The 57,286-nt window shown below is 66.6% G+C and carries 53 protein-coding genes and 2 tRNA genes (1 of these 55 only partly in view); 35 read left to right on the top strand and 20 right to left on the bottom strand.

Annotation, left to right across the window (positions count from 1 at the left end):
- Nucleotides 1-31 precede the first annotated feature (31 nt).
- The 3 genes from AC3ZJJ_RS15915 to AC3ZJJ_RS15905 all read right to left on the bottom strand — a co-directional run bounded on the left by AC3ZJJ_RS15915 (nt 32) and on the right by AC3ZJJ_RS15905 (nt 3,470).
- Nucleotides 32-898 (bottom strand): ABC transporter permease, encoded by an 867-nt coding sequence (locus AC3ZJJ_RS15915; protein ID WP_489892789.1) that lies wholly within the window; start codon nt 896-898, stop codon nt 32-34.
- The gene (locus AC3ZJJ_RS15910) at nt 895-1,857 is read right to left on the bottom strand and encodes an ABC transporter ATP-binding protein (protein ID WP_489892788.1); all 963 of its coding nucleotides are present in this window, start codon (nt 1,855-1,857) and stop codon (nt 895-897) included. The genes AC3ZJJ_RS15915 and AC3ZJJ_RS15910 overlap by 4 nt, the downstream gene beginning before the upstream one ends.
- Before the next feature lie 80 nt (nt 1,858-1,937).
- Nucleotides 1,938-3,470: a glycosyltransferase family 87 protein gene (locus tag AC3ZJJ_RS15905; protein WP_489892787.1), complete on the bottom strand. Its 1,533-nt coding sequence runs from the start codon at nt 3,468-3,470 to the stop codon at nt 1,938-1,940.
- A 110-nt stretch (nt 3,471-3,580) separates the two neighbouring features.
- Between AC3ZJJ_RS15905 and AC3ZJJ_RS15900 the strand changes: the two genes are divergently transcribed.
- From AC3ZJJ_RS15900 to AC3ZJJ_RS15860, 9 genes are all read left to right on the top strand, one after another.
- Nucleotides 3,581-4,840 carry a cytidylyltransferase domain-containing protein gene (locus AC3ZJJ_RS15900; protein WP_489895871.1) on the top strand — a complete coding sequence of 420 codons (1,260 nt, stop codon included), beginning with the start codon at nt 3,581-3,583 and terminating at the stop codon, nt 4,838-4,840.
- Nucleotides 4,837-5,733 (top strand): N-acetylneuraminate synthase family protein, encoded by an 897-nt coding sequence (locus AC3ZJJ_RS15895; protein ID WP_489892786.1) that lies wholly within the window; start codon nt 4,837-4,839, stop codon nt 5,731-5,733. The genes AC3ZJJ_RS15900 and AC3ZJJ_RS15895 overlap by 4 nt, the downstream gene beginning before the upstream one ends.
- Nucleotides 5,734-5,744: 11 nt before the next feature.
- Complete coding sequence (locus tag AC3ZJJ_RS15890; protein ID WP_489892785.1) at nt 5,745-6,740, top strand: glycosyltransferase family 2 protein; 996 nt, start codon at nt 5,745-5,747, stop codon at nt 6,738-6,740.
- Entirely contained in the window at nt 6,737-8,101 is a 1,365-nt protein-coding gene (locus tag AC3ZJJ_RS15885; RefSeq protein WP_489892784.1) for a polysialyltransferase family glycosyltransferase, read from the top strand. The genes AC3ZJJ_RS15890 and AC3ZJJ_RS15885 overlap by 4 nt, the downstream gene beginning before the upstream one ends.
- Nucleotides 8,094-9,062 carry a glycosyltransferase family 2 protein gene (locus AC3ZJJ_RS15880; RefSeq protein ID WP_489892783.1) on the top strand — a complete coding sequence of 323 codons (969 nt, stop codon included), beginning with the start codon at nt 8,094-8,096 and terminating at the stop codon, nt 9,060-9,062. The genes AC3ZJJ_RS15885 and AC3ZJJ_RS15880 overlap by 8 nt, the downstream gene beginning before the upstream one ends.
- Nucleotides 9,059-9,526 carry a hypothetical protein gene (locus AC3ZJJ_RS15875; protein WP_489892782.1) on the top strand — a complete coding sequence of 156 codons (468 nt, stop codon included), beginning with the start codon at nt 9,059-9,061 and terminating at the stop codon, nt 9,524-9,526. The genes AC3ZJJ_RS15880 and AC3ZJJ_RS15875 overlap by 4 nt, the downstream gene beginning before the upstream one ends.
- The gene (locus AC3ZJJ_RS15870) at nt 9,513-10,580 is read left to right on the top strand and encodes a hypothetical protein (RefSeq protein WP_489892781.1); all 1,068 of its coding nucleotides are present in this window, start codon (nt 9,513-9,515) and stop codon (nt 10,578-10,580) included. Before AC3ZJJ_RS15875 ends, AC3ZJJ_RS15870 begins: the two co-directional genes overlap by 14 nt.
- On the top strand, nt 10,577-11,803 hold the full coding sequence (locus AC3ZJJ_RS15865) for a DUF6716 putative glycosyltransferase (RefSeq protein WP_489892780.1): 1,227 nt from the start codon (nt 10,577-10,579) through the stop codon (nt 11,801-11,803). Before AC3ZJJ_RS15870 ends, AC3ZJJ_RS15865 begins: the two co-directional genes overlap by 4 nt.
- Nucleotides 11,804-11,918: 115 nt before the next feature.
- Nucleotides 11,919-13,004: an inositol-3-phosphate synthase gene (locus AC3ZJJ_RS15860; protein ID WP_489892779.1), complete on the top strand. Its 1,086-nt coding sequence runs from the start codon at nt 11,919-11,921 to the stop codon at nt 13,002-13,004.
- A 7-nt stretch (nt 13,005-13,011) separates the two neighbouring features.
- Here the strand turns inward: AC3ZJJ_RS15860 and AC3ZJJ_RS15855 are convergent, their stop codons facing one another.
- From AC3ZJJ_RS15855 to AC3ZJJ_RS15845, 3 genes are all read right to left on the bottom strand, one after another.
- A complete protein-coding gene (locus AC3ZJJ_RS15855; RefSeq protein WP_489892777.1) occupies nt 13,012-13,755 on the bottom strand; it encodes a DUF427 domain-containing protein in 744 nt (247 codons plus the stop codon).
- A gap of 51 nt (nt 13,756-13,806) precedes the next feature.
- Complete coding sequence (locus AC3ZJJ_RS15850) at nt 13,807-15,492, bottom strand: formate--tetrahydrofolate ligase (protein WP_489892776.1); 1,686 nt, start codon at nt 15,490-15,492, stop codon at nt 13,807-13,809.
- Nucleotides 15,493-15,806: 314 nt separating this feature from the next.
- Nucleotides 15,807-15,953: a hypothetical protein gene (locus AC3ZJJ_RS15845; RefSeq protein ID WP_489892775.1), complete on the bottom strand. Its 147-nt coding sequence runs from the start codon at nt 15,951-15,953 to the stop codon at nt 15,807-15,809.
- A gap of 447 nt (nt 15,954-16,400) precedes the next feature.
- On the opposite strand from AC3ZJJ_RS15845, the gene AC3ZJJ_RS15840 reads away from it, so the two are divergent.
- Complete coding sequence (locus AC3ZJJ_RS15840; RefSeq protein WP_489892774.1) at nt 16,401-17,615, top strand: DUF418 domain-containing protein; 1,215 nt, start codon at nt 16,401-16,403, stop codon at nt 17,613-17,615.
- A 36-nt stretch (nt 17,616-17,651) separates the two neighbouring features.
- Here AC3ZJJ_RS15840 and AC3ZJJ_RS15835 read toward each other — a convergent pair whose 3' ends face one another.
- Nucleotides 17,652-18,242, bottom strand: a complete 591-nt coding sequence (locus AC3ZJJ_RS15835) for a histidine phosphatase family protein (RefSeq protein WP_489892773.1) — start codon at nt 18,240-18,242, stop codon at nt 17,652-17,654.
- Complete coding sequence (locus AC3ZJJ_RS15830; RefSeq protein ID WP_489892772.1) at nt 18,239-19,690, bottom strand: CCA tRNA nucleotidyltransferase; 1,452 nt, start codon at nt 19,688-19,690, stop codon at nt 18,239-18,241. The genes AC3ZJJ_RS15835 and AC3ZJJ_RS15830 overlap by 4 nt, the downstream gene beginning before the upstream one ends.
- Before the next feature lie 111 nt (nt 19,691-19,801).
- On the opposite strand from AC3ZJJ_RS15830, the gene AC3ZJJ_RS15825 reads away from it, so the two are divergent.
- The 5 genes from AC3ZJJ_RS15825 to trxA all read left to right on the top strand — a co-directional run bounded on the left by AC3ZJJ_RS15825 (nt 19,802) and on the right by trxA (nt 25,315).
- The gene (locus AC3ZJJ_RS15825) at nt 19,802-20,335 is read left to right on the top strand and encodes an NUDIX domain-containing protein (protein ID WP_489892771.1); all 534 of its coding nucleotides are present in this window, start codon (nt 19,802-19,804) and stop codon (nt 20,333-20,335) included.
- Entirely contained in the window at nt 20,325-22,028 is a 1,704-nt protein-coding gene (gene murJ / locus AC3ZJJ_RS15820; RefSeq protein WP_489892770.1) for a murein biosynthesis integral membrane protein MurJ, read from the top strand. Before AC3ZJJ_RS15825 ends, murJ begins: the two co-directional genes overlap by 11 nt.
- Before the next feature lie 100 nt (nt 22,029-22,128).
- On the top strand, nt 22,129-23,877 hold the full coding sequence (locus AC3ZJJ_RS15815) for an ABC transporter substrate-binding protein (protein WP_489892769.1): 1,749 nt from the start codon (nt 22,129-22,131) through the stop codon (nt 23,875-23,877).
- 109 nt (nt 23,878-23,986) lie between these two features.
- Nucleotides 23,987-24,967: a thioredoxin-disulfide reductase gene (gene trxB, locus AC3ZJJ_RS15810; protein ID WP_489892768.1), complete on the top strand. Its 981-nt coding sequence runs from the start codon at nt 23,987-23,989 to the stop codon at nt 24,965-24,967.
- Nucleotides 24,968-24,991: 24 nt separating this feature from the next.
- On the top strand, nt 24,992-25,315 hold the full coding sequence (gene trxA, locus AC3ZJJ_RS15805) for a thioredoxin (RefSeq protein ID WP_489892767.1): 324 nt from the start codon (nt 24,992-24,994) through the stop codon (nt 25,313-25,315).
- 2,651 nt (nt 25,316-27,966) lie between these two features.
- On the opposite strand, the gene AC3ZJJ_RS15800 is transcribed toward trxA, so the two are convergent.
- From AC3ZJJ_RS15800 to rpmH, 8 genes are all read right to left on the bottom strand, one after another.
- Nucleotides 27,967-29,085: a ParB/RepB/Spo0J family partition protein gene (locus AC3ZJJ_RS15800; RefSeq protein ID WP_489895869.1), complete on the bottom strand. Its 1,119-nt coding sequence runs from the start codon at nt 29,083-29,085 to the stop codon at nt 27,967-27,969.
- A gap of 494 nt (nt 29,086-29,579) precedes the next feature.
- On the bottom strand, nt 29,580-30,704 hold the full coding sequence (locus AC3ZJJ_RS15795; RefSeq protein ID WP_489892766.1) for a ParA family protein: 1,125 nt from the start codon (nt 30,702-30,704) through the stop codon (nt 29,580-29,582).
- Between the two features lie 63 nt (nt 30,705-30,767).
- Nucleotides 30,768-31,409, bottom strand: a complete 642-nt coding sequence (rsmG, locus tag AC3ZJJ_RS15790; protein ID WP_489892765.1) for a 16S rRNA (guanine(527)-N(7))-methyltransferase RsmG — start codon at nt 31,407-31,409, stop codon at nt 30,768-30,770.
- A 25-nt stretch (nt 31,410-31,434) separates the two neighbouring features.
- Nucleotides 31,435-31,980, bottom strand: coding sequence for a Jag family protein (locus AC3ZJJ_RS15785; RefSeq protein ID WP_489892764.1), 546 nt, complete (start codon nt 31,978-31,980; stop codon nt 31,435-31,437).
- Nucleotides 31,981-31,983: 3 nt separating this feature from the next.
- A complete protein-coding gene (gene yidC, locus AC3ZJJ_RS15780; protein WP_489892763.1) occupies nt 31,984-32,940 on the bottom strand; it encodes a membrane protein insertase YidC in 957 nt (318 codons plus the stop codon).
- 6 nt (nt 32,941-32,946) lie between these two features.
- The gene (gene yidD, locus AC3ZJJ_RS15775; RefSeq protein WP_489892762.1) at nt 32,947-33,318 is read right to left on the bottom strand and encodes a membrane protein insertion efficiency factor YidD; all 372 of its coding nucleotides are present in this window, start codon (nt 33,316-33,318) and stop codon (nt 32,947-32,949) included.
- Nucleotides 33,305-33,685, bottom strand: a complete 381-nt coding sequence (gene rnpA, locus AC3ZJJ_RS15770) for a ribonuclease P protein component (protein ID WP_489892761.1) — start codon at nt 33,683-33,685, stop codon at nt 33,305-33,307. The genes yidD and rnpA overlap by 14 nt, the downstream gene beginning before the upstream one ends.
- 95 nt (nt 33,686-33,780) lie before the next feature.
- Nucleotides 33,781-33,918, bottom strand: coding sequence for a 50S ribosomal protein L34 (gene rpmH, locus AC3ZJJ_RS15765; RefSeq protein WP_003800212.1), 138 nt, complete (start codon nt 33,916-33,918; stop codon nt 33,781-33,783).
- 548 nt (nt 33,919-34,466) lie between these two features.
- On the opposite strand from rpmH, the gene dnaA reads away from it, so the two are divergent.
- From dnaA to AC3ZJJ_RS15705, 12 genes are all read left to right on the top strand, one after another.
- Nucleotides 34,467-35,882, top strand: a complete 1,416-nt coding sequence (gene dnaA / locus AC3ZJJ_RS15760) for a chromosomal replication initiator protein DnaA (RefSeq protein ID WP_489892760.1) — start codon at nt 34,467-34,469, stop codon at nt 35,880-35,882.
- 419 nt (nt 35,883-36,301) lie between these two features.
- Nucleotides 36,302-37,423 carry a DNA polymerase III subunit beta gene (gene dnaN / locus AC3ZJJ_RS15755; RefSeq protein ID WP_489892759.1) on the top strand — a complete coding sequence of 374 codons (1,122 nt, stop codon included), beginning with the start codon at nt 36,302-36,304 and terminating at the stop codon, nt 37,421-37,423.
- Nucleotides 37,424-37,467: 44 nt separating this feature from the next.
- Nucleotides 37,468-38,355 carry a phosphogluconate dehydrogenase (NAD(+)-dependent, decarboxylating) gene (gene gnd, locus AC3ZJJ_RS15750; protein WP_489892758.1) on the top strand — a complete coding sequence of 296 codons (888 nt, stop codon included), beginning with the start codon at nt 37,468-37,470 and terminating at the stop codon, nt 38,353-38,355.
- A gap of 15 nt (nt 38,356-38,370) precedes the next feature.
- Nucleotides 38,371-39,552, top strand: a complete 1,182-nt coding sequence (gene recF, locus AC3ZJJ_RS15745) for a DNA replication/repair protein RecF (protein WP_489892757.1) — start codon at nt 38,371-38,373, stop codon at nt 39,550-39,552.
- The gene (locus AC3ZJJ_RS15740) at nt 39,549-40,112 is read left to right on the top strand and encodes a DciA family protein (RefSeq protein ID WP_489892756.1); all 564 of its coding nucleotides are present in this window, start codon (nt 39,549-39,551) and stop codon (nt 40,110-40,112) included. Before recF ends, AC3ZJJ_RS15740 begins: the two co-directional genes overlap by 4 nt.
- 383 nt (nt 40,113-40,495) lie before the next feature.
- Complete coding sequence (gyrB, locus tag AC3ZJJ_RS15735) at nt 40,496-42,541, top strand: DNA topoisomerase (ATP-hydrolyzing) subunit B (RefSeq protein WP_489895867.1); 2,046 nt, start codon at nt 40,496-40,498, stop codon at nt 42,539-42,541.
- A 51-nt stretch (nt 42,542-42,592) separates the two neighbouring features.
- Nucleotides 42,593-45,262 (top strand): DNA gyrase subunit A, encoded by a 2,670-nt coding sequence (gene gyrA / locus AC3ZJJ_RS15730; protein ID WP_489892755.1) that lies wholly within the window; start codon nt 42,593-42,595, stop codon nt 45,260-45,262.
- The gene (locus AC3ZJJ_RS15725) at nt 45,259-45,840 is read left to right on the top strand and encodes a DUF3566 domain-containing protein (protein WP_489892754.1); all 582 of its coding nucleotides are present in this window, start codon (nt 45,259-45,261) and stop codon (nt 45,838-45,840) included. Before gyrA ends, AC3ZJJ_RS15725 begins: the two co-directional genes overlap by 4 nt.
- A gap of 122 nt (nt 45,841-45,962) precedes the next feature.
- Nucleotides 45,963-46,036: transfer RNA gene (locus AC3ZJJ_RS15720), tRNA-Ile, on the top strand.
- A 39-nt stretch (nt 46,037-46,075) separates the two neighbouring features.
- Nucleotides 46,076-46,192, top strand: coding sequence for a DLW-39 family protein (locus AC3ZJJ_RS15715; protein ID WP_489892753.1), 117 nt, complete (start codon nt 46,076-46,078; stop codon nt 46,190-46,192).
- A gap of 12 nt (nt 46,193-46,204) precedes the next feature.
- Nucleotides 46,205-46,277, top strand: a tRNA-Ala gene (locus AC3ZJJ_RS15710).
- Nucleotides 46,278-46,381: 104 nt separating this feature from the next.
- The gene (locus AC3ZJJ_RS15705) at nt 46,382-47,275 is read left to right on the top strand and encodes a DMT family transporter (protein ID WP_489892752.1); all 894 of its coding nucleotides are present in this window, start codon (nt 46,382-46,384) and stop codon (nt 47,273-47,275) included.
- Nucleotides 47,276-47,281: 6 nt separating this feature from the next.
- Here the strand turns inward: AC3ZJJ_RS15705 and AC3ZJJ_RS15700 are convergent, their stop codons facing one another.
- Together AC3ZJJ_RS15700 and AC3ZJJ_RS15695 are read right to left on the bottom strand one after the other, a co-directional pair.
- Nucleotides 47,282-48,121 carry a glycosyltransferase family 2 protein gene (locus tag AC3ZJJ_RS15700; protein ID WP_489892751.1) on the bottom strand — a complete coding sequence of 280 codons (840 nt, stop codon included), beginning with the start codon at nt 48,119-48,121 and terminating at the stop codon, nt 47,282-47,284.
- Nucleotides 48,122-48,204: 83 nt separating this feature from the next.
- Nucleotides 48,205-49,164 (bottom strand): hypothetical protein, encoded by a 960-nt coding sequence (locus AC3ZJJ_RS15695; protein ID WP_489892750.1) that lies wholly within the window; start codon nt 49,162-49,164, stop codon nt 48,205-48,207.
- A 159-nt stretch (nt 49,165-49,323) separates the two neighbouring features.
- Here AC3ZJJ_RS15695 and AC3ZJJ_RS15690 point away from each other — a divergent pair, with 159 nt between their 5' ends.
- The 7 genes from AC3ZJJ_RS15690 (at nt 49,324) to AC3ZJJ_RS15660 (ending at nt 55,810) form a co-directional block, all read left to right on the top strand.
- Nucleotides 49,324-49,869 (top strand): peptidylprolyl isomerase, encoded by a 546-nt coding sequence (locus AC3ZJJ_RS15690; RefSeq protein WP_489892749.1) that lies wholly within the window; start codon nt 49,324-49,326, stop codon nt 49,867-49,869.
- A gap of 393 nt (nt 49,870-50,262) precedes the next feature.
- On the top strand, nt 50,263-50,898 hold the full coding sequence (locus tag AC3ZJJ_RS15685) for a rhomboid family intramembrane serine protease (RefSeq protein ID WP_489892748.1): 636 nt from the start codon (nt 50,263-50,265) through the stop codon (nt 50,896-50,898).
- Between the two features lie 640 nt (nt 50,899-51,538).
- Nucleotides 51,539-52,498, top strand: coding sequence for a GNAT family N-acetyltransferase (locus AC3ZJJ_RS15680; protein ID WP_489892747.1), 960 nt, complete (start codon nt 51,539-51,541; stop codon nt 52,496-52,498).
- A gap of 45 nt (nt 52,499-52,543) precedes the next feature.
- Nucleotides 52,544-53,725 carry a PQQ-dependent sugar dehydrogenase gene (locus AC3ZJJ_RS15675; RefSeq protein WP_489892746.1) on the top strand — a complete coding sequence of 394 codons (1,182 nt, stop codon included), beginning with the start codon at nt 52,544-52,546 and terminating at the stop codon, nt 53,723-53,725.
- A gap of 72 nt (nt 53,726-53,797) precedes the next feature.
- Complete coding sequence (locus tag AC3ZJJ_RS15670; RefSeq protein ID WP_489892745.1) at nt 53,798-54,310, top strand: SRPBCC family protein; 513 nt, start codon at nt 53,798-53,800, stop codon at nt 54,308-54,310.
- A 53-nt stretch (nt 54,311-54,363) separates the two neighbouring features.
- The gene (locus AC3ZJJ_RS15665; protein WP_489892744.1) at nt 54,364-55,164 is read left to right on the top strand and encodes an SDR family oxidoreductase; all 801 of its coding nucleotides are present in this window, start codon (nt 54,364-54,366) and stop codon (nt 55,162-55,164) included.
- A 61-nt stretch (nt 55,165-55,225) separates the two neighbouring features.
- A complete protein-coding gene (locus tag AC3ZJJ_RS15660; RefSeq protein WP_489892743.1) occupies nt 55,226-55,810 on the top strand; it encodes a DinB family protein in 585 nt (194 codons plus the stop codon).
- Between the two features lie 9 nt (nt 55,811-55,819).
- Here the strand turns inward: AC3ZJJ_RS15660 and AC3ZJJ_RS15655 are convergent, their stop codons facing one another.
- Entirely contained in the window at nt 55,820-56,323 is a 504-nt protein-coding gene (locus tag AC3ZJJ_RS15655; protein ID WP_489892742.1) for a DUF3817 domain-containing protein, read from the bottom strand.
- 53 nt (nt 56,324-56,376) lie between these two features.
- On the opposite strand from AC3ZJJ_RS15655, the gene AC3ZJJ_RS15650 reads away from it, so the two are divergent.
- A complete protein-coding gene (locus AC3ZJJ_RS15650) occupies nt 56,377-57,180 on the top strand; it encodes an SDR family oxidoreductase (protein WP_489892741.1) in 804 nt (267 codons plus the stop codon).
- A 15-nt stretch (nt 57,181-57,195) separates the two neighbouring features.
- On the opposite strand, the gene AC3ZJJ_RS15645 is transcribed toward AC3ZJJ_RS15650, so the two are convergent.
- Nucleotides 57,196-57,286, bottom strand: partial view of a VOC family protein gene (locus AC3ZJJ_RS15645; RefSeq protein WP_489892740.1) — the final stretch only. The gene runs 287 nt beyond the window's last position; the window shows 91 of its 378 coding nt (coding positions 288-378); its start codon lies beyond the right edge, outside the window; it ends in the stop codon at nt 57,196-57,198.

Below are 57,286 nucleotides of genomic sequence, written 5' to 3'. Positions count from 1 at the left end.
GCGCGGTGGGGCACCGTGCCGGGAAGGCCGGTCAGATGTCCCGGCGCTGCGCGACGATGCCGGCCACGGTCAACGGCACCAGGACCCAGGCGCCGAGCACAAGCGCCGACTGCCACTTTTCCAGAGCGTCGGGTGCCGTCTGCGCCGCCAGCAGGTTGCTGTACGCGGCGTCCGGGATGAACCGGATGGCCTTCGCCCAGAACTCGCCAGGCAGCAGGCTGAAGGCGATCGGGAGCACAAACGTCAGGCCGGCCAGCGTCACGATGCCGCCCGCGGAGTTGCGCAGCAGGGAACCGAGGGAAAAGCCGATCAGGCCGATGGCCGCAACGTAGACCGCCGAGAGCCACAGGCTCCGCTGGAAGCCCTCGGACGCGAAGTCCAGGGGGATCCCATAGTTCGTGGTGATGGGCTTGATGACCACGAACGCGATCAGGATGGACACCGCGGCCACGAGGAAGGCGACGAATGCGACGAGCAGTGCCTTGGCCAGGAACACGGGGTGCCGCTTGGGCACGGCCGCATAGGTGGCCCGCGCCATGCCGGTGGCATACTCCGAACTCATCACCAGGACCGCAAGGGATCCCACGATCAGTTGGGCGAAGATCACTCCGCCGGCCGCGACGCTGTCCGCGGCACCCTCAACCTCGCCCGCGGCGGAACCCATCTCCGGGTTGTTTGCCGCGGCCTCGAAAAAGGTGCCGATCGCCCACGCGTTGAGTGCGGCGAAGCCAACCATCACGAGCACGGTGCACAGGACCAGTACCAACGTGGACGGCACGGAAGAGAACTTGATGAACTCGGACCGCAGGACGCGTCCAAAGTTGGTGTTTCCGCCGTGGTGGGCCGTGTCCCGGACGAGGTCCCCGCGGGTGGTGGATTCCAGTGTTGCCATGGTCATGCCTGCTTTCCTGCGGAGAATCCGTCTTCGGTGGCGGCGGGGGCCGCCGGCCCCTGGGTGCCGGAGTGGTACTCGACGTCGTTCTTGGTCAGTTCCATGTAGGCCTCCTCGAGCGACGCCTGGAGCGGGGTGAGCTCGTGGACCACCACCCGGTGCTCCAGCGCCCGCCGCGCGATGTCCCGAGCCGGCGCGCCGGAGACCTCGAGGGTTTCGCCGTCCACGACGGTGACCTGGACGTGCGGGGCGGTCAGCGCGCGGACCAGTTCGTCCGGCTGGTCCGTCTTGACCCGGGTGCGGGTCAGGTTGCGGCCGCTGAGGATTTCGGCGATCGGGGCGTCGGCGATCAGGCGCCCCCGACCGATCACGATGAGGTGGTCCGCCGTGACCGCCATTTCGCTCATCAGGTGCGAGGACAGGAACACGGTGCGACCCTCGGCGGCCAGCCCGCGGGCGAGGTTGCGGACCCACAGCACACCCTCCGGGTCCAGCCCGTTGACCGGTTCGTCGAGTATCAGGGTCTGCGGATCGCCCAGCAGTGCCGCGGCAATGCCGAGCCGCTGGCCCATGCCGAGCGAGAAGCCGCCCACGCGCTTGCGGGCCACGGACTGCAGTCCGGTGAGTTCGATAACCTCGTCGACGCGACGGTTGGGGATGCCGTGGGTTGCGGCGAGCGAACGCAGGTGGTTACGGGCGCTGCGGGACTTGTGGACCGCCTTCGCCTCAAGGAGCGCGCCGACTTCGCGCAACGGCGCCGGATGCTCGGAGAACCGCTTGCCGTTCACCGTCACGGACCCCGCCGTGGGGCGGTCCAGCCCCATGACCATGCGCATGGTGGTGGACTTGCCGGCGCCGTTGGGCCCGAGGAAGCCGGTGACGCGGCCGGGCTGCACGTTGAAGCTGATGCCGTCGACGGCATGCTTAGAGCCGAAGGACTTGGCGAGAGAGGTTGCCTGGATCATGTCTCAAGGCTACGGACGGCTCCGCCCGCCGTCGCCGCCCCAATGGATGATCTTTGGGTGGCGCCAGTCCCCCTTCAGGACTAGGGGTTGTCCCGGAGCCGACCCCGGAGGCGCAGACCTCGCCCGGCGCGCTTGAGGAACTCCGCGTCGGGCAGACCGGCGAAGGGGCCGGCCTGCGGATCGTCCTGTCCGACGCGGCGGACGGGGTCGTACTCGGGATGCAGCATGCTGTGCGCCACGCGGTACATGATGTATGCCGTGGCGAGCATGTGCGCCGCCACGGCGTACACGTAGAAGGCCTCGGGGAAGGTGTTTTGAGGCTGGATGTCCGCCGTGGAGGCGTACAGGTACATCCAGATGGCCCAGAAGTGGAGCGCCTCCACCAGTTGCCACACGAGGAAGTCGCGCCAGCGCGGCCAAGCGAGGGCCGCCAGCGGGATGAGCCAGACAACGAACTGCGGCGAGTACACCTTGTTGAACAGGACGAACGCCGCGACGGTCAGGAACAGCAGCTGTGCCATCCGTGGGCGGCGTGGAGCGGCCAGTCCCAGCACGGCGATGCCGGCGCAACTGGCGGCGAAGAGCCAGAACCCCGCCGCGTTGATGGCTTCCGCTCCCAAGAGCGGCGCTCCCGGCAGAACCGCGGCCGCGACGTTCCACGCGTGCCAGAGGGAGGAGAGCCCGGCCTCCCGTTCCCGCGTGAACTGCAGGAAGTAGAGCCAGGACTCGAAGTTGGTCAGCATAAAGGGGAGGTTGACGGCCAGCCAAGACGCCGCGGCTCCGCCGAGCGTCGCCAGCAGCGGCTTGGCCCGCCCGGTGCGCAGGGCCAGCACAAGGACGGCCCCCAGGAAGAGGACCGGGTACAACTTCATCGACGCCCCCAATCCCACAAGCACACCGGCGAGGAACGGTTCGTTCCGGGCGAAGGCGAGGAGTGCCAGCGCAAGCAGTGCCACCGCCCACATGTCCCAGTTGATGGTCGAGGCGAGGATGATTCCCGGCGCCAGCGCCACCATTGCCGCGTCCCACGGCCTCCTCCCGGCGCTGCGTGCCGTGGCCAGGACCGTGACCAGCCACAGCAGGGAGACAAAGAAGACGTTGAGGTCGAAGAACGCCAGGGACCTGTCGTAGTCGCCGGGCACGACCATCAGCGCCGTAAGGCTGGCCACGACGGACATCAGGACCGGGTATTCGAACTGGGATCCCGCCGCGAAGGGGGCGAAGGCGTTCTCGGCGAAGCCGCGGGCGTGGAACAGTGCCGGCCAGTCCGAGTAGCACGCCCAGATGTACGAATTGGATCCGCCCCAACCGAGGGTTCGGCACATGTTCTTCGCCAGGACGGCCACGACGGCGGCGACCACCGTCAGCAACACCAAGACCCGTTCAACCGTCCAGAATCCCGGGGACTGCCGTCCGGGATCCGCGTGGCGTCCCAGCGGCCCGCCGACAACCTCCACCAACCGGCGCAGCACCGGATCGTTGCGGGTGGGCACCGTGATGCGCAGCGGACCCAGCGACGCTCTGGGCGCGGGCTCCCGGGGCGTGCCGGCCCCTTCCGGGGGGCGCGCGCCGTGCCGCTTCGCCGGGGTGCCACGGGTGGTTGGGTGCGCCATGTGTTTCAGCCTACTGGCCACCGCCGTTCGCGATGGTTCGCTGATCATCACCGGCAGTTCACCTGGATGACGGTGGCGATTAACACTGCCTCCCTAGCGTCCAATAGGTGATGCAAAACGAACCCGCCCGGGTGCTTGTTGTGATCCCCGCACGCGGCGGATCCAAGGGCATCCCACTGAAGAACCTCAAGCCGGTGGCCGGCCGATCCCTGGTTGCCAGGGCCGTTGAGGCCGCGCTGCGCGCCCCGTCGGTGACCGACGTCGTCGTGAGCACCGACCACGCGGACATCGCCGTCGAGGCCCGGCGCCACGGCGCCCGGGTGGTTCAGCGGCCACCCCATCTTTCCGGAGACGAGGCGTCGAGCGAATCCGCGGTGTTGCACGCCATGGACGCCGCGCCGCAGGAACCCGACGTCGTTGTGCTGCTGCAGTGCACCTCGCCGTTCATCGATCCCGCGGATCTCGACGAGGCCGTCGTGGCCGTCCTTGCGGGCGGAGCCGACGTCTGCTTCAGCGTCGCCGAGAACCACAACTTCCTGTGGACGCGCGGCGCCGACGGCCGGGTCCACGCCGTGGGACACAGCGCCGACCACCGCCCGCGCCGGCAGGACAGGGAACCGCAGTACAGGGAGACCGGCGCCTTCTACGCAATGCGGGCGGAAGGGTTCCGCGCCGGAGGCCACCGCTTCTTCGGCCGGATCGACCTGCACGTTGTCCCGGCCGACCATGCAACGGAGATCGATTCGCTCGACGACCTCGAACTCGTCGTCGCGTTGGCCTCGCGCGGCGCGGCCAACGGTGCCGCGGACGGGGCCGAGTTCGCCGAGGGTGCCTTCGAGGATCACGAACTCATCGACGTGGACGCCCTTGTCACCGACTTCGACGGTGTGCACACGGACGACCACGCGCTGGTGGCGCAGGACGGCACGGAATACGTGAGCGTCAGCCGCGGGGACGGAATGGGCGTGGCCCGGCTTCGCCGGACCGGCATACGCCAACTCATCCTGTCCACGGAGAAGAACCCCGTGGTCGGGGCGCGCGGCACAAAACTCGGCGTCGAGGTCATGCAGGGCGTGGACGACAAGGCCTCGCGACTGGCGTCCTGGATGCAAACCCACGGGCTGGACCCCAGGCGGGTCGCCTACGTCGGAAACGACGTCAACGATTTGGGCGCCATGGCGGCCGTCGGATGGCCCATCGCGGTCGCCGACGCCCGTCCGGAGGCGCGCAGGGCAGCACGGATTGTGCTGGCGAACAGGGGCGGCCACGGCGCCGTCCGCGAGGTGTGCGAACGCATCCTCGCAGCACAACCAGAGCCGATCGCCATCCCGGCCTCGGCGGAAGCACAACGAAAGGGGCGGTCCGCATGACCACCGAATCCATCACCCGCACGTCGCCTGTCCAGATCGGCGACGTCAAGGTCGGTCCCGGAGAGTCCGTCTACGTCATCGGCGAGATCGGCATCAACCACAACGGCGACATCGACGTCGCGAAGCAGCTCATCGACGTTTCCGTCGCCGCCGGCGCCAACGCCGTCAAGTTCCAGAAGCGCACGCCCGAGATCTCCACGCCCAAGGACATGCGCGACAAGATCCGCTCCACCCCGTGGGGCGACATGACCTACCTGGACTACCGCTACCGCGTCGAGTTCGACGCCGACCAGTACCGGGAGATCCTCTCCTACGCGAAGGACCGTGGACTGCACGCGTTCGCCTCGCCGTGGGACGTCCCCTCGGTCGAGTTCATGGAGCAGCAGGGCGCGGTGACCCACAAGGTCGCCTCGGCCTCCGTCACGGATCTGGAACTGCTCAAGGCCCTCCGCGAGACCGGCAAGCCGATCATCCTCTCCACCGGCATGTCCACGATCGAGCAGATCGACACGGCCGTCGAGACCCTCGGCACCAGCAACCTCGTCATCATGCACGCCACCTCCACCTACCCGCTTCCCGCGGAGGAGGCCAACCTGCGCATGATCAACACGCTGCGGGAGCGCTACCAGGTGCCGGTCGGCTACTCGGGCCACGAGCGCGGACTGCAAATCTCCCTCGCCGCCGTGGCGCTCGGCGCCGTGACGGTGGAGCGCCACATCACCCTGGACCGCACCATGTGGGGCTCGGACCAGGCCTCGTCGCTGGAGCCCAAGGGCTTCGAGTCCCTGGTGCGTGACATCCGCATCCTCGAGGAAGCCATGGGCGACGGCGTCAAGCGCGTCTTCCCGGGCGAGCTGGCACCGCTCTCCCGCCTCCGCCGCGTCGACGCGTAGGTTAGGGAAACATGGACCACCAGCCCCGCGTCAGCGTGATCGTTCCGGCGAAGGACCAGGCGCCCTACATTTCGGACGCACTGGCCTCCCTGACCCGGCAATTCAACGATCCCGCCGACCTCGAGGTGCTGGTGGTCGACGACGGGTCCACCGATGGCACCGGGGAGCTGGCCGCGCGCTTCGCGGACCGGCTCCCCGGCCTCAGGATCCTCCGGAACGACGTCCCCGTGGGCCTAGCCACGGCCAGAAACCAAGGCCTTGACCAGGCGAGGGGCGGCGTGCTCGCCTACCTGGACGGCGACGACTGGCTCGCCCCCGGACACCTGGCCCACTGCGCGGACGAACTGCACCGGCTCGACGTCGAGTTCGTCCGGGTGGACCACATCCGCGCGACCGGCGGAAGCCGCGCGCTCCACCGCGCGCCCCAGGCCCGCCGCGCCGTGCCGCTGGATCCCCGGGAATCGATCCTTCCGGACACGGAGTCCAGCATGGTGGACTACCCCTACGCGTGGGCCGGCGTGTTCCACCGCTCACTCGCCGACAGGGGTCTTCTGCGCTTCCCCGACGGCCTCTTTACGGCCGAGGACCGCCCGTGGATCTGGCGCCTGCACCTGCAAAGCCGCGCCTACGCCGTCGTCAACTCACCGGGAATCCTCTATCGGCGAGGCGTCAGCAGCTCGCTGACCCAGATCTACGACCGGCGCCAGCTGGACTTCGTGCCGGCCTTCCGGCAGTCGTTCGACCTCGTGGCGGCTGATTCGGAAGCAGGGCGCTTCTGGCCCAAGGCCGCCCGCCAGTTCCTGGCCGTCGCCGCCCACCACCTGTCCCGCCGGGCAAACATGGACGCGGTCGTCCGCCGCGAGTTGGACGACGCCATTCGCTCTTGCCTGCAGGACATGCCCGACGATGTCCGCTCCGAAGGCTTCCGCCGGCTGGACCGGCGGCGCAAGCGCCTGCTCCGACCGTTGCTGCCCGCCGGCCAAAGACTCCGAGGGGTCCTCGCATGATTCACCTGCTCACCGCGTCCACGCTGTACCAGGTCGCGTCCCTGGCCGCGATGGTCGACGCCGGAACACTGCGCACGGACGGCGGAGAGCGCATCCTGGTGCTGGCGAACGGCTCGCAGCAGCCGGAGCTCACCGCGCGCATCCAAGACTCCGCCGGATTCGAGCGGCTGGCCCGGCGGTTCGACCGGGTGGTGGATCTGGCGGAGCTGTTGTGGCCGCGCCGTCCCCAGCAGTTCAGTCCGCGCAACGAGGAGCTCTACCTCTGGGAACGGCTCCTAAGGTCTCACTGGGGTCTGGGAACGGAGCCGGTGGCGCTGGTCGTGGACACGATCCAGGTCAACCCGGCCATCGCCCTGAGCCGAATCTTCCACGACGCGCCCCTGACGGTGCACTCCGACGGCCTGATGGCCTACGGGCCCACGCGCAACCGCGTGCCCACGCCGTTGCGCCAGCGCCTGGACGCGGTCGCGTACTTCGACATCGTTCCCGGCCTCCGGCCCGTGCTCCTGAACGAGGTCGGCCCGGAGCTCGTTCCCGCCCCACGGCAGGCACTGGCCGACGTCTTCCGCGAACTCGCCGCCGCCGCCGTCCCGAGCGAAGACCTCGCGGCGGCCCAAGCGTCCGGAAGGCCGTGCGCGCTCGTGTTGGGCCAGTACCTGGCCGATCTCCGTGTCCTCGCGGAGGACGAGGAGGTGGAGCTGCACCGCGGGATGCTGGCCGCCGCCAGGGAACGCGGAGCCGAGCTGGTGTTGTTCAAGCCCCACCCCAGCGCGAGCAACGGATCCACCAACGCCCTCTTCGGGGTGGCGGCCGGCCTCGGCATCGAGTTGACCGTAGTGCGAGACAACGTTTCCGCGGAGACCGTTGCCCTGTGGGTCGAGCCGCTCGTCGTCGTCAGTTGCTTCTCCACCGCCCTGGTGACACTCAAGTACCTGTTCGGGACGGATTGCGTCGCGGTGGGAACCGAGTTGCTCCTGGAGCGGCTCCAGCCATACCAGAACAGCAACCGGATACCCGTCACGCTCATCGATGCCCTGCTGGTCCGGGGCATGCCCGCGCCGTCCGAGGCCGGACCGCGGGCGGACCGCCTGCAGGACCTCGTGGACTCGGTGGCCTACTGCATGCAGTCCGGCCGACTGCCGGACCTGAGGTCCACGGCCGAGTCCTTCCTTCAGGACCACGGAGACCGGTTCCCGCGCTATTTCAAGCGCCGACGCCTGACGGCCCTCGGACTGCCGGGCCAGGCGACCGCCGCCTCTTGGCGGCGACAGGCGGGACGCGTCCGCCGACGCGCGCGGCGTGTGCTCGGTGGGCGACTCGATCCGCTGCGACGCGCCTGGAAGGCGCGGACGCGTGGGTAGCGTTCCGCTCAGCGTCATCGTCCCCACGCGGGACCAGGCATCCTTCATCGACGACGCCTTGACCAGCCTCTCCCGCCAATTTGCCGATCCCTCCGCCGTTGAGGTCCTCGTGGTCGACGACGGCTCGATCGACGGCTCCGGCGACGTGGCGGCCTCCTTTGCGGATCGCCTCCCCTTGCTCCGCGTCCTGCGCAACGACGCCCCGAGCGGCGTCGCCTCCGCACGCAACAAGGGACTCGAAGTGTCCAACGGGCGCCTCGTCGCCTTCCTGGATCCGGACGACTGGCTCGCGCCCGGACACCTGGACCGACTGGTTCGGGAAATCGACGGGCTCGACGTCGACTTTGTGCGCACCGACCACGTCCGCCACACCTCCGGGGTGCGAAGCATCCATCGTGCGCCCCAGCGCCTCCGGGGCGTCGCCCTGAATCCCAGGGCCGACGTCGGGCCCTATAACGTGTCCACCATGGTCGACTACTGCTTCCCGCCGTTCGGCATATACGACGGCAGGCTGCGCGACAGGGGCCTGCTGCATTTTCCGGCGGGCCGGCACACAGCCGAGGACCGCCCCTGGATCTGGGGACTGCACCTCAAGGCCGCCTCCTATGCGGTCAGCCGACACCTCGGCGCGTTCTACAGGCGGGGGAACGTCGCCTCCATGACCCAGGTCCTCGACCGCAGGCAACTGGACTTTCTTCCATGCTTCGACGACGTTTTCCGTCTCGTGGCCGCCGACCCGGAACGGGACCGCTTTTGGCCCAAGGCCGCCCGCCAGTTCCTGGCCATCGCCTGCCACCAGATCGGGCGCTCCGGCGGCATGGGCGAGGACTACCGCCACGAACTGCACGCCGGCATCGGGCGTGTGACTTCCACGCTGCCCAGGGAAGTGCGCCGCCAGGCCATCGATCGGCTCGACGCCGAACGCCGCGGTATGCTCGCCACAACAGGGGTGACCGCGTGATCGACCTCTTCCTCGTATCCAGCATCGACGAATGCCGCCGCGCCGCCGCCGCGGTCGCTGCCCCCCACCGCCCGGGCCCGGCCGCCGGCGCGGGGTCCGTCCTGTTGGTTCACGATCCCGCACTGATTCCCGAGGTCGAAGCGCCCCTCACAGAGGACAAGGACTTTGGCGAGTTCGCCGCGCGGTTCGATCGGACCATCGATCTGAGCCAACTGGTCTGGCCGCTCCTGCCGGGGCAGTTCTCTCCCCGCGACTCCGAACTCCACATCTGGGAGCGTGTCCTGCGCAGCCACTGGGACCTGGGCGACGCCGCGCTGCGGCTGCGCCTGCCGACCGTCGACTCCGGTCCGGCCGACGCCCTGCGCAGGATCTTTCCCGATGCCGCAATCTGCCGCGTGCCCCCCGCCCCCGACGCGCGCGCCGGCACCGGGCCTGAACGGGACCACGGCCATGCCGGGGGCTGACGTTGTGGTCCAGCGCCTCCACCACCGCCAGAACCGGCGTCTCAGGCTGGTGCCCGAGGTGGCCCGGCCACGGTTCGGCCGCGCGGAGGTGTGGGTGGAGTCGCCCCTTCAACTGCTCAGCGCCATCGAGGCGCACGGCGCGGGCCTTTTGGGGACGTCGACGCTGATTCGGCCCCGGGGTGGAGCCGCGGGCATGGACACCACGGTTCAGGCACTGATGGCCAACGCACCGGAGGGGGTCGAATTCGCCGCCGCCGGGCTGGAAGTGCCGTCCGTCCGCACCAAGGGCATCGACCGGTGGGTTACCGGGGACGCCTACTCCGGGCGCATCCAACGTGCGCTGCTTGCGCCCTCCGCGGCCGGCGAGGTGGTGATACTCGACGACGGGCTGGCGACCGTGAACCTGCTGGCCACCCTCACCCGGGACCGGCCGACGCCACTGGTGCGCGCGCGCTCCACGCCCCGCGCCACACGCAGCATGCTCGGACTGGCCGCCTGGTACCGCCTGCGCCTCCTGGCGCGCCAAGGCAAGCTGATGGTCATCACGGCCCTGCCGATGCCGCTCGACGTCGACCGAAGGTTCCGCAGGCTCGGCGGCAACCTGGAGCACCATCACTTCGAGTGGTTGGGAGCCCAGCCGGTCCCAGAGACGTTCGACGAACCGACCATCGTGGTGGGGTCGGCCATGGCGGCCGACGGCCTGATCCACGAGGGGCCCTACACGACGTGGTTGGAGTCCCTGACCGAGGACGGGCCCCTGAGTTACTTCCCGCATCGCCGGGAGCACCCCGATTTCCTCGCCCGGCTCGGGGAGCACCCGCTGGTCAGGATTCGCCCGAACACCGTACCCGTGGAGATGCGGCTGCGCGGTCTGCGCTCCGGTCAAACCGTGCGGGCGCTTCCCTCCACGGTCCTGCCGTCTCTGAGGTTGCTCTTGTCCGGCAACGGGGTGGCCATCCGGGGACACGCCGTTCCCGAGGACTGGTGGACCGACGCCGCCAACCCCGCCTTGCGGGCGCACCTCAGCAGTTCCCTGGAAGGATCCTCGACATGACCCAGCGCCGCCTGCGCATCACCGCAGTGGCCGACAGCGACTCGTACCTGAAGCTGGCCTGCGCCCAACTGGACCGGTTGGGTCCCGAGTGGGAGCGCCGCGTGGTCCTGGTCCGCTCCCCACTGCTGCCCACCGCGCTGCAGTTGCGCTCGGCGGTGTCGGGCACGTTTATGGAGGGCCGCACCCCCGCGATCCTGCAAACCCACCGCCTGGCGGCGGAACTGCGTGAAACGGACGTGGTCTTCGCCGCGGCCACGGGCCCCGTTGCGCAAGAGGTCTTCTACCGCATGTCGCGCGCCCGTGGACCGCGGGCCGGGCGGGGGGCCACCCGGCCGGCCCTGGTGTCCGCGCTGCCCGGGGTCGCGTATCCCGCCACCGAGAAGGCCCTCCGGTACCGGGCCTTGGGCGACGCGTTTATCACCCACAGCCACGCCGAGTCCCGGGCTTTCTCGGAGTTGGCCGAGTCCCTGGACACCGACACACGGATCCTGCTGGGCCGGCTCCCCTTTCTGGGTTCGCCGGCCCGCCCGACCTCCGTCACGGTCCCCATCCGGCGGGTGGTCTTCGCCGCCCAGGCGAAGATGCCCTTCGAACGCGCCGAGCGGGAGCGGGTGCTGCTCAGCCTGGCCGATACGGCCCTCGGCCACCCCGGGCTCGACGTCGTGGTCAAGCTCCGCGCCTACGCCGGCGAGCCGCAGACCCACCTCGAGCGCCACCCCTACGATTCCCTCTGGCGCGACCTCGTGGACTCGGGACGCGTCACCGACGGGTCGGTTCGGTTCGCGGCCGGCCCGATGTCCACCGTGCTGGAGCCCGGCACCGCCCTGGCGACCGTTTCGTCGACGGCAGTCATCGAGGCGCTCGACCGCGGGCTTCCCGCCGTCGTGTTGGGCGACTTCGGCGTCAGCGAGCGCCTGCTGAACCAGGTCTTCGCCGGCAGCGGGCTCCTGGGCACGCTTGACGACGTGGCCGCGCTGGACTTCCGCCAGCCGCACCGGGAGTGGCTCCGGGACAACTACTTCCACACCGAACACGTCGGTCTGGGAGACCTGCTGGCGCAACTGGCCGAACGCTCGCGCGCGGGAAAGCTAACCGTTGACGCGTCGGCCCTCACCTGGGCCCGGCGCCGCGCCGCGCGCTCGCGTGTCCGGACCGCCCTGCCGCGCCCGCTATTGGATCTGCTGCGCGGAATCAGGCATCGGGCGGCCGCTTCCGCCACCTAGGCCGTTCGGCTCCGGATCGCCCCAGGAATAAATTTCACGGCCGCTTCACTTAGACTCGTTAAGGCTTTATCGCGGCCGCGTGCCGTTTTTCATGAATTTCTGCTGAGGAGTCACATTGTCGGGAAACCCTATCCGGGTCGCAATTATTGGTGTGGGCAACTGCGCCACGTCGCTTGTCCAGGGCGTCGAGTACTACAGGGACGCCGACCCGGATGCCACCATTCCCGGCCTGATGCACGTGCAGTTCGGCAAGTACCACGTCAACGACGTCCAGTTCGTCGCCGCGTTCGACGTCGACGCCAAGAAGGTCGGCCTCGATCTCTCCGAGGCCATCCTGGCCAGCGAAAACAACACGATCAAGATCGCCGACGTCGCCCCGACCGGCGTGACGGTGCAGCGTGGCCACACCCTCGACGGCCTCGGGAAGTACTACCGCGAAACCATCGTCGAGTCTGACGCCGACCCCGTCGACATTGTCGCGGCACTCAAGGAAACCAAGGCCGACGTCCTGGTCTGCTACCTCCCGGTCGGCTCCGACAAGGCCGCGAAATTCTACGCGCAGTGCGCCATCGACGCCGGCGTAGGCTTCGTCAACGCGTTGCCCGTGTTCATCGCCGGCACCAAGGAGTGGGCGGACAAGTTCACCGCGGCGGGCGTCCCGATCGTCGGGGACGACATCAAGTCCCAGATCGGAGCCACCATCACGCACCGCGTGATGGCGAAGCTGTTCGAGGACCGCGGCGTCACGCTGGACCGCACGTACCAGCTCAACGTCGGCGGAAACATGGACTTTAAGAACATGCTCGAGCGCGACCGCCTCGAGTCGAAGAAGATCTCCAAGACTCAGGCCGTCACCTCCAACGTCGAGGCGACGATGCACGCCGACGACGTGCACATCGGCCCGTCGGACTACGTCGCGTGGTTGGACGACCGCAAGTGGGCGTTCGTGCGCCTCGAGGGCCGCAACTTCGGCGACGCCCCGGTGTCGCTGGAGTACAAGCTGGAGGTCTGGGATTCCCCCAACTCCGCCGGCGTGATCATCGACGCCGTCCGCGCCGCGAAGATCGCCCTGGACCGGGGTATCGGCGGGCCCATCCTGTCCGCGTCCTCGTACTTCATGAAGTCGCCGCCGGAGCAGTACAACGACGACATCGCGAAGGAAAAGGTCGAGGCTTTCATCCGCGGAGACATCGAGCGCTAACCCGGGCTCAGGAGAACGGGCTCTCCGGCCGCTCCAGGGCGGTGCCGTCCACCACGAGGTCGACCTTCTCGTTGTAGAAGCAGATCAGCCCCCTGATCCGCGGGTTCTCCGTGATCGTCTCGGGGTAGCTCCACGCGGCGTCGCGCATGAGCCGCCCTCCCGCCTCCACCGAGAAGTACCGGGCCGTGCCCTTGTACGGGCAGGAGCTCACGGTGTCGCTCGGCCGCAACAGGGACGTGCCCACGTCGGCGAAGGGCAGGTAGTACCTGACGGGCAGCCCCGTCTCGAACAGGAGTAGCGGCCGGATGCTGTTGGCCACCTCCTCGCCGTGGACGAGTACCCGCACGTTACGCGAGCTGTGCAGCGTGTCCACTCGCTTGTGGGGGTCGCGCGCGTGGACGTACACCTGTTCGTCCTCCTCGAACCACGCGAGCTGCCTCCAGGAGAAGGTCACGTGCCCCGCGAGTCCGCCCAGGGCCCCGGTGGGTTCCGGATGTGTCCACGCGGCGCGCTGCTCCCCGCGGGCGCCGACCCTGACGTCCCACCGGGTCCGCCCGTCGGCGCCGTGTTCCTCGTTGGCCAGGGCTCCTGGCCGGACGTCCTCCAGCGGCAGGTAGTAGGTGGGGAGTGCGCCCGGGCCGTAGGCAACAAGCAGCTTTGCACGCGTGCTGTCGGCCACTAAGGAACCACCCAGGCGCACCCTGATCCGCCGTTCCGTTGGTTCGAGGAAGGGCCGGGAGGGAAATTCCATGGTGCAGTGTACGTCGCCGCCGCGGCCGGCGGACAGGGATGCCGGCCCGGCCTAGAAGAGGCCCACGGCCCGGCCCTCGTCGTCCACGTCCATCCGCATGGCAGCCGGGACCTTCGGGAGTCCCGGCATGGTCATCACCTGCCCCGTCAGCGCCACGATGAACCCGGCCCCGGTCCTGGGAATCAGGTCTCGGACGTGCATGGTGAATCCCGTCGGCGCCCCCAGCAATGCGGCGTTGTCGGAGAACGAATATTGCGTTTTCGCCATGCACACGGGCAGCCCGTCCCAGCCGTTGTCCCTGATTTCGTCTAGACGCCGGCGGGCCTGCGCGGAAAACTCGACCACGGAGCCTCCGTAGATTTCCCGCACGATCCGGGTGATCTTGTCCTCGACGCCAAGTTCCAGCGGATACAGGTGGTGGAAGTCCGTGGGTTCCCCGATCGCCCTGAGCACCTTCTCGGCAAGTTCCGATCCCCCCGCACCGCCGGACGCCCAGACGTCCGCCACGGCGGCCTCCACATCCTGTCCGGCACACCACTGCAGGACAACGGCGAGCTCCTCCTCGGTGTCCGTGTGGAAGCGGTTGATGGCGACGATTGGCGCGATCCCGAACTTGCGGATGTTTCCCACATGCCGCTGCAGGTTCGACAGGCCGGCCCGCACGGACTCGGGGTCCGCCTCGGCGAGCATGTCCCGCGGGACGCCGCCGTGCATCTTCAGCGCCCGGATGGTGGCCACGAGTACGACGGCGGACGGCTGGCACCCGGCGTAGCGCGCCTTGATGTCCATGAACTTCTCCGCTCCGAGGTCCGCTCCGAATCCGGCTTCGGTCACCACGATGTCGGCCAGCTGTCGCGCAGTGTTCGTGGCGATCGCGGAGTTGCATCCGTGGGCGATGTTGGCGAACGGGCCTCCGTGGACCAGCGCCGGCGTCCCGGCGATGGTCTGCACCAGATTGGGCTTGATGGCGTCCTTGAGGAGCATGGCCATCGCGCCCTGGGCGCCCAGGTCGGCGACCGTGATGGGCCGCCTGTCGTAGCCGTAGCCGATGGTCATGCGCGCCAATCTGGCCTTCAAATCGGGTAGGTCAGCTGCCAAACAGAAGACGGCCATGACCTCGGAGGCCACGGTAATGTCGAAACCGTCCTCCCGGGGCACGCCTTCGGTCGGTCCCCCGAGCCCTATAACGATGCTCCGCAACGCGCGGTCGTTCATGTCCATCACGCGGCGGAAGGTGATCCGGCGGGGATCGATCCCCAACTCGTTGCCCTGATGAATGTGGTTGTCGACGAGTGCCATCAGCAGGTTGTTGGCGCTGGTGATGGCGTGGAAGTCGCCGGTGAAGTGGGTGTTGATCTCCTCCATGGGCAGGACCTGTGAAAAGCCGCCTCCGGTCGCCCCTCCCTTGATGCCAAAGATGGGACCCAGCGAGGGCTCCCTGAGCGCAATCATCGTCCGCTGGCCGGCGAGTGCCAGTGCGTCGCCGAGCCCGACGGTGACGGTCGACTTGCCCTCTCCCGCCGGCGTCGGCGACATGGCGCTCACCAGCACAACCTTGCCGGGAGCGGTGTCCGCCGCGGGGAGTCGGGTGACGTCGATCTTGGCCTTGTGGCGACCGTAGAGTTCCAGGGCCGCCTCCGGAATGCCCGCCGCCTCGGCGATCTCTGCAATGGGGCGCAAGGTGGCGCGTCCGGCGATGGCCAGATCGCTCTGGTCGGTGGATGACGTCGTCGTCATATGATCACTGGGCCTTCCCGGCTTGTGGCCGCGTCGGTGGTCGGCCGCCCCGTCGGCCGCCGTGGACTCCAAGCTACCTTAAGCGGCAAAGCCCGCCGGTGAAGCCGGCGGGCTTTGCGGTCGGTGCATGAATGTCGTTCATCTGTCCTCCTGTGGTGGGCCGCTGAATCGGCCGGCAGTGCCGGCGGCGTGCCCCTACCGGAGGCGGTAGAGCATTTCCACGGGGAATTGTGCCTCGTGGCGCTGGCGCGGTTCCGGGTTGAACCGGGTGGACCGCTCCTCGCGTGGGTCGCGTCGGGATTTGCGCATTCCTGTCACCTCCCCTCGTTGCGGCGCAGGGACGGGGGTTGCACGGGGACCGCGCGGTTCGCCGGCCTGGCGCTGAGCACCTCGGGGCCGGAGAAGATGAACTCGGCGGAGCGCGCCGGAGTCAGGGTGTTGGTGCTGGATTTGGTGGACATCGCTGCTCTTCCTGAAGGAAACCTCTAATGCGGGGGTCCTCGGGAGCAACGTCTGCGTCAGACGGCTGGCGCGCGCTTTAGCGGGGCGCTGTTCCAGAGGCGGGGGCGATTGCGCGGGCTCGACGGCCGGCGCCGGTCGGAGCGACAAACACTCCTCCGAAGTCCATCTTTGTCATCACGTATCCCACCTCCTTCTGGTGAACATGCCGGCGAACCGGCTCCAATATTGTCCGTTGATCGAGTGCTCGCATTGAGCTTTCTCAATCACAAGTCCAAACATAGCGCACGAGTCGGCCGGCGTGCCACCTTCTGGGGCAACTTTTTCCACCAGAAATCATGTCAACGGCGCGCCTCGCGCGACACGCCGTAGCGATCGGCCACGCCCGGCGGGCCAAAGTCATCCCGGAGAGCGACGCATTCCCGGGACGCCGCTCCTAGGCTGAATCCGTGAGAACCCCTTCTTCCCAGTCCTCGGCACCGGTCGCGACGGTATGGCCATCTGCCCGTCGTCTGGAGGAACTGGATGCCCTAAGGGCCTTCGCGCTCCTGGGCATCCTGATGGTCAATGTTCAGTTCTTCGCCGACCCGGCGCGACTTTTCGGTGTAGCCTCCGAAGCCGGCCCGCTGGGAACGGCCGTCTTGGCGGGGGTCTCAGCCCTCTTCAGCGGCAAGTTCTACATCCTGTTCTCGGCACTGTTCGGATACGGCTTTGTGCTCCTTTGGAATGCCGTGCACGAACGCGGGAGAGACGTGGCTCCCGTCGCCCTGCGCCGCTTCGCCATGTTGTTCGTCCTCGGTCTCTCCCACGCGATCCTGCTCTTCACCGGGGACATACTCGTGACGTACGCGGTCGCCGGAGCACTCATGCTGATGTGCAGAAACGTGTCCATCCGCGCCGCGCGGCGAACCGCAATCGCGATCTGGATCGCCATGTGCGCGGTGCTGCTGCTGCTGACGGGAGTGCTGGCACTCACCGAACCGCTCCTGGCCGGGGATCCGATGCTGCGCGAGGCCCTTCAGGGACCAACCGGGGCCCAAGCGAGCATCACGGACTCGCCCGCCTCCTACCTCGCGTTCAACGCGTCCCTGTACCCGCAGACCCTGGCGTCCCTCGTCTTCGGGCAGGGTCCCATAGCCCTCGCCATGTTTTTCCTGGGCCTCGCGGCGGGCAAGGCCCGGCTTCTCGAGCGCGGCGTCCCGGTGTCCACGCTCAAGCGCATCGTCGTCGTCGGCCTCTGCATCGGATTGCCCGGCGCCGCGTTCACGGGATGGGCCGCGGAGCTAGCGGGCTCGCTGACCGGAACGTTGGCCGCCTACGCGGCGGCCACGGCAACGGGACCATTCCTGACCGCCGCCTACGTAGCGGCGCTCCTGCTGTGGTTCCGCTCGCCGTCGGGGGCCGGCGCAAGGGACGTCCTCGCCCCCGCCGGACGCATGGCACTCAGCAACTATTTGGGGCAGTCGCTGGTGTTGGGCCTGCTGTTCACCGGTTATGGCCTGGCGCTTGCGGACCGGGTACATCCGCTCGGCGTGACGGGCATCGTCCTTGTGGTGTTCGGTTGCCAACTGGCGATCAGCCGCTGGTGGCTGACCGGCCATCGGTACGGCCCCGTGGAGTGGCTGCTGCGCTTCGTCACCTACGCGGGCCGCACCGCAAGGTAGGCGCGTGGGCCAGGATGCGTGGCCGGGCGCAGGGCCCTAGAGTCCCCAGGCCTCCACGGCCGGCGACCTCTTGTCCCAACCCAGCCGGCACAGCTGGGCGGTCCCCAGAACGAAGTGACGGCCGTAGCTGGCGTCCAATCCCAGCCAGCGCGCGGTCAGCACGCGGCTGAAGTGTCCGTGGGAGACCAATAGGGCGTCGCCGCCGCCGTGGAGTTCTGAGCGCACGCGGTCGATGACGCTGTCCGCGCGGGCGCCGACCTGCTCCAGCGTCTCGCCGTTCGGGACGCCGTCGTCCCAGATGAGGTAGGACGGGTCCTTCGCCCGGACGTCGGCCGAATTGACCCCCTCGTAGTCCCCGTAGTCCCATTCGTGCGCCCACGGAACCTGCTCCGCGTCCGGGAATCCGGCCAGTTCCGCCGTACGCCGCGCGCGCTGGAGCGGACTGGTCAGAACGAGTCCGAACTCGATGCCCGCGGCGCGGACGGCCGCAAGTTTCCGGCCCGTCTGAAGCGCCTGGTCCTCGCCCTCAGCAGTGAGCGGAAGATCCGTTAGTCCCGTGTATTGGCCGCTGCGGGACCACTCTGTCTCGCCGTGCCGGATGAGCCACAGCCTTGGAAGGTCGGTCATGTCTGGTTCTCCTCGGTGTGGGATTCGGGTTGCTGGAGCCACCACTGGGCGAGTGCCACCTCGGCGGATTCCGCCCCGACGGGGCCGTTGTCCAGCCGGAGCTCCAGCAGGTGCCGGTAGGCGCGGCCAACCACCGGGCCGGGTTTGATCCCCAGTATCCTCATGATTGCCTCCCCGTCCAGATCCGGACGAATGGCGTCCATCTCCTCGCGCTCGGCGAGCTCGTCGATGCGGCGTTCCAGATCGTCGTAGGCGAACGCCAGCCGCTCGGCCTTGCGCCGGTTGCGCGTGGTGACGTCCGAGCGCGTCAACCGGTGCAGCCGCTGAAGAAGCGGGCCGGCGTCCGTGACATAGCGGCGCACCGCCGAGTCGGACCACCCCGCCTCGCCATATCCGTAGAACCTCATGTGTAGCTCGACCAGCCGGGCGACCGCCTTGATGGTGTCGTTGTCGAACCGCAGGGCGCGCATGCGCTTCTTCACCAGCTTGGAGCCTATGGCGTCGTGGTGCCGGAATGTGACGGCGCCGGACGGCTCGAACCGCCTCGTCGCCGGCTTTCCGACGTCGTGCAGCAGCGCGGCGAAACGCAGGACAAAGTCCGGTGAGGGGACGGGCCCGTCCAGTCCGGATTCGAGCGCCGTCGCCTGCTCGAGGACCTGCAGGGAGTGCTGGTAGACGTCCTTGTGGCGGTGGTGCTCATCGATCTCCAGCTTCAGCGCCGACACCTCGGGGAGGACGCGCTCGGCGATCCCGGTGTCCACCAGGAGGTCGATTCCCGCCCGCGGGTCGGCGCCGCAGACCAACTTCACGAGTTCGTCGCGGACACGCTCTGCGGAGATGATCCCGATCCGGTCCGCCATGTCCGTCATGGCCCGGCTGACCTCCGGGGCCACCGCGACGCGCAACTGCGAGGCGAACCTGGCGGCGCGCATCATGCGCAGCGGATCGTCCGAGAAGGACAACGACGGCGCCCCCGGCGTCCTGACGACTCCGGCCTCGAGGTCGTCGAATCCGCCGAAGGGATCGACGAGCTCCAGGGAGGGCAGTCGCAGAGCCATCGCATTCATTGTGAAGTCGCGCCGGAAGAGATCGTCCCGCAGCGAGGTGCCGAAGGCGACGGCCGGTTTGCGGGAGTCGGCGTCATAGGCGTCGGCCCGGTAGGTCGTGACCTCGATGGTGTACTCGCCCTTACGGAGGGCGATGGTCCCGAAGGCGCGCCCGACCTCCCACGTCGCGTCCGCCCAACCGGCGACGACGGACAGCGTCTGGTCCGGGTCCGCGTCCGTGGTGAAGTCCAGGTCCGGGGACACGCGCCCCAGGAAGAGGTCCCTCACGGGGCCGCCGACGAGCGAGAGTTCGTGTCCGGCGTCCGTGAACAGGCGCGCCAGATCGAAGACAACGGGAGGGAGGAGCGCGGCGAGCGCAGTCGGGGCTGGAAGCTGCTGCATAGTGCTTTAACCGTGCCAGACTTTCGGCTTTTCGCACTACTCCACGACGCGTCCCCCGCCGCTGGCCCGGCCCAACACGGGCCGGCACGAAAGATGGATAGAGTGGAGTGCATGGCCCATCCAGTTCCCAGCGCTCCGAAGCGCACGCCGTTGACTGCGTCAATGGCGCATGCGCAGGCGCAGCCGGGCCACCACTCCCTGCCCACCGTTGAGGAGGTTTCCTCCGGCGGGGTCATAGTGGACACCACCAAACCCGGCCTTCCGGTGGCGATCATTGCCCGGTACAACCGGGGTGGACGACTGGAGTGGTGCCTACCCAAGGGACATCCGGAGGGTCGCGAGACCAACGAAGAGGCGGCGGTCCGCGAGGTGGAAGAGGAGACCGGCATCGCCGGGCACGTCTTGGCGCCGCTGGGGAGCATCGACTACTGGTTTACGGTCTCCAGCTACAGGGTGCACAAGACGGTCCACCACTTCCTGCTGCAGGCCACCGGAGGCGAGCTCACCATTGACAACGATCCGGACCACGAGGCCGTCGACGTCGCATGGGTTCCGATCGCCGACCTCGGCAAGCGGCTCTCCTTCCCGAACGAGCGCCGGATAGCGGACCTCGCGCGCGAAGTCCTTCCCCAGCATGGCCACTGACAACGCAAGTACCCAGAAGACGGGTTCAAACGCGAGGGCCTATGCCCTGATGGCCTCCGGGACCATGGTGTCCCGCGTTCTCGGCTTCGTCCGCACCGCCTTGCTGGCCGTTGCCATCGGCTCGACCGCGATGGTCGCCGACATCTTCGAAAAGGCCAACGTCATCCCCAACATCATCTTTATGTTGTTGGCCGGCGGCATCTTCAACGTCGTCCTCGTCCCGCAGATGATCAAGGCCTCGCGGGCCGCGGACCGCGGCTCCGACTACACCAGCCGACTCATCACGCTGACCGTGGTGGTCATGGGCGTGTTCACCGTGCTGTTGACGCTCGGCGCCGCCCCCATCATCACAATCCTGACCAAAGACTGGTCCCAGCCGATGCTGGCCTTGGGGACCGCTTTCGCCTACTGGTGCCTGCCCCAAATCTTCTTCTACGGCGTCTATGCGGTGGTTGGACAAGCCCTCAACGCCCACGGGCGCTTCGGCGCGTACATGTGGGCGCCCGTGGCGAACAACTTGGTCCAGATCATCGTCATCGGAATCTTTATCCTGCAGTTCGGCGCCTACCGCGGGGATCCGAACCAACTCGCCAACTGGCAACCGGAGCAGACCGTTCTGTTGGCCGGCGGATCCACCTTGGGCATCGCGATCCAAGCGCTGCTGCTCTTCATCCCCTTGTCCCGCTCGGGGCTGCGCATCCGCCCCAGGTTCGGCTGGCGCGGCATGGGTCTAAGGCACGTCGGCCGCCTCGCCGCGTGGACGCTGGCCTCCATGACGGTGGGCAATGTCGCCTCGCTGATCTATGCCCGGCTGGTATCCAGTGCCGCAGCCGTGCGCGAGACCTTGCCTCCGGACGTCGCCGCAAGCGTTCCGGGCGAGCAGGCACTCAATTCGATGCAGCTCGTGACCGTTCTGCCCCACTCTATTTTCGCCCTCTCCCTGGCCACCGTGCTCTTCAACGACCTCTCGCGCGCGTTCAGCGACGGCCAGCGGGAGAAGGTCGGCCCGACGCTTTCCCTGGGACTGCGGACAACCGCGGTCCCCGTCGTATTCGCGACGGTCGCGTTCATCGTGCTTGCCGGCCCGGTGGGACGCCTCTTCGCCGGATCGGGGCCGCAATCTGCGATCGCCGGCGCCGCCATCGGGCAGTTGCTCCTCCTCACGGCCCTGGGATTGCCGTTCAAGAGCATCCACTTCTTCCTCATCCGCGTCTTCTTCGCCGAGGAAGACACCAAAACGCCCATGGTGATCCAGACGGCGATCGCGGTTTTCGGTGTGGTTGTGGCGTACCTCCTGGCCTCCGTCCTCCCGGCGACGCACATCGCGTTGGGCATCGCCCTGCTGTTCGGCGTCACCAACATCCTCTCCGCGATCATCGCCCACGTTCTGGTGGTGCGGCGGTATGGCGACTACGGCACCGGCGAAGTCGTCGATACCTATATACGCATTGGATGGTTCTCGGTGTTCTCGGGCGGCGTCGGTGCGGCCGTGCTGTGGCTTATGGGGGGCTACACCAATGGCTTCGCGTGGCAATCGATCGGCACGGCGCTGGTGACCATCGCGGTCGTCGGCGCAGTAATGGCCATCGTCTACCTCCTGCTGCTCAAGGCGGCCCGTGTTCCCGAACTTGTGGACTTCATCGGACCGGTTTCGCGTCGCGTGCCGGACCTAGGCCGCCTTGTTCGTAAGTAGCCGACCTATTTTCGCGGGTCGCGGAGCACACACCGGTAGCATGGTATGAGCAATTGACGCGGGTGCAGTCGCACCCACCATCCAATCCCGGGAGGGAATAGTGTCGCAGCCCATCGATGTCGGAGCAGTACTCGGCGGCCGCTACAAGGTCTCTGGAGTCGTTCTGGCCTCCGCTGACGGCGACGTAGTCCTGGACGGCACCGACCAAGTGCTCAACCGCGAGGTCAGCATCCTCGTCGCGTCCTCCGAGAACGCCAGTCAGGTTGCCACCAGCGCCCGTGAGATCGCCACTGGGGAGCGCTACGGTTCCATGCAGGTCCTCGACCTGGGCATTTCCGACGGAAGCACCTATCTGATCACCAACACCGCCGATCCCGCGGACCTGTTGGACCTTGTCATCCAACGCGACGAACCCTTCGTCGAGCCGTTCTACACGGACACCCTCGGCTCCGAGATCTTCGGTGAGACCCGCTCCCTCGAGCCCCACGTCTACGAGGACGACGACGAGTACTACGAGGAGCTGCGCGCCCAGGAGGAGAACCGTCCGGGCGTGATGGACCGCCTCCCCGAGATCAACCTGACCGAGCGTCTTTCCGGCTTCAAGTCGCGCTTCGGCAAGGGCCGGGAGGCCGGCGTCGGTCCAGCCGGTGCCGGCGCGGCGGCGAGTGCCGCCGTGTCGGGCCGTCAGGCCGCCGACGACGACACCGAGACCGATGGACAACCGTCCAGCGCACGTGGCGCGGAGACTCAGGCCGGCCCCGACTCCGGAGCGGCGTCCGCTGCCGCCGCGCAGGTTCCGCCCAGGCCGTCCGCCGCCCCCGCTTCCTCCACCGTCCGCAGCGAGGTACCCGAGGCGTCCACGCAGGCTCAGCCCGCCGCCCCCGAGCCGCGGACCGCCGCACACCCGACGTCGTCCAAGGTCTCCATGTATAACGACGACGAGGCCGCCTCCAACGATGATTCAAACGGCCGGACCGGCGCGGGTACCGCGGCAGCGCCCGCGGCGGCCGCCTCGGCGGATGTGACTTCCACCGGGGCCACCGAAACGGTCCCTCCGCCGGTCGAAGAAGGCGCCGCGCGCAAGGCCTCCGTCTTCCCCGCCGGCGCCCGCAACTTCCAGGAGCCATCCCGGCCCGCGGAATATGCCGACGACGACTACGAGGACAACGAGGACGAATCCGACGGTGGCAAGAAGGCCACGCGCCTTATCGTCGGAGCCGTGCTGGGCATCCTGCTGATCGTCGCCGTGGTCTTCGCGTTCAACAACCTCGGGTCCGACGCCGGTCCGGGTCCGGTTGCCGGCAACAGCTCGGCGGCCAGCGAGGGACAGAACAGCGGCGCACCCACCAGCGGCGCCGCCGAATCGTCAGGCGCGGCCGTCGTGGAACCCGAGATCGCCGGCCTCACCCGAGTGGTCCCCGGCAACCAGGCCCTGAACGCCGAGACCGATTCCACCCTGGCCAACGCCATCGACGGCAGCCAGGGCAGCCTTTACCGGTCGTATTCCTTCACCCAGCCCCAGTTCGGAGGTTTCGCCTCCAACATGGTGTTGGTGGTGGAACTCGAGGAGGAGTCCGACGTCTCATCAGTCGAGCTGTCCGGCCTGAACGGGACCGGGGGGGAGTTCGAGATCCGCGTCGGGGACACCGATGACCTGGGGTCGGCCACGGAGGTCACGTCCGGCTCGTTCACCGGTCCCACCGTCACGGTGCCCGTCACGGGGGACGACGGCGGACCGGCCAAGGCGCAGTACGTCTTCATCAACGTGACGGAACTGCCCCGTTTGGCGTCGACGTCCAACAACTCGCGGCCATACGGCCTGCAGGTCGCCGAGATCAAGGTCTCCTAGACCCGAGTCCGGGAATACGAGCTTGCCCACACTCGTTGTGCAGGGCAGACTCGATCAATCGATTCGGAGGGCGACGTGCCCCCCGGCCCTACAGAGAGGTTCACCCCGCGTGGCCACTGAGACTACCGACGCCATCCGCGACGTCATCATCATCGGTTCCGGTCCGGCCGGCTACACGGCGGCCGTGTACACGGCCCGGGCGAACCTTTCCCCGCTCGTTGTGGCGGGGTCCGTAACCGCCGGTGGCGAGCTGATGAACACCACCGATGTGGAGAACTTCCCGGGGTTCCGTGACGGGATCATGGGCCCGGACCTGATGGACAACATGCAGGCGCAGGCGGAGCGCTTCGGCGCCGAGGTTCTGTTCGAGGACGTGGCCTCCGTTGAGCTCTCTGGGGACGTCAAGACCGTCGTCTTGGCGAACGGGGACGTTCATCGTGCCCATGCGGTGATCGTGTCCACCGGGTCCGCATACCGCGAGTTGGGCGTTCCGGACGAAAAGCGGCTCTCGGGCCACGGGGTGTCGTGGTGTGCGACGTGCGACGGGTTCTTCTTCCGCGATCAGGAGATCGCCGTCGTCGGCGGCGGGGATTCGGCGATGGAGGAGGCCCTGTTCCTGACGAAGTTCGCGTCCAAAGTCACCGTCGTCCACCGCCGCGACACGCTGCGCGCGTCGAAGATCATGGCCGACCGTGCCCTGGAGCACCCAAAGATCGAGTTCGTGTGGAACACAGCGGTGGACGGGTTCGAGGGCGACGCGAAGGTCACCGGCCTGAAGCTTCGCAACCTCCTCGACGGGGGCACTTCCACGCTTCCCGTGACCGGAGTGTTCGTGGCGATCGGCAACGATCCCCGCACCGAACTTGTCAAGGAGCAGCTTGACCTGACGGCGGAGGGCACCATCGCCGTCCAGGGTCGCAGCTCCAAGACCAACATCGCGGGCGTTTTTGCGGCAGGCGACGTCATCGACCCCACCTACCGCCAAGCCGTCACGGCAGCAGGCTCAGGCTGCGTGGCCGCGCTCGACGTCGAGCACTACCTCTCCGACCTTCACGCATCACAGGCCCAAACCGCCGGCGCCAGCCTTTAGTCCCCCAGAGAAAGGGTTTACACAATGAGCCATGCCAAGGACGTTTCAGACGCAACTTTCCAGGCCGAAGTTCTCGAATCGGCCAAGCCGGTCCTCGTGGACTTCTGGGCCGAATGGTGCGGACCGTGCCGCAAACTCTCGCCCATCCTTGATCAGATCGCGGCGGAGCACGCCGAGAAGATCGACGTCGTCAAGGTGAACGTGGACGAGAACCCGGCGATTGCCGCCAAGTACGGCATCACCAGCATCCCCGCCGTCTTCGTTTTCCAGGGCGGCGAGCACGTGGCCAGCTCGATCGGCGCGAAGCCCAAGCAGATCATCGAGCAGGAGTTCGCTGCCTACCTCTAGGGGAAGAACACCCGCCGGCAGTCCGCGGCAGGATACAAGGGACCTGTTCCGAGGTGATCCTCGGAGCAGGTCCCTTTCTCATGCCAGCATCGAGTCCCGAGTCCTGCCTGCCGACCAAAAATGGCAGGCGCGTCGAGCCAAGGGGCCAAGCGCGGGACACGGCACGGGTGCGAATGCTCCAAGGAAACTTGACCCACTAAACAACCGATCTTCGTTGTTAGAGCAGCGTCACTCGCGCATCCTTGGGCATCGCGGACTCCACATCCAGAATTGGATGTCTTCCGGGCACCGTACAGTTTCAGCGCGTCCGAAGTTTTGTAGAGTACGGACAAGTGGTAGGAACGGGCACGCCGGTCCCGATGAGTCCGCACGTGCCCCGCGCCATGGTGGGGGCGGGCACCTCACCAGACCAAAGAGCGGCTGGCGGTCGTGACCCGCGCAAGCTCGGCGGACGAAGCAGGAGCGGTGGAACGGTCAAGATCCTGGCACCGCTTGGGGGCAGCTCGGATGGCCGGGATTGATCCAAGCCACCGCATGGAGAGATCGCGTGTACGCGGACTGATAATAGCTCGCGGCAAGGCCCGCGGTATGGCCACAGCGGTGCATCGGGCCGATGAGGCGGCCACGTCGACTGGCCGGCCACCAGACCGCCGGCACACTTCGTGTCGGCGAGGTTCCCCGAAGCATCGCGGATTACGCCCGGACGTTCCGTGGCAAGGCGCGAACGCAGCATGATGGCTGGGCATCGATGATGCCACGTTTGTTTCCTGTCGAGACAAGCTCCATCTAGTCGGCCCTGGTAGCCCCCCGACGTCGGCGCTCCCAGTCGGCCGTATCCGCCTGCACTTCCAACGCGCGGATCGCTAGCATCAGCCACGACCAAGTCGCAGCCGACCGGACTTCCCACAATGCTGGCTGCCCTGAACGGCCCTCGTACGCGCATGTCGCGTTACAAATCGATGGCGCACGGCGCTCCTTTCCACGTTGTGGGGAACCGCCGACTCGAAGACCTCGACTGACAGTGACCGTGTTTCACGTGAAACAGCGCACGGATCTCATGACTGCCCGTTCCCGAGAGGATTCCTGCGAAAACGCAACGACTGCTGACGCCTGACAGCGCGTCCAATGTCTTATTGGTTCGGTGTTTGCCCAGGCCGAATATCGCTATAGTCCCATCGTCCGCCCGATCGATCACCGTGAAGTATGATCACGAAGCTTCACATTGCCCGGGCCCTGGCACTGGTCCAGGCAACGTCCGGGCACCTCCGGTTAGATCAATTTTGCGCTGCCATGCGGGGTTCCTCACACGCAGGTGCTCACACGCAGTGGTTCACTCGGCCCGAACGCATGCATAGAGCGTTGATTGCCATCGCGCAGATGCTCATCAGATGCAGGCCGAATACATCTGATGTGCAGACCAAAGAGGCATTCAGTGCGTCGCCGCGATCTGTCGCGCCGCACTCCGCAGCGTCGTCTGGCACGCAACGTGTACACGTAGAGACAGGCAGCCTTTCGACGTAGGCAGGCTACGAGTGTTCTTCGAATGCTGTGCGCATCGATCAGTCCTGTATTTCGGCCCATTCGCCGCGCGATAGCCGGTCCTCTTCTGCGATTGTGTTCAGGCAGTTGGCGTTTCACGTGAAACACCGCGCCGCGCGCCCCCGGCCCAGATTGGTCGATGGAAGACACCAGCCCATGCGCAGTCTTGACGCATGCACATCTTGACTTTGGTCTATCCGTGTCTGGTGCAAGCGGAACGGCCAATACAGGTCAAGAGGCACAGGACGATCCCGACTGCGCGGCAGGTACAGTTGCTCCGACGCTCACGCCTGGATGCGGCATTCAGAGATCCGCAAAGGGCTGGTTGAGATGCCCTACTGACCCCAGCATAGGGCCGACATCTTCAACACTAACAGGTGTTTTCGGTTTCGAAACACTACACCGAAGCCGATTTGGCTCACCGCGGCAGGTTCGCCTCATGTGTGGATCCGTTGTGTGCGTATCTGCCCTGGGGCCTCGTATCGTTGCTGAAACACGGATTTACGATTGCATGCCGGGTTGCAGCCCAGTCCTTCCATAACCTTCGCCAGACCACAGCTGGCACGCGAAATGCCTCGGTAGGAACACCGCGTTTGTGGTCCTGGACCGACCCAGGCAAGCAACACGATACTGCTGGATGTCGAATATTTGACGTGAAACCACAGACCTTTGGGCCGGAGACATGTTGCCCATGCACGCCGGCATAGGCGCAAAGACAGGTTTCTGCGATGAGGGCCTACTCGCTACCTCTCTTCGATAAGGCCTGCTGCGTTTCACGTGAAACACCGAATTGGGAACACACCGATGAGAAGTGCAATCGTCGGCCCACGACCCTGCTGCCGCGGCTTCAATAGAAAGGATCTCAAAAGGCCTACTGCTCAGCGTCGACGAAATCGAACGCGCACTCAGGTATAGGGCCCCGGGGCGAGGGCAGGTCGACTGGCGGGAGGTGCCCAGAACGCACGTGGGCTACGGTGACCTCCAGGGACACCCCAGAGAAATGGGGAGGGCCGGCATCAGTCAACGGACGGAGACAGGAGTCTCCACAGGGACCGCAGGGGTGCTGTTTCACGTGAAACAGCACCCCTGCGTACATCCCGGGTTGAACTCAGCTAGTTGGGACTCCCCGGCGCGATGACTCCCATGATGCGATTCAGGTCGTCAACACTTGCGAACTCGATACTGACACGGCCCTTCTTCGCACCAAGCGTGATCTTGACGCTGGTGTCCAGTCTGTCCGAAAGGGCCGTGGCCAGGAAGTCCAAGCGTTCGTGCCGCGCATTGGGCCGCGGGGTGGGGTCTTTTGCGGGACGCCGTAGGCCATCGCTCAGCGCTACGATCTCCTCCGTGGCCCGCACGGAGAGCCCTTCATTGACAATCCGCTGCGCCAACCGCTCCATGTCGCCTGCGTCGACCAGCGCCAACAGCGCGCGAGCGTGTCCGGCGCTCAGTACACCAGCGGCAACACGGCGTTGCACGAGCGCAGGAAGCTTCATCAGTCGAATGGTGTTCGAGATCTGCGGCCGCGAACGTCCGATGCGGTCTGAGAGTTGTTCCTGCGTGCAGCCGAATTCCTGCAGCAGCTGCTGATAAGCGGCCGCCTCTTCCAGGGGATTCAACTGGGATCGGTGTAGATTCTCCAGAAGGGCATCCCGCAAAAGGTCCATGTCCGAGGTTGCCCGAACGATTGCGGGGATGGTCGCGAGGCCAGCCTCTTGTGTCGCCCGCCACCTGCGCTCACCCATAACGAGCTCATAGTCGCGCTCGCCGCCCTCCGCGGAGGGTCGCACTACGATGGGCTGCAATAGGCCCACCTCTTTGATCGAGTGAACGAGCTCGGCCATGTCGTCTTGGTCGAACTCGGTGCGCGGTTGTTTCCGGTTGGGGTGGATGTTGCCGACAGGGATCTCCGCGAACGAGGCGCCCGGAACCTCCACGAGGGTTTCACGTGAAACCTCCGCTGACGCGACCGTTCCCTCCCGGGGTTCCACCGTGACATCGGGACTTTTGGGCGTGTCGGCTGCGCGTTCCAGTGATGGCTCGTCGGCGATCCCCTCCGCGGCCTCCTCGGCGGCTCGGCTCCGCACCTCGCCGATGAAATCAGGCATCTGGGGGCGCTTCGGATTTGCTTTGGTCCTGGCGCGTGGTGCTGCAGTCCGATCCGATTCGGCTTCAGGTGCCGTTGATGCGCCTCGGCCGTCTTCCTCACTCTTTCCGGGCGCGAAGAACATGTCCACCGGGCGAGTCTTGCGCTGCCGCGCTGTCTTTTGGCCCGCCGCACTGGCGCTCAACTCAGACGCCAACTCCTTCTTCGCCGACGTGGTCGCCGACCCTTTCGCATCTCCCTGCGCGGCCGCAGGCTCGACGCTAACGGCTCGGGGGTCCGTGGATGCGGCCGGAGTGGATGGCACAGCGCTACGGTCCTTAGGGGGCCCGCTGGCGTTCCGGGAGCCCGTAGCGTTCCCGCGCTCCGTTTCACGTGAAACACCAGGCTGGCCGGCCGGCCGGTCTTTGGCGGCCTGATCCGCCCCCGGATGCGGCAACTCGGGTCCGGATTCAACATCCGCACCAGCGCTGGGTGCGCTCGAAATCAGCGCCCCCAGTCCTCGTCCCAATCCTCGACGCTTTTCCGCCATGTGACTTCCTCTCGGCGCGTGGCCCGCGGATGGCGGGCGTGAATGCTCGAGGACGAGTCTACTTGGCTTTTTTGTCGCGCCCCGGGAGGCTACGCGCGTTCGGCAATCTCCGTTGCTGCCTCGAGGTAGGAAAGCGCGCCCGTTGAGTTGCGATCGTAAGTCATCACGGTCTGTTGATAGCTGGGCGCCTCAGAAATGCGGACGCTTCGAGGGATCAGGGCCCGCAAAACCTGATTGGGGAAATGTTCTCGAACTTCGGCGGCCACCTGAGAGGCGAGATTCGTCCTGCCGTCGTACATCGTCAAGAGGATAGTCGACACCACAAGATCCGCGTTCAGGTGCTTCTGGATCATTTCGATGTTGTTCAGCAGCTGGCTGAGACCCTCAAGCGCGTAGTACTCGCACTGGATCGGAATCAACACCTCGCGAGCTGCGACGAAGGCGTTCACCGTCAAGAGACCCAAGCTCGGGGGGCAGTCGATGAAGACATAGTCAAGGCGGGGGAGGGCGTTCTCCTCGCGGTACTTCGCGTACTGGTCCAGTGCCCGCCGAAGCCGCTGCTCACGAGCCACGAGCGAAACCAACTCGATCTCAGCTCCCGCAAGGTGAATGGTGGCTGGGGCCACCACAAGATTCTCGACGTCTGGGCAAGGAGCCACGACTTCTGCGAGCGGGACGTCGTTGATGAGAACGTCATAGATGCTGTCCACATCCGCGTGGTGCTCGATCCCCAACGCGGTGGATGCATTCCCCTGCGGGTCGATATCGACCACCAACACGTTCAGGCCGGCGCTACCCAAAGCGGCCGCGATATTGACCGTCGTCGTCGTCTTACCGACCCCGCCCTTTTGGTTGCTGACGGTGAAACATCGGGTCTCTCCAGGGCGCGGCAGCTGGCGGCCGCTCAACCGCTCCCGCCGCTTGTTTTCGCTGGCGAGTTCACTTGCCAGCGGCGTGCTGTCGTCCATGGTGTCCATAACGTTCTGAACCGATGCCTCTGCTCGAGCCTGAACTGCTTCTTGCAACCGTGCGGATTCCTCGTCCGTCGTAACAGCCGGAACCGGATCGTTGTCCCGCACTTCGGCGACAGTTTCACGTGAAACATCGGGTTTTGGACCGTCGCCAACCGTGACAGGTTGATTTTCCGTCCGAAGACCGTTTGAGGAACTGAAGAGTGCGGCAAACGGGGGAATCTTGCTTCCCGATTTCTTCACTTCAAATCCTCCTAAACGCACAGCATGGCCTCGGGACCACCAGTACAGACTATCGGGTCGGCCTCAGCCAACGCGGATGCGGACCACCGTTGTGGGTTCTTCGAGGACGTCCTCGCCGACAGTGAGCACCTCTGTACCCCTGCCCCCCAATTTACGGATGGTCTTGGCCGCCTTCTCGATCTCCTCGGCCGCGCTCCGGCCCTTAATGGCCAGAACCTCTCCCGCACCACCAAGCAACGGAATGGTCAGCCCGGCGAGGTTGCTCAATGCCGACACGGCCCGCGCCGTGACGACGTCGGCCTCAACGTGTCCCACTGCCTGTTCGGCGCGCGATCGGTAGACCGTGACGTTGGACAGCCCCAGGTCCTCGGTCACCTCCGTGAGCCAGATGCACCGCCGCTCAAGGGGCTCAATCAGGGTCACGGAAAGGTCGGGGCGTGCGATCGCGAAAGTCAGCCCCGGCAATCCCGCGCCGCTTCCCACGTCCGCCACCTCGGATCCTTCGGCAATCAGACCCGCGACAACGCCGCAATTGAGCACATGCCGGCCCCATAGGCGCGGCACCTCTCGCGGACCCAAAAGGCCGCGTTCCATCCCCGACGTCGCAAGGTGCTCAACGTACCTCTCGGCAAGGGGGAGGCGGTCGCCGAACACGGTTTCGGCGGCACGGCGTTCCTCGGCCGTGGGTTCATGCTGCAAGCTCACGTGGTTCCGCTTTCCCTTGATTCGCTCAGGCCTCGTCGACAGACACAACAATGTGCCTGCGCGCGCCTTCGCCGTCGGACTCGCTGTGGAGGCCGAGTGCCGCAACAGCGTCGTGCACGAGCTTGCGCTCGTAGGCGCTCATGGGCGGCAACGCGACGTCCTCACGCGTCTCACGGGCCTTGGCGACGGCCTCCTCGGCAACCGTCTGCAGCTCGCCGGCACGACCCTTGCGGTAGCCAATGATGTCCAGCACAAGGCGCGATCGGTTTCCCGTTGCGGTCAAGACCGCAAGGCGCGTGAGCTCCTGCAGGGCCTCCAGCGTCTCGCCCCCACGGCCCACCAGGCCGCTCAGCTGTTCGTCGTCGCCATCCTCGTTCACGATCGAGATGTAGGTCCGTCCGCCACGCACCTCAATATCAATGTCGCCGTCTATATCGGCGATGTCCAGAAGCTCCTCGAGGTAGTCGGCTGCGACGTCGCCCTCTTCCTCCAGCCGGCTCGGCGAGTTCTCGTCGTCGGCTTCCTCCGAGGTTGTGTCCAGCGGCGTGGCGGTCTCGTCAACGTTGCTCATGGACTACTTCCTCTTCCTGTTTTTGCGCTGTGGCTGCGAGCGCTGCACCTTGGGCTCAACGACCTCCGGAACGGTCTCCTCGACCTTCTTCTGCCCGCGCGGCGGCAGGCCCTTGGCCGCCCGTCGCTCGTTCAGCTCCCTCTCCGCCTGGGAGCCGGGCGTCGGGTTGTTGCGGATGACATAGAACTGCTGTCCCAACGTCCACACGTTCGACGCGGTCCAGTAGATCAGCACGCCGATGGGGAAGTTGATGCCGCCGATGCCGAACACCAGCGGGAGGATGTAGAGCATCATCTTCTGCTGCTGCATAAAGGGGCCCTCCAGGGCCTCCTTGGTCATGTTCTTGGACATGATCTGCTTCTGCGTAATGAACTGCGAAGCGGTCATGGCAATGATCATCAGCAGGGCGGTGATGATGACGGCGATGCTGGGCGCGCCGGAGTTGAGCGTGGCCAGGAACGTATCTGACAGCTTCGCGCCGAAAATCGAAGACTGGTCGAAGCTTCGGATATGGGCCGCGGACAGTGCGCCGATGGGCTCGCCGGACTGGCTGGCCTTTGCCGCGTTGTTCAGAACCGTGAAGAGCGCGAAGAAGAACGGCATCTGCACCAGAATGGGCAGGCACGAGGAGAGGGGGTTGGTCTTGTGCTTCTTGAAGAGCTCCCGCTGCTCGGCGATCATCGCCTGCTGCGAAAGCTGGTCCTTCTTGCCCTTGTACTTGGCCTGAAGCTTCCGCAGATCGGGCTGAAGCGCCTGCATGGCGCGCTGAGCCTTGATCTGCTTGACGAAAACCGGGATCAGGGCGGTGCGGATGAGGAGCACCAGGAAGACGATGGACAGCGTCCAAGTCCAGCCGGAGTTCGGATCCATGCCGAACCAGGTAAACAGTTCGTGGAACGCCCAGAGGATCCACGAGACCACCTGGCGGAAGGGCCACAGCAGCGTGTCAAAGAATTCCATTAACGGTCATGCTCCTCGAGCCGCATCAGCGGCATCATCGTCGGCGGGAATCGGCGGATGATTCATCACCATGATCTTTGGGGTGTGGCCCTCCGGCCAAATCCGGCGCCCGGCGGGGACATGGTCGATGCCCCCATGGCTCCAAGGATTACATCGAAGGACCCTGTAGGCCGCCATGCTGCAGCCCTTCACGACGCCGTGGACCGTGACGGCCTCGAGCGCGTAGGCGGAACAGCTGGGGAAGTAACGGCAAACGTCGCCGTAGAGAGGGGATACGACGGCCCGGTAGGCCTTGAGCAGGAGAACCACTGCATTGCGGGGCACATCGAGGAGCGACCGGACGATGCCGGGGGCCACGCGGCTCTCACGCGATGCCATGGTTGTCCTTCCCTGCCCTGTTCGAGGCCGCCTTGCGATCCGCCGAGCGACACACCGCGGCGAGGGCTTCGGCGGCCTCGCCCGACAGTTCGCTCCAGCTGGCGCCGGCCGCGGGCGGCAGGGCCCTCACAACAACGTCGTATCCGTGACCGTGGCGTGCCATGGCCTGGGCGGCCACAGCCCTCAACCTTCGTTTAACGAGGTTGCGCTTCACGGAGTTCCCAACGGCCTTGGACACAATGAACCCGAACCGAGTGGGCACGTGTGTGCCCTCATCGATCCGGGAACGTGCATATAGCACTACGTTCCGGCGCCCAGAACGGGCACCGGAACGTACGGTGTTCGAGAATTCCCCGGAGGACCGCATCCGGTGTTCCTTCGGCAACATGGCGTCAGGCGCCGAAGCCGCGCGAGAGAACACTCACGGGAGGATGCGGGCGGTCCGTACGGGTCCGCTCGATGCTATGCAGAAAGTTCGGTACGGCCCTTGCCGCGGCGTGCTGCCAGGATGGCGCGGCCGGCGCGGGTGCGCATACGAAGACGGAAGCCGTGCTTCTTGGCACGACGGCGGTTATTCGGCTGAAAAGTCCGCTTGCTCACAGTAGTAACTCCAAGACGATCATTTGATGCGCCTTAACCCGTTGCTACGAGGGGGAAGAACAGGCTGACGCTCGAATTCTTAGTGGCGGTCTCCCAAGTGCCGCAGTCCCCCTGTCCAACCGGATGGAGGGCGTACGGAATCACTGAAAACACACACACAGGACTAAATAACGGTAGGGCAAAGAGGCCCCCCGCGTCAAACCGGGGACTATCGGCCCGGGACGACGGTGGCTCGCCGTTTACTTCCCCCAACTCTAGCGTGAGTTCCCACACCCTGTGCGTAGCGAATCCACAGATGTGGACAAGTGGCACCGTACGTGCGGCCCGCGTTCCGCACTATTTCGGCCCCGCATCGCCGCCATTCCGGCAATTTCGCCTCTATTCCGCCCCTCGCCGTGCGCCACCGAAGGAGCCACGAGTTATCCACTGTCTGTGAATAACACTGTGGATGACCGATAGAATCAAAAGTCCCGTCGACGCCTTTCGCTCTTTGTCGGGCCGGGATCCATCGCCGAGCCGGCGGCAATACCTCTGAGGGGACTGCAATTGTGAGCACGGAAGAATCGAACACCGTGGGCAGCGCGTGGCGCCAGGTGGTGCGCAACCTGGAACAGGACGACCGGGTCACGCCGCGTCAGCGGGGGTTTGTTGTACTCGCCCAGCCCCAGGGGCTCATCGGCACCACCCTTCTCCTTGCCGTCCCCAACGAACTCACGCGCGAAGTCCTGCAGACCCAACTCAAGAGCCCCCTCGACGACGCGCTGCGCCAAGTGTTCCAGGACGACATCCTCTGCGCGTTCAGCATCGATTCGGATTTGGTGCCCGAGCCTTCGCCGGAACCGAAGGAAGCCGAGAAGCCGCCCGTTCCCAAGGAGCGCGTGAGCGACAACCGTCCGCAGCCCTCGCCGCCCTCCACGTCCCAGGAATTTGGGCGGCTCAACCCCAAGTACATTTTCGACACATTCGTGATCGGGTCCTCCAACCGATTCGCCCACGCGGCCGCCGTCGCGGTCGCCGAGGCGCCCGCCAAGGCATATAACCCGCTGTTCATATACGGCGACTCCGGCCTGGGCAAGACGCACCTGCTGCACGCGATCGGCCACTACGCCCGCCACCTCTACAACGGCATCCGCGTTAGATATGTGAACTCGGAGGAATTTACCAACGACTTCATCAACTCCATCCGCGACGACGAGGGCGCAAGCTTCAAGCAGACCTACCGGAACGTGGACATTCTCCTCATTGACGACATCCAGTTCCTGGCGAACAAGGACGCCACCCAAGAGGAGTTTTTCCATACCTTCAACGCCCTGCACAACCACAATAAGCAAGTGGTGATCACGTCCGACCTTCCGCCCAAGCAGCTGGCCGGCTTCGAGGACCGGATGCGCTCGCGCTTCGAGTGGGGCCTGTTGACGGACATCCAACCGCCCGAACTCGAGACCAGGATCGCCATCCTGCGCAAGAAGGCGACGGCCGAGGGTCTTTCGGCGCCCGACGACGTGATGGAGTACATCGCCTCCAAGATCTCGACCAACATCCGCGAACTGGAGGGCGCCCTCATCAGGGTGACGGCCTTCGCCTCGCTCAATAGCCAGGGCGTGGACATGGCACTGGCCGAGACGGTGCTCAAGGACCTCATTACCGACGAGGGCGCGCAGGAGATCACGCCGGCCGCAATCGTTGCCCAGACGGCCGAGTACTTCAATCTCAGCATCGAGGAACTCAACAGCAAGTCGCGCACAAGGACGCTTGTCACGGCCCGGCAGATCGCCATGTACCTCTTGCGCGAGCTGACGGACATGTCCTTGCCGAAGATCGGTCAAGAAATGGGAGGCCGCGACCACACGACCGTCATCCACGCCGACCGCAAGATCCGCGAACTGATGGCCGAGCGCCGAGCGATATTCAACCAGGTGACCGAGCTAACCAACAGGATCAAGCAGCAGCAACGCGAGGGCTGAACCCAAGCGGTAAAACCCCGAGATTGCGGCGAAAACCACAGGTGTGGATAAAGCTGTGGATAGTTAAGTGGACGAAGGCCTTAAACCTGCGCATAACTGCCCCCGCTCCTGTGGATCCCTTAAACGACGCGGAATCTTGTCCACCGGACACCTGCACTTAGCCTTCGCGAACCAACATGTTGTGCACATGCATAATTGGCTTTCCCGCACCGCGGATCAGGGTTATCCACAGAATCCACAGGACTTATTAACACTACGAATCCCAACTTTTATGAGATTCCAGATAACAAGTTCCCGTTCCGCACATCGACCGACCTTCCCGCTCCGCGCGTTCAGAAGCTGGTATTCCCAGTTCTGGCCTTCCGGCTAAGCTTGCAACGGAAACCTGTCATCCCATGTGCTGTGAAAGGCGGAACTACGTGAAGTTCAGTGTCGAAAGGGACGTCCTGGCGGAAGCCGTGTCCTGGACTGCCCGCTCACTGTCCCAGCGTCCGCCGTCCCCCGTTCTCTCCGGAATCCTGATCACCGCAGAGAACAGCGTGGTTTCACTGGCAGGCTTTGACTACGAGATTTCCGCACATCTCGAGATACCCGCCGACACCACCCAAGAGGGAACCATCCTGGTTTCGGGAAAGCTTTTGGCGGAGATCTGCCGCAGCCTGCCGCAAGCCCGGGTCACCATCGAGACCGAGGGCACCAAGGTCACCGTCACGTGCGGGCGCAGCCGGTTCCACCTGGCCACCATGCCCGTGGCCGACTACCCATCGTTGCCCGTTCTCCCCGAAATCGCCGGCGTGGTGGATGGCGAGGCCTTCGCCCAAGCCATCAGCCAAGTCATCGTCGCCGCGTCCAAGGACGACACTCTGCCGATCCTCACCGGCGTCAAGATGGAGATTGAGGACGACCTCATCACGTTCCTCGCCACGGACCGCTACCGTCTGGCCCTCCGCGAGGTTTCTTGGAGGCCCACGACGCCTGGAATCTCAACGTCGGCGCTGGTCAAGGCCAAAACGCTGAACGAGGTTGCCAAGACCTTGGGCGGGTCCGGTGACATCAAGATTGCGCTTGGCGAAAGCAACGACCTCATTGGTTTCGAAAGCGGCAGCCGGCGCACCACGTCGCTCCTCGTCGATGGCGACTACCCAAAGATCCGGTCGCTGTTCCCCGAGAACACCCCGATCCACGCCACGGTCAAGACCACGGAACTCGTTGAGGCGGTTCGCCGCGTCGCGGTCGTCGCCGAGCGCAACACACCCGTCCGTCTGGCTTTCACCGAGGGACAGCTGGCACTCGACGCCGGAACCGGAGAGGACGCCCAGGCCGAGGAGTCCATCGAGGCCCAGCTCGACGGAGAAGACATCACCGTTGCCTTCAACCCTGCCTACTTGGGTGAGGGGCTGAACGCCTTCAACAGCGAATTTGTCCGTTTCTCGTTCACGACCGCTCCGAAGCCGGCCATGATGACGGCCCAAAAATCGCTGGACGGCGACGACGAGGACGACTACCGGTACCTCGTGATGCCTGTGAGGCTTCCGAACTAGAGCGGCTTGTCCGCCGACCCGCATCCACGACAAGGAGAACCCCCGTGCACATAGGTTTGATCGGTCTCGGAAAGATGGGTTTCAACATGCGCGCCCGACTGCGCAATGGCGGTGTCCAGGTCACGGGCTACGACCGCAATCCAGAGGTTTCGGACGTGGCGACCGTTGACGCGATGCTTGCGGCCCTTCCCACACCCAAGGTGGTCTGGTTGATGGTCCCCGCGGGACAGATCACCGATGCGGTGGTGACCGAGCTCAAGGGCAAGCTATCCGGCGGCGATCTGGTCATCGACGGCGGCAACACGCGCTTCAGCGACGACCGACGGCACGCACACGATCTCGCCGAAGCCGGGATCCGCTTCGTCGACTGCGGCGTCTCCGGCGGGGTATGGGGCCTCGACAACGGGTATGGCCTGATGGCCGGGGGAACGGAGGCGGACATAGCGGAGATCATGCCGGTCTTCGAGGCCCTCAGGCCGCAAGGAGAGTTGTCGAAGAGCTTTGTCCACGTCGGTGAGGTTGGCGCCGGCCACTACGCGAAGATGGTCCACAACGGCATCGAGTACGGCATCATGCAGTCCTACGCCGAGGGCTACGAACTGCTGGCCGCGAAGGACATCATCAAGGACGTTCCCGGCACCTTCGCAGCATGGCAGGAGGGGACGGTGATCCGTTCCTGGCTCCTTGATCTCCTGGTCAACGCTCTTAAGGAGGATCCGGAGCTCTCCAACATTGCCGGATACGTCGAGGATTCCGGCGAGGGACGCTGGACGGTCGAGGAGGCGATTTCCAACGCCGTTCCGGCCCCGGCAATCACTGCCGCGGTGTTCGCCAGGTTCGCTTCCCGCCAGGACGATGCCCCTGCCATGAAGATGGTGGCCGCGTTGCGCAACCAGTTCGGCGGGCACGCCGTCAAGCGTCCCGGCGAATAGGGGGAACCTCCCCGGGTGTTTGCCTCTTACATCTCCCTGACCGACTTCCGCAGCTACGCGCAGGTCGACATCGAACTGACAGCCGGCACCACGGTTCTTGTGGGCCCCAACGGCGTCGGGAAAACAAACGTTGCCGAGGCATTGGGATATCTCGCAACGCTGTCCTCCCACCGCGTGTCCGGCGACGCGGCGCTCATCCGATTCGGGGCCGAGCGGGCGCTTGTTCGGGCGCGCATCCAACGGGGCTCGCAGGCCACCTCCGTGGAGTTGGAGATCACCGCGGGAAAAGCGAACCGGGCCCGTATCAACCGTGCAAACCCCGTTCGTGCCCGCGACATCCTGGGCATTGTCAGAACCGTGCTCTTCGCGCCGGAGGACCTGGCGCTCGTGAAGGGCGACCCGTCCAACCGGCGCCGTTTCCTGGACGACCTGCTGGTCTCCCTTCAGCCTCACCATGCCGCAACGCGTGGCGACTACGAGAGGGTCCTCAAACAGCGCAACGCCCTGCTCAAGTCCGCCCGCTCGGCGGGCCGATTCACGTCCGGCCACGAGGCGACCCTGGACGTCTGGGACCAGCACCTCGCGCAGGCCGGGGCCAGGCTGCTCCGTGGGCGGCTGGACATCGTGGCCCTCCTCTCCCCGCATCTGGGCACCGCATATGAGGGGCTAACGGACGGATCGAAGTCGGTCTCGGCTCTCTACCGTTCAACCGTCCTGGAGGAATTGGAGGACGACGACTCACCGTCGCCCCCGCGGTCCACGATGGACGACGTCCTGGCGACGGCGGGCATCCCGGAGATCGAATCCATGTTTCTCGCGACCCTGGCCACACGCCGCAAGAAGGAACTGGAGCGGGGACTCACCCTGGTCGGCCCCCACCGCGACGAACTCCTCCTCGGACTCGGATCGGCCCCGGCCAAGGGGTATGCCTCCCACGGAGAAACGTGGTCGCTGGCACTCTCCCTGCGCTTGGCGGCCTACAGGGCCATGTGCGAGGACGATCCGCGCGAAGGGCACCGTCCCATCCTGATCTTGGACGACGTATTCGCCGAGCTCGATACGGGCCGGCGCAGGAGGCTCGCGGCCGTGGTGGCCGACGCCGAGCAGGTCATTGTCACCGCGGCGGTACCGGCCGACGTGCCCGGGGAGCTGGGGGGAACGGTCCTGCGCGTTGGTCCCGGAACGGTGGAGCCTTGACCGGCGAGCCTACCCCGGGAGCGTCAGACAAGTCCCCGGTGGAGTTCGATGCGGCGAGGGCCATGCTCAACCGGATGCGCGAGGCGGCCTCGGCCCGCGGCGAGATCCGCATCAACGCGGCCCAGGCGCAACGCGCCGTCGAGCGAGCGTCGGAGGTCCGTGCCAAACGGCGCAAGTCGCCGTCGGACATCCAGTACGACGACGGACGGGACCCGCAGGGCATCGGCAATGTTTTCTCCCGCATGGTGCGGGACCGGGGGTGGACCTCTCCCGTCGCCGTCGGATCCGTCATTGCCAGGTGGGCCGAGTTGGTCGGGCCCCAGATCTCCGCACACTGCACGCCGGAGAGCTTCGAGGAAACCACCGTCATCGTGCGCTGCGACTCCACGGCGTGGGCGACGCAGCTGCGCCTGCTGAGCCACAGCCTGTTGAAGACCTTCGACGAGAAGCTTGGCCCCGGCGTCGTCACAGTCATCCGCGTCATCGGCCCGTCCGCGCCTAGCTGGCGCAAGGGGATGCGAAGGGTACAGGGCCGAGGACCCCGCGACACCTACGGATAGGAGGTCACCGGGGGCCGCCGCCGAGGCACCGAGTCGCTTCCGGTGCTGGCGCCTACAGGCGCCTCGTGGGGCCGTGAGCCATACCCGCCCTCATCCGAGGGCGGTTTAGGACGTTCTATGCCACTTTTCTGGCCAGTGGCAGCCTATTGGGGGCCGATCAGCGCGCTTCCTGCAGCGTTTCGCGGTAGAATTCAAGACGTGGCGTCCCCCGATCCTGTGGGACGCCGGTTCATGAGTGGCGGCCTTCCGGGCGCCGCCAGCCGCGAATGCACAAGGAGTCTGTAGCGCCTGTGGATACTGAGAACACCGCACCCGAGGAAAACCCCGCCGAAGATCCCGTGGATTCCGGCGCAGGGCAGCCCCAGGAGGAAGCGGTGCAGCCCGTGCCCGCATCCGGTGCCGCAAACGACGGTTCGCCGAGCGGGCGGGTAACCCACGAATACGGCGCGAGCGACATCACCGTCCTTGAAGGGCTCGAGGCCGTGCGCAAGCGCCCGGGCATGTACATCGGATCCACCGGCCCGCGCGGCCTGCACCACCTGGTCTACGAGGTGGTCGACAACTCCGTGGACGAGGCCCTGGCCGGGTACTGCGACCACATCAAGATCACGCTCCAGGCCGACGGCGGAGTGCGGGTCGAGGACAACGGGCGTGGCATCCCCGTGGACATCCACCCCACCGAGGGCAAGCCGACCGTCGAGGTCGTTATGACCATCCTGCACGCCGGCGGAAAGTTCGGCGGCGGCGGCTATGCGGTTTCCGGCGGTCTCCACGGGGTCGGCATATCCGTGGTGAACGCGCTGTCGCGCCGGGTCGACACCGAGGTGCGGCGCCAGGGAAGCGTGTGGCGGATGTCCTTCGCCGACGGCGGCAAGCCGCAGGGTGAACTGGTGAAGGGCGAGGACGCGGACGCCACGGGCACAACGCAAACGTTCTATGCGGACCCGGCGATCTTCGACACGGTCGAGTTCGATTTCGAGACCCTGCGGGCCCGCCTTCAGCAGATGGCCTTCCTGAACAAGGGCCTGCGCATCACCATGACGGACGAGCGCGCCATCGAGGATTCCGCCGACGAGATTGCCGAGGAGGACGACGAGCGCGCCGCGGAAGCCGCGGAACCCAAGCACCGCGTCGTGGACTACTGGTACAAGGACGGTCTGCTCGACTACGTCAAGCATCTCAACGCCTCCAAGAAGGTGGAACTCGTCCACGAGGACGTCATCGCCTTCGAGAGCGAGGACCAGGACAAGCAGATCTCCGTCGAGGTCGCGATGCAGTGGACCACGGCCTACTCGGAGTCCGTGCACACCTACGCGAACACCATCAACACCCATGAGGGCGGCACCCACGAGGAGGGGTTCCGCGCCGCCATGACGTCGCTGATCAACCGCTACGCGCGCGAAAAGGGGCACCTGAAGGAAAAGGACGACAATCTCACCGGCGACGATATCCGCGAGGGCCTGACCGCCGTCATCTCCGTCAAGCTGGGTGAGCCGCAGTTTGAGGGCCAGACCAAGACCAAGCTCGGAAACTCCATCGCCAAGGGCTACGTGCAGGGCGTCGTGAACGAGGAGCTCGGCGACTGGCTTGAGCGCAACCCGAACACCGCGCGTGACATCATCCGCAAGTCGCTTTTCGCGGCGCAGGCCCGCCTTGCGGCACGCAAGGCGCGAGACAACGCCCGCCGCAAGAGCCCGCTGGAGACCTTCGGCATGCCGGGCAAGCTCTCCGACTGTTCGTCGAAGAACCCGGCCGAGTGCGAGGTCTACATCGTGGAGGGCGACTCGGCCGGCGGCTCGGCCAAGCGGGGCCGGGACCCCCGGACCCAGGCAATCCTTCCGCTGCGCGGCAAGATCCTTAACGTGGAGCGGGCCCGCCTGGACAAGGCGCTCGGAAACTCCGAGGTCCAGTCGATGATCACGGCCTTCGGCACGGGCATCGGCGAGGAGTTCGACGCGACCAAGCTCAGGTACCACAAGATCGTCCTGATGGCCGATGCGGACGTCGACGGCCAGCACATCACCACCCTCCTTCTAACGTTGCTTTTCCGCTACATGCGCCCGCTGATCGAGCAGGGCTACGTGTACCTGGCGATGCCGCCGCTGTATCGGATCAAGTGGTCCAACTCCCCGCACGACTACGTGTTCAGCGACAAGGAACGCGACGATGCCCTGAAGGCCGGCGCCGCCTCCAACAAGCGGCTGCCCAAGGACAACGGCATCCAGCGCTACAAGGGACTCGGCGAGATGGACTACACGGAGCTTTGGGACACCACCATGGATCCCGACCACCGGACACTGCGCCAGATCACCATGGACGACGCCGCAGCGGCGGACCAGATCTTCTCGGTGCTTATGGGTGAGGACGTCGAATCGCGGCGCAACTTCATCCAACAGAACGCCAAGGACGTGCGCTTCCTGGACATCTAGTCCAGCGCACCGCCCGAGCGTTCCCCCAGATGTGACTAAAGGAAGAATTCGATGAGCGACGAGACGCCCGAGAACCCCGACGGCCCCGAAGTCGAGGGCCAGATCATGCCGGAGACCACGACTTTTGTGGACCGGATCGACCAGATCGACTTGCAGACGGAAATGCAGCGGTCCTATCTGGACTACGCCATGGCCGTCATCGTCGGACGCGCGCTGCCCGACGTGCGCGACGGGCTCAAGCCGGTCCACCGCCGCGTCCTCTACGCGATGTTCGACGGCGGCTACCGCCCCGAGCGCTCGTACAACAAGTGCGCCCGTGTGGTCGGCGAGGTCATGGGCCAGTACCACCCGCACGGCGACACCGCGATCTACGACGCTCTGGTTCGGCTGATCCAGGACTGGACCATGCGCTACCCGCTGGCCCTCGGGCAGGGCAACTTCGGATCCCCCGGGAACGACGGCGCCGCCGCTCCGCGTTACACCGAGACCAAAATGGCGCCGCTGGCGATGGAAATGGTCCGGGACATCGACGAGGAGACCGTCGACTTCCAGGACAACTACGACGGCAAGAACCAGGAACCGACGATCCTGCCGGCGCGCTTCCCCAACCTGCTGGTCAACGGCTCGTCCGGCATCGCCGTCGGAATGGCCACCAACATCCCGCCGCACAACCTGCGCGAGGTCGCGGACGGTGTCCAGTGGTACCTGGAGAACCACGAGGCGACCAAGGAGGAGCTGCTCGAGGAGCTCCTGAAGCGCATCAAGGGACCCGACTTCCCGACCGGAGCGACCATCCTCGGCCACAAGGGCATCGAAGACGCGTACCGCACCGGCCGCGGCTCCATCACCATGCGCGCGGTGGTCAGCGTCGAGGAACTCCAGGGCCGCACGTGCCTGGTGGTCACCGAGCTGCCCTACCAGGCAAACCCGGACAACCTCTCGGTCAAGATCGCTGACCTCGTCAAGGATGGAAAGGTCCAGGGGATTGCCGACCTGCGCGACGAGTCCTCCGGCCGCACCGGGCAACGACTCGTGATTGTGCTCAAGCGCGACGCCGTCGCCAAGGTGGTCCTAAACAACCTGTACAAGCACACGCAGCTGCAGGACAACTTCTCGGCGAACATGCTCGCCATTGTCGACGGCGTCCCCCGGACGCTTTCGCTCGACGCGTTCATCCGCCACTGGGTCACCCACCAGATCGACGTCATCGTGCGCCGCACCCAGTTCCGCCTGCGGAAGGCGGAGGCCGAGGCGCATATCCTGCGTGGCCTGCTCAAGGCGCTCGACGCCCTCGACGAGGTCATCGCGCTGATCCGCGCCTCGAGCACGACCGAGGCCGCCCGTGCCGGGCTGATGGAGCTCCTGGACATTGACGACGACCAGGCACGCGCCATCCTCGACATGCAGCTGCGCAGGCTGGCGGCCCTGGAACGCCAGAAGATCCAGGACCGGCACGCCGAACTTGAACTGATGATCACCGAGTTCAAGGCAATCCTCGCCGATCCTGTGCGCCAGCGCACCATCATCTCCGAGGAGCTCAAGGAGATCGTCGACAAGCACGGCGACGACCGCCGCACCAATGTGTTGATGGGCTACGACGGCGACATGTCCATGGAGGACCTGATCCCCGAGGAGGAGATGGTCGTCACCATCACCCGCGGCGGCTACGTCAAGCGCACGCGGAGCGACAACTACCGTTCACAAAACCGCGGCGGCAAGGGGATCAAGGGCGCGCAGCTACGCGGGGACGACGTCGTCGAGCACTTCTTCGTCACCACCACGCACAACTGGCTGTTGTTCTTCACCAACCACGGCCGCGTGTACCGCGCCAAGTGCTACGAGCTCGCGGAGGCGGGACGCGACGCGAAGGGCCAGCACGTCGCCAACCTGCTGGCCTTCCAGCCCGACGAGCACATCGCCCAGGTCCTGGACCTGCGGGACTACCAGCAGTCGCCGTACCTGGTGCTCGCCACCCGGAACGGCCTGGTCAAAAAGACGCGACTGCTGGACTACGACACCAACCGTTCCGCCGGCGTGATCGCGATCAACCTGCGCGACGGCGACGAGCTCGTCTCCGCCCAGTTGGTGTCCGAGACCGACGACCTGATGCTGGTTTCCCGGAAGGGCCAGTCCGTGCGGTTCACCGCGACGGACGAGGCGCTGCGACCGATGGGGCGCAACACGTCCGGTGTCACGGGCATGAAGTTCCGCGGCAACGACGAGCTTCTGGCTGCCGACGTCGTCAGCGACGAGTCCTTTGTGTTCGTGGTCACCGAGGGGGGCTACGCAAAGCGCACCTCCGTCGACGAGTACCGCGTGCAGTCCCGCGGTGGAATCGGCATCAAGGTCGCGAAGCTCGCGGAGGACCGCGGCGACCTTGTGGGCGCGCTGATCGTCCAGGCCGAGGACGAGGTCCTGGTGGTGATGGGCGGAGGCAAGGTGGTCCGCTCTCGCGTGGAGCAGGTTCCCGCGAAGGGCCGCGACACCATGGGTGTCATCTTCGCCAAGCCGGACAAGAAGGACCGCATCATCGCCGTGGCCAAGAACGCCGAGCGTGGTCTGGGGGTGGACGCGGAAGACGATGCAGTACCGTTGGATGCAGACCAAATCCAGGCAGCGGAGGACGCGACCCCGTCCGACGACGCCCTGGCCGGGGCCGGCGTCGTGTTGGAAGCGGCCGAGGCGGCCACCGAGACCGAAATCGATGGAGGTAACGCGTGAGCACCCCCAACAATCCCCGACCGGGAACCCCACGTCCCGCGGGGGCGGCCGGAGCCCGTCCGGCGGCGCCACGCCAGGCGCCGTCGACGCAGCAACGACCCGCCGGCACCGGTCAGCGGCCCGCCGCCCCGGGCCAGCAGCGGCCGTCCGCGGGCCAGCGCCCGGCGGCGTCCGGCCAGCGGCCGCAGCAGCTGGTGCGCCCCGCACCGAAGGCGAAGGTCCGCAAGGCACGCCTTTTGGTGAGCAAGGTCGATCCCTGGTCGGTCCTGAAAATGGCGTTCCTGCTCTCCGTCGCGCTGGGCATAGTGACAGTTGTCGCCTCCGTTGTCCTCTGGTCGGTGCTGGACCTCACGGGCATCTTCGACCGGGTCAATGAACTGCTCCGCGAGGTGGCCGGCACGGAGAGCAGTTTCGATCTGAAGCAGCTCGCGTCACTGGGCCAGGTGGCGTCCTTCGCCACCATCATCGCCGTGGTGAACGTGGTGTTGCTGACCGCGCTGTCCATGCTCGCGGCCGTCCTCTACAACATCTCCTCGACCCTCGTCGGCGGCATCGGCGTGACGCTGACGGACGACTAGGCACCCCGCCCAAGCCGGACCATGCGGTTCCCGGGACGTGGCGCGCACCACGGCCCGGGAACCGATTTGTTTATGGGCCAAATGTTCGGGTAAAGTCATATCTCGTCCTCAAGGGACACTGAGGGCGTATAGCTCAGGCGGTTAGAGCGCTTCGCTGATAACGAAGAGGTCCCAGGTTCAAGTCCTGGTACGCCCACGGAATCCCTCCCTCCGGTAACCTATGAACGAGGCCCCGATGCGGAAACTGCTGATACTGGCAGCCGCTGCCGCGGGAATCCTCACCTACCGGAAGTGGAAGGAAACCGAAGCGGAGAAATCCGTATGGAGCGGGTCGACGGACAACATCGACTAGCTCCGTCCCCACGGGGGCATGGCGCAATTGGTAGCGCACCTGCTTTGCAAGCAGGGGGTTAGGGGTTCGAGTCCCCTTGCCTCCACCGTGAGATCGAAGGTCCCGGCCACAGGCCGGGACCTTCCGTCGTTTTCGGGCGGCTCCGCCGGAGTCCAGCGTCGCCCAGCCGTGCCCGCCTAGAGTGGTTCAGTGATCATCCTTCTTGCCGCCATCGGCGTGCTCGGCGTGTCCGCGTCGGGCCCGATCATTGCGGCGACACCGAGTGTTCCCCCCATGGCCATGGCCTTCTGGCGCAACGCCATCGGAGCGGCCGCGACCGCCGTTCCCGTGATGGCCCGCCGCCCCAAGGGTTTGCGCGAGGCCGGCCGGAGGGAATGGGGATGGAGTGCGGCCGCGGCGGTGGCGCTGGCCCTGCACTTCGTCTGTTTCACGACCTCGATCAGGCTGACTTCGGTAGCGGCCGCCACGGCCCTCGTGTGCCTCCAATCCGCCTGGATCGCTCTCTTCCAGCGCTTCCGCGGCATCCGGCTGCCCGTCCAGGCCACACTGGGCATGGTTCTTGCCTTCGTGGGAGTTGTGGTCATCACGGGATTCGATCTGGGCGGCTCGGAGGACGCCCTGCGGGGCGACATCCTGGCGATTCTGGGCGGGGTGCTGGCCGGCGCCTATACCCTTGCGGGGAGCAAGGCGCGGGAGACCATGGACACGGGCGCGTACACCACCCTGTGCTACTCCATGACCGCAGTTGTACTCCTGGGGTTGTGCCTGATCTTCGGCGAGCCCCTGTGGGGTTTCCCGCCGGAGGGGTGGATCGGCATCGTGGCACTCACGGTGTGCGCCCAACTCTTGGGACACAGCATCTTCAACCACCTGCTTTCGTCGTTGGGTGCGCTGACCGTGTCCTCCATCATTCTGCTGGAGATCCCCGGTGCGGCGATCCTGGCCGCGGTGTTCCTCGCCGAGCAGCTTCCCGCCGGCACCTACGCCGGGCTGGGCCTGATCATTCTGGGACTCGTCGGTGTTGTGCGCGGCCAAGGCAAGGCGGCAGCCCTGCGGCGGACAGCGGACCTGGGCGCCGACTAGGACCTCTCAGATCCCGCCGCGGCGAACCGGCTGGGAGCTGCGCACCGTGTGGATGTAGCGAAGCATCTTGGCCGGGTAGTAGATCGACATAAAGATCAGCATCGGGATTTTCAGGACGGACTTGTTGATCTGGTGCGCCTTGTACGTGCGGTCGAACCGCGTGACGTAGTAGCGGTAGTCCTTGGGCGAGTCCTCGAGCCGCCGCGCCGACATCCCCGAAACCATGCCGGGAACGTAGCGGATCAGGAGGTCGTGGTCCGCAAGGTGCACGGAGATGTCGATGTCCTCGTGCATTTCGTCGGCCTCGTCGCGGCAGACTTCGGAGGAGATCGTCTCCCACGCCGTGCGGCGAAGGGCCATGTTGGAGCCGAAGAGGAAGTGGTATTGCTTGTATGCGAGCTTGAGCACCAGCTGGCGCATCTTGTCGTCGGCCTTCAGTCCCCAGCGGCGCATGGGCATGTCGTAGTAGACCACCGGCCCCGTGGCCGCCATAACGGACGTGTCGGCGAACGTGAGCCCCACCTGCTCCACCCAGTCCGGCTCAAGCACCGAATCCGCGTCGATGCGCCCCAGCACCTCGCCCGTGGCCGCGCCGAGGCCGAAGTTGCGCGTGGGAATGAGTCCCTGCTCCCGGTCCTGGTTGACCAGACGGATGGGTGCTTCCGGGTACTCGGCCTGCATTTGCCGGACGATTGCCGCGGTGGTGTCCCGGGACATGTTGTCCACGACGATGATCTCGTGGGCCGGCACGGTCTGGTAGATCGCCGCCACCAGGCATTGGCGGATCACGCTCTCCTCGTTGTACGCCGGAACGACGATTGAGACCGACGGTTTCACGTTATCCACACGGCCAATGTATCAGCGACCACACACACGAAAGGGGAGATCCGCCGCAGCGAATCTCCCCTTTCGTGTGCCGATCGGCGGGACTAGCCCTCCGTGGTGCCGGCCTCGTCCGTTCCGGGAGCGGAGGCGCGACGCGCGGCGCCCCGCGGGCCGGGCTTGGGAGCGCCGTCGGCGTCCCCGTCGGTGGCATCGGCGGTTGCCAGGTCGGCGTCGACGCCGGTGGCGGAACCTTGTGACGTCTCGGCGAACAGCGGCTCGGACGTCTGGACCGACGGTGCCGTGGCGCCCGCTCCGGCCAAGTGCTCGCGCACTTCGTCCGTGGTTGCCGCGGTTTCCGTGGAGGGGACAGCAGCCGGGACCGGCGCCGGCTCGACGGGAGCCGGCGACTTCCAAGGATCCTCGACCGGCTTGGACGCCTTCCAGGCCGCGACGCCCGCGGTGACGACGGCCGCGATGATCCCGAAGATCAGGAAGCCGCGCTTGCGGCCCTGGTGGACCTGTTCCTTACGGAGCTGCTTGCCGGCCTGCCGCACCGCCCCGGCCGCCGACTTCTGCGCCCGCTTGAGTGCCTTCTTGTCGCCGGAGAACGTGGCGACCGCCTGGTGGACCGGCTGGGGGAAGTGTGCCGCGTCCAACCGTCGTGCGGTGTAGTCGGCCGCTTCGCCCAACTTGGCGCTGGCCGTGGGAATGTACTCGTTGACGACAAGGTCCCGGGCGTGCTGCAGTGCCGGCGTTGCCTTGTCGAGGGTGTGCTGTATGCGCGGGGACGCCTCGTCCACTACGTGGGAAATGCGTGGGGCCACACGATCCAGGCTGTCCTGGATCAAGGGCGTCACCTTGGCGACGCCGTCGGCGAGCTCGCTCGCCGCGCGGTGCAGACCCTCCTGGATCTTGGGGGAAGCCGTCTCGATTCCCTTCTCGAGGCGGGGCACCGCCCAATTCACGGCCGCCTCCACGCGCGGTGTGGCCCATTCGCGGGCGCCTTCCACGCTGGTGGTGACCGAGTCACCAAGGTCACGGGCAATGCGTTCTGTCTTCTTCACACGTTCCTCCCGAATTGTTGGAGCATCCGGGCCTAGCCTACGCGTTGCGCAACGGGCGAGCCATCCAGAACGATGCCCCGCGGGCAGCCGCCTCCCATGTTCACTGTCCGCGTAGACCAGCGGCACGGGCGCCAACGGGTGCCGTGGAAGAATGGGCGCATGACTGCCATTCCCACGCACAAGGCCACCATCCACACCAACCACGGTGACATCGTGGTCAATCTGTTCGGTAACCACGCGCCCAAGACCGTCAAGAACTTCATCGGCCTCGCCACCGGCGAGCAGACCTGGGTGCACCCCGAGTCCGGCGAGGAGCAGACCAACACCCCGCTTTACAGCGGGACCATTTTCCACCGCATCATCACCGACTTCATGATCCAGGGCGGAGATCCGCTGGGCCAGGGCATCGGCGGACCGGGATACCAGTTCGACGACGAGATCAATCCGGACCTGGACTTCACCGAACCCTACAAGTTCGCCATGGCCAACGCCGGAATCCGGATGGGACGAGGGACGAACGGCTCGCAGTTCTTCATCACCGCCGCCCCCACCACGTGGCTCCAGGGCAAGCACACCATCTTCGGCGACGTCACCGACGACGCCTCGCGCCAGGTGGTGGACAAGCTTAATGCCGTCCCCACCGACGGCCGTGACAAGCCGCTCGAGGACGTCGTCATCAACGACATCGACGTGGAAGCGCTCTAGGCAACCCGCGGCCCCAGCGGCCGCGACTGGCGGGTTCTGCCGTGGTTCCATCGAACCCGCGGCGGGACCCGCCCGCAGTTAAGGGGACCCGCAGAGAGGTGCCCGCCGCGCGGCCGGCGTCGCCTGCGACCGCCAACACCACCACCAGGAGAAACGTCCATGGCCTTCGGTCTTCCCGCCCAGCAACCAGACATGCAGGTCCCCGTGTGTCCAAGGCATCCGGACAGGGCCTCCTACGTCCGATGCCAGCGGTGTGGGAGGCCGGCTTGCCCGGAATGTCAGCGCACCGCGGCGGTCGGAGTCCAGTGCGTGGACTGCGTCGCGGAGGCGGGAGCGAACGTCCGCACACAGCGCACGGCTTTCGGCGGCACCGTTCGCCAAGGCAAACCGGTCGTGACCTATTCCATCATCGCCATCTGCGCGGCCGTGTTCCTTGGTCAGTTCGCGATTCCATCGCTGGAGGGGGACCTGCTTTACGCCGGCGTCTACACCGGCAGCGAACCGTGGCGCATGCTCACCTCGACCTTCCTGCACTCCACGGGCTTCCTCATGCATATCGCGTTCAACATGTACGCGCTGTACGCCATTGGCCAGGCACTCGAACCCATGTTGGGCCGACTGCGCTTCCTATTGCTCTATTTGATCGCGGGCTTCGGCGGGTCTGTCGCCGTGCTGCTGTTGGAGGACCCCCGGACCGGCGTTGTCGGCGCCTCGGGTGCGGTCTTCGGGCTGTTCGGCGCCTTGTTGGTCGTGATGAAGGCCCGCGGCGGCAACTACCGGCCGATCCTCATCCTGATAGCGATCAACCTGGTGCTGGGCTTCCTCCCCGGCGTCAACATTTCGTGGCAGGCACACCTCGGTGGCCTGGTCACCGGCGCGGTACTTTCCGCCGTCTTCGCCTACGCGCCGCGGGGTCCACACCGCTCGCTCATCCAGTTCTCCGGTGCCGCCACCGTCCTCGTGCTGCTTGTCGCGCTGACCTGGTACGGCTGGCATCTGGTGCCCGAAAAGATCTTCGGAGGCGCATAGCCGCCCGCGGCTCCGCAAGAGGCACGTTCCCGCCGTCAGGTGCGGGGACGTGCCTCTTCCGTTTCCACAGGAGTTATCCACACTGTTAATAAGTGACAGCCATGTGGTTCAGCGACTCGGGCGTGCCGTGGGCGCCGCCAGCGCCCTTTCCCGCGCCGGAATCGGCGGCGGACCCTTGATGATTCACATATCCATCCACAGCTGTGGATAACTCTTGTGCACATCCTGTGTGTTGACGAGGGGTCCATTCTGCGAGGCTAAAAGACGCCCGTCGCGGACCTGTCGCCTCGCCAGGCCATTGTTTTCCACTGTTTTAGGCTCATTTCGGACTTGTCCACAGCATCTATCCACAGTGTTCAAAACTTACACGTGTGTAATTCACGGACGTTATCGGGAGCGCATCCGCCTGTTGGGGCGAAATAGAACATACTTACCAACAGACTTGTCCCCACCTGTGGATAACCATGTTCACAGCATGTGTACACCGCCGGACGGGCCTCGGCCCGCGCGGTCGTGTTCGCACCGCCCGGAGGGGTGACACGCCTCGCCGCCGACGCCTATTATTCAAGATGCGGCATTGGGACATGTCAACCAGTAGCGGGATCGTCGCCGCACCCCACCGAACAGCAGGGAGCAAAAATTGGGACTCGTCTGGAAAAGCATCGACGCCGCGGACACTCCGGCATGGAGCGAACTGACGAACCTGCTGGCCGTTCAGGACGGAACGGACGAGGTCTACGCACCAGAGGATCTGGCCGAGGAACTGGAGGAACCAGGATTCGACGCGGCGCTGGACAGCATCGCGCTCTGGGACGGCGGGACCATGGTGGGATTCGGCCAGTTGCGGGTTATGGACGCCCTCCGGGACGGAGTCGCCAAGGCAAACATTTCGGGCGGCGTGCGGGAGGCATATAGGGGCCGCAAGATCGGTCGGGAACTGATGGACAGGATGGAGGCCCGCGCGCGGCAACTGACGCAGGACAGGCATCCCTCGGCGCCCGCAGCGGTGGAGATCTGGGCCGGCCGGCCCGGCTCCGGCGCCACGCGGCTGGCCGCCGCAAGGGGGTACGAGCCCGTGCGCTACTTCCAGGACATGCGCGTCGAACTTGACGCCTGGGCCGCGCCCGCAGACGCAGCGGCACCCGGAACGCCAACCGTCACCTTCGCCCAGGAATTTCACGAAGCCACCCGGCTCGCGCACAACGAGGCTTTTGAGGACCATTGGGGATCCACGGCACGCTCGCCCGAAAAGTGGCGGGACCAGTTGCGCTCCAGGAGCTTCCGTGCGGCGTACAGCCGGTTGATCCTCAATCCCGACCCCACGGCGGGGCCGGACGACGCCGTCGACTCCTATCTCCTGAGCGGCGAATGGGTGCCGGGCGAACTGTACGTCAGCCTGGTCGGCACCCGGCGCCGCGCACGCGGGCGCGGGCACGCCGCCCGCCTCCTGGCCGATGTCGTTGGCGCCGCCAAGGAGGCCGGCTACCGCACCGTCGACCTGGGGGTGGACTCGGAGAGCCCGACCGGCGCCGTCGGTCTCTACGAGCGGGTGGGATTCCGGAAGATCCGAACGAACGTCGTGTACTCGCGCTCGCTCTGAGGGTGGGCGTCGACCGATCGGCCCGGCCCGCCTAGGCTGGGGCCCATGGAGTTCCGAGACACCGCCGCCCGGCGGAGGACGGTCGTCGCCGCCGCCGGGGCCGCCTTCGCCACTGGCCTGCTCTCCGCATGTTCCGGGCCGGCGGGGAACACCGCGACGGGCCGGCCTTCGTCCGGCGGCCCGAGCGTTGGGGACACGACGTCCGCCCCGGCCCCGGAAACCGCCGTTGCCGACGAACCGCGCGTGGTGGGAACGGTGGCAACCAACCTGGACACGCCATGGTCGATCGTGTTCCTCCCCGACGGCAGCGCGCTGGTGTCGGAGCGCGACACCGGAGCTGTCCGCAAGATCGGTGACGACGGCGCCGTGTCCACCTTGGGCGTCGTTCCGGGCGTGGCGCACGGCGGGGAGGGCGGACTGCTCGGACTCGAGCCGTCGCCACACTTCGACGACGACGCGCTGCTCTACGCCTACTTCACAGCCACCGACGGCAACCGGGTCTCGCGCTTCACCGTGGGCGACGACGGGCTGGGTCCCGAGCAGCCCGTGCTGACCGCCATGCCGTCGGCCGGCAACCACAACGGGGGGCGCATCAAGTTTGGCCCGGACGGCGCGCTCTACGTCGGGACGGGCGACGCGGGACAGCGGGACTCGGCACAGGAACCGGATTCGCCGTCCGGCAAGATACTCCGGTTGGAGGTCTCCGCCGCCGACTCCCTGCCGGTGGGGCGGCCGGCACCGCTGATGTCCACGGGGCACCGAAACGTCCAAGGACTCGCCTGGGACGGGGACGGGCGCATGTGGTCGACGGAGTTTGGTCCGGACCGCGACGACGAACTGAATCTGGTCCGGAGGGGCGGCAACTACGGATGGCCCGAGGTGACGGGGGCGGCCGACGACGGCCGCTTCACGCCCGCCGTGCATGTGTGGCCGTCCACCGGAGACGCCTCGCCCAGCGCCCTGGCGATCGTCGACGGACATGCCTACGTGGCGTGCCTCCGCGGGCAGCGCCTGTGGCGGCTTCCCCTCCCGCGCGCCGGATCGGAAGCCAAGGCGGCAGGTTCGTTGCCGGGCGCGCAAGAGTTCCTGCGGGGTCAGTACGGGCGCCTGCGCGACGTGGTCGCCGTGCCGTCGTCGCGGGCGCAGTCGCCCGGCCACGAACTCTGGGTGGCCACCAACGAGGGTCCGTCCTCCCGGATTCTGCGGGTGTCCCTTGCCCCGGTGTGATAACAGGAGCAGACTGGACTGCCCGGGACGGCGGCGCGGACCGGGAACGGTTCCCACGACGGAGGTGCTGACATGCCGGTAGAGCCGACGGGCAGCGTCCGGGAGACGGAGACCGGCATCGACCTCACGGTGGATCGCTATCTGCAGGCGCCAATCGCGGACGTGTGGTCCAGTGTGACGGAGAGCGGGCGCACGGCGCTCTGGTTCGGCCCCTGGGAGGGCGACGGGCGCCCCGGCGGGAGGGTGGTCGTGACGTTGACTGCGGAGGACGGCCAGCCGACGTCCCACTTGGAGGTGGTCGCGTGCGAGCCCCCGCACCGCCTCGAGGTGTCGATGCACGACGAGCACGGCGTGTGGGACTTGGAGATCAGGCTGGAGAGGGCAGGATCGGGGACCATCGTCCGCCTGGTCCACCATCTGGCGTCGCGGGCCGGCCTCGGGGATGTCGGCCCGGGCTGGGAGTTCTACCTCGACCGGCTGGCCGCCAGCCGGGTCGACGGGCCCATGCCGGACTTCGAGGCCTACTACCCCGGCATGCGGGAGTACTACGAGGCGCTCAAGCCCACGCCGCCGCACGTGGCGTGAACCGTTGACGGCTCCGCGGACACCGACCACAGTGGGGGCATGGGAGTTGTGACATGAGGGTACTGGTGACCGGTGGAACGGGGGTCCTCGGAACACATGTGGTCGCCCTTTTGCGAAATCGCGGTGACGAGGTGCGTGTGCTGACCCGCAGGCCGGGTGTCGCCGGCGCGGTGGCTGGAGACCTGGTGAGCGGGGAAGGACTGGCCGAGGCCTGCGAGGGCATGGACGCGGTGGCGCACTTGGCGAGCGCCGTGGCCGCGCCGCGCGAATGGGACGGGGTGGACGTCGGGGGCACCCGGCTGCTAGGCCAGGCGGCATGCCGGGCCGGCGTGTCCCACATGGTGCTCGTCTCCATACTGGGTGTGGACCACATCCCGATGGGCTACTACCGAGCCAAGCTGGCGGCGGAACATGCGCTTGCCTCCTCCGGTGTTCCGTGGACCGTGCTCCGACTGGCGCAATTCCACGAGCTCGTCGATGCCATGCTTCGCCTTCTTGCCAAGGCACCCGTAGTACCGGTGCCGCGCGGGGTGTCCGTCCAACCCATCGCGGCCGCGGACGCGGCCCGCGTGGTGGTCGACGCGCTCGACGCCGGCCCTCGCTACGGGATCATCGGCGCTGGCGGTCCCCAGACGCTCACCGTCAAGGAAGCGGCCGAGCAGTGGCTGGCGGCCCGGAGGGAAGCGGGAGGTCGCGGCGGGGCCGTGGTGCAGGTCCCGGTGCCGGGGCCCGTGATCGCCGGCTTCCGGGCGGGACACAACCTGATGCCCGCCTCCAGCCAGCCCGGCATCCCCTTCGGGGACTGGTCCAGGGAACGGCTGTCCCGCCATACGCCACCCGCATACCGCCTCTAGGGGGCACGGTCCCGGGACCACCGGCGGACCCTTCCACGGAACGAACGGCGCAGGAGACCCCATGGAGAACACGCAGGCGACCTACAGCTGGAACGACGCCCTGCTTGAACAGCTCGACTGGCATTGGCGAGAGCACCTCAGGCCGCGCCTCGACGGCCTGACCGACGACGAATACTTCTGGGAACCCTCCCCGGGCAGTTGGAATGTCAGGCCCCGCGGCCAGGCGGCACCCTCCCACGATGGAGCCGTGGCGCTCGGCGGGGGCGGATTCGCCATCGACTTCGCGTTCCCGGAACCCGAGCCGGCGCCCGTGACCACTATCGCCTGGAGGATCGGCCACGTCGTCGTCGGCGTTTTGGGCATGCGGAATGCCGGGCACTTCGGCGCGCCGCCCATGGACTACGGCACGCACGAGTACGCGGCAACGGCCGATGCGGCGTTGGCCCAACTCGATGCCGGGTACGCCCTTTGGACAGCGGGTGTCCGCGATCTCGGCGACGCGGGGCTCATGGACGCGTGCGGCCCGGCGGAGGGCGGCTGGTCGCAGGCGCCGATGGCGGATTTGGTGCTGCACATCAACCGCGAGGTGATCCACCATGGCGCCGAGGTCTGTCTGCTCCGGGACCTCTACGCCCACCGCCCCTGAGGGGCAGGGTCACCCCTTGGGGACGGGCGGGCCCAGGAACAGCAACACCGCGGTCACCACGGCCACGAACGCGACTCCGGCGAACGCGGCGGCAACCGGGTGGCGCAGGCACAGTGCCTGGATTCCTTCGATCGGGCCCCGCGGCCGGTCGCCGCCGGCCGCCAGCCGCCAGCCGCCCTCGAGCAGGCCGCGACGCTCCACGGACCGCTCGAACGGAATGGTGCAGAAGGGCACGACGGCGGAGGCCAGGCCCGCCACCCCGCGACCGAAGCTCCAGCGCTGGTTGACCCACACGAAGCACGTCACCACGCAGTAGGCGATGAAGACGACCCCGTGGATTGGGCCGAAGATCGGGACAAAGGCTTCGCTGGTACCCGAGTACTTCAGTACCATCCCGAGGATGAGCAATGCCCACGTCACCATCTCGGCAAGGGCGAGCGCACCATAGAGCATCTTCGGCGACAGCCTGGTCGTCGGTGGGGCGGCGGAGGCGGGGGTGCTGGTCTCGGTCATGGGGTCCTTTCGTCCACCATCCAGCATGCCACGCCCGGCCGTAGGCTGGATCCATGGACGATGCGATGCACGACACCACCGAGGCGCCCGCGGCGGACGCCGGCCACCGCCCCGTCGCCCTGATCACCGGCGTCGGCCGCGCGGCAGGACTCGGCGCCGCGGTGGCCCGGTCTCTGGCGGCGGCCGGGTGGGACCTGGCCCTCGCCTACTGGGGACCGTACGACGACCGCATGCCGTGGGGACGACGGCCCGACGACGCCGACGAGTTGGCCTCGGAGCTGGAGGCGACCGGAGCGCGCGTGGTCCTTCTCGAGGCGGACCTGGCGGACACGCGCGTCCCGGCCCGGCTCCTGGCCTCGGCGGGCGAGCTGGGGCACGTCTCGGCGCTTGTGCTGTCCCACTGCGAATCCGTCGACTCCGGGCTGCTGGACACCACCGTGGACGCCTTCGACCGCCACTTTGCCGTCAACGCGCGCGCCTCCTGGCTGTTGGTGCGGGAATTCGCTTCCCGTTTCCCGTCGGCGCTCCACGGCAGCGGCCGTATCCTCGCGCTCACCAGCGACCACACGGTGGGGAACGTGCCCTACGGGGCAAGCAAGGGGGCGCTGGACCGGATCGTGCTGGCGGCCGCGCGCGAACTCGCGGGACAGGGCATCACGGCGAACGTGGTGAATCCGGGACCCGTGGACACCGGTTGGATGTCGCAGGAGATCCGCGCCGAGCTCACGGCCCGCCAGCCCGGGGGCCGCCTGGGCACCCCCGCGGACGTGGCGGCCGTCGTCGCCTTTATGCTGTCCGGGCCGGGCGGATGGATCAACGGCCAGCTCGTGAAGGCCGACGGCGGCTTCTCCGCCTGAGCGAACCGGGGTCCGTCAGTCCTGGTGGAGCTGGACGAGATTGCCGACCGTGTCCTCCAAAACCACCGAGAGTCCCGATGGGTCCTCGGTGGGCTCGCCGCGGAAC

The sequence above is a fragment of the Arthrobacter sp. AOP29-A2-19 genome, from assembly GCF_058138025.1.
This window is presented reverse-complemented; position numbering and strand designations above follow the sequence as displayed.

What these genes read in the sequence shown, in the direction of transcription:
- AC3ZJJ_RS15915 (WP_489892789.1), bottom strand. Translation starts at nt 898, where the DNA reads ATGACCATGGCAACACTGGAATCCACCACCCGCGGGGACCTCGTCCGG.
- AC3ZJJ_RS15910 (WP_489892788.1), bottom strand. Translation starts at nt 1,857, where the DNA reads ATGATCCAGGCAACCTCTCTCGCCAAGTCCTTCGGCTCTAAGCATGCC.
- AC3ZJJ_RS15905 (WP_489892787.1), bottom strand. Translation starts at nt 3,470, where the DNA reads ATGGCGCACCCAACCACCCGTGGCACCCCGGCGAAGCGGCACGGCGCG.
- AC3ZJJ_RS15900 (WP_489895871.1), top strand. Translation starts at nt 3,581, where the DNA reads ATGCAAAACGAACCCGCCCGGGTGCTTGTTGTGATCCCCGCACGCGGC.
- AC3ZJJ_RS15895 (WP_489892786.1), top strand. Translation starts at nt 4,837, where the DNA reads ATGACCACCGAATCCATCACCCGCACGTCGCCTGTCCAGATCGGCGAC.
- AC3ZJJ_RS15890 (WP_489892785.1), top strand. Translation starts at nt 5,745, where the DNA reads ATGGACCACCAGCCCCGCGTCAGCGTGATCGTTCCGGCGAAGGACCAG.
- AC3ZJJ_RS15885 (WP_489892784.1), top strand. Translation starts at nt 6,737, where the DNA reads ATGATTCACCTGCTCACCGCGTCCACGCTGTACCAGGTCGCGTCCCTG.
- AC3ZJJ_RS15870 (WP_489892781.1), top strand. Translation starts at nt 9,513, where the DNA reads ATGCCGGGGGCTGACGTTGTGGTCCAGCGCCTCCACCACCGCCAGAAC.
- AC3ZJJ_RS15865 (WP_489892780.1), top strand. Translation starts at nt 10,577, where the DNA reads ATGACCCAGCGCCGCCTGCGCATCACCGCAGTGGCCGACAGCGACTCG.
- AC3ZJJ_RS15855 (WP_489892777.1), bottom strand. Translation starts at nt 13,755, where the DNA reads ATGGAATTTCCCTCCCGGCCCTTCCTCGAACCAACGGAACGGCGGATC.
- AC3ZJJ_RS15850 (WP_489892776.1), bottom strand. Translation starts at nt 15,492, where the DNA reads ATGACGACGACGTCATCCACCGACCAGAGCGATCTGGCCATCGCCGGA.
- AC3ZJJ_RS15845 (WP_489892775.1), bottom strand. Translation starts at nt 15,953, where the DNA reads ATGTCCACCAAATCCAGCACCAACACCCTGACTCCGGCGCGCTCCGCC.
- AC3ZJJ_RS15835 (WP_489892773.1), bottom strand. Translation starts at nt 18,242, where the DNA reads ATGACCGACCTTCCAAGGCTGTGGCTCATCCGGCACGGCGAGACAGAG.
- AC3ZJJ_RS15830 (WP_489892772.1), bottom strand. Translation starts at nt 19,690, where the DNA reads ATGCAGCAGCTTCCAGCCCCGACTGCGCTCGCCGCGCTCCTCCCTCCC.
- AC3ZJJ_RS15825 (WP_489892771.1), top strand. Translation starts at nt 19,802, where the DNA reads ATGGCCCATCCAGTTCCCAGCGCTCCGAAGCGCACGCCGTTGACTGCG.
- murJ (WP_489892770.1), top strand. Translation starts at nt 20,325, where the DNA reads ATGGCCACTGACAACGCAAGTACCCAGAAGACGGGTTCAAACGCGAGG.
- trxA (WP_489892767.1), top strand. Translation starts at nt 24,992, where the DNA reads ATGAGCCATGCCAAGGACGTTTCAGACGCAACTTTCCAGGCCGAAGTT.
- AC3ZJJ_RS15800 (WP_489895869.1), bottom strand. Translation starts at nt 29,085, where the DNA reads ATGTTCTTCGCGCCCGGAAAGAGTGAGGAAGACGGCCGAGGCGCATCA.
- AC3ZJJ_RS15785 (WP_489892764.1), bottom strand. Translation starts at nt 31,980, where the DNA reads ATGAGCAACGTTGACGAGACCGCCACGCCGCTGGACACAACCTCGGAG.
- yidC (WP_489892763.1), bottom strand. Translation starts at nt 32,940, where the DNA reads ATGGAATTCTTTGACACGCTGCTGTGGCCCTTCCGCCAGGTGGTCTCG.
- yidD (WP_489892762.1), bottom strand. Translation starts at nt 33,318, where the DNA reads ATGGCATCGCGTGAGAGCCGCGTGGCCCCCGGCATCGTCCGGTCGCTC.
- rnpA (WP_489892761.1), bottom strand. Translation starts at nt 33,685, where the DNA reads ATGCGGTCCTCCGGGGAATTCTCGAACACCGTACGTTCCGGTGCCCGT.
- gyrA (WP_489892755.1), top strand. Translation starts at nt 42,593, where the DNA reads ATGAGCGACGAGACGCCCGAGAACCCCGACGGCCCCGAAGTCGAGGGC.
- AC3ZJJ_RS15715 (WP_489892753.1), top strand. Translation starts at nt 46,076, where the DNA reads ATGCGGAAACTGCTGATACTGGCAGCCGCTGCCGCGGGAATCCTCACC.
- AC3ZJJ_RS15690 (WP_489892749.1), top strand. Translation starts at nt 49,324, where the DNA reads ATGACTGCCATTCCCACGCACAAGGCCACCATCCACACCAACCACGGT.
- AC3ZJJ_RS15675 (WP_489892746.1), top strand. Translation starts at nt 52,544, where the DNA reads ATGGAGTTCCGAGACACCGCCGCCCGGCGGAGGACGGTCGTCGCCGCC.
- AC3ZJJ_RS15670 (WP_489892745.1), top strand. Translation starts at nt 53,798, where the DNA reads ATGCCGGTAGAGCCGACGGGCAGCGTCCGGGAGACGGAGACCGGCATC.
- AC3ZJJ_RS15665 (WP_489892744.1), top strand. Translation starts at nt 54,364, where the DNA reads ATGAGGGTACTGGTGACCGGTGGAACGGGGGTCCTCGGAACACATGTG.
- AC3ZJJ_RS15660 (WP_489892743.1), top strand. Translation starts at nt 55,226, where the DNA reads ATGGAGAACACGCAGGCGACCTACAGCTGGAACGACGCCCTGCTTGAA.
- AC3ZJJ_RS15655 (WP_489892742.1), bottom strand. Translation starts at nt 56,323, where the DNA reads ATGACCGAGACCAGCACCCCCGCCTCCGCCGCCCCACCGACGACCAGG.
- AC3ZJJ_RS15650 (WP_489892741.1), top strand. Translation starts at nt 56,377, where the DNA reads ATGGACGATGCGATGCACGACACCACCGAGGCGCCCGCGGCGGACGCC.